General features: G+C 58.7%; 60 protein-coding genes and 3 pseudogenes (2 of these 63 running past the window's edge). 42 read left to right on the top strand and 21 right to left on the bottom strand.

The genetic code is table 11. The features are described from left to right. The 3 genes from PHA81_RS13215 to PHA81_RS13205 form a co-directional block, all read left to right on the top strand. On the top strand, positions 1–850 hold the 3' portion of the coding sequence (locus PHA81_RS13215; protein WP_273837059.1) for a hypothetical protein. Its footprint begins 626 nt before the window's first position; 850 of the gene's 1,476 nt are visible here — the last part of the coding sequence; the start codon falls outside the window, past its left edge; it ends in the stop codon at positions 848–850. Between the two features lie 114 nt (positions 851–964). Next, positions 965–4,588, top strand: coding sequence for a hypothetical protein (locus PHA81_RS13210; RefSeq protein WP_273837058.1), 3,624 nt, complete (start codon positions 965–967; stop codon positions 4,586–4,588). Next, the gene (locus PHA81_RS13205; protein WP_273837057.1) at positions 4,588–8,874 is read left to right on the top strand and encodes a type IV secretion system DNA-binding domain-containing protein; all 4,287 of its coding nucleotides are present in this window, start codon (positions 4,588–4,590) and stop codon (positions 8,872–8,874) included. Before PHA81_RS13210 ends, PHA81_RS13205 begins: the two co-directional genes overlap by 1 nt. A gap of 73 nt (positions 8,875–8,947) precedes the next feature. Here the strand turns inward: PHA81_RS13205 and PHA81_RS13200 are convergent, their stop codons facing one another. Further along, positions 8,948–9,397: a hypothetical protein gene (locus tag PHA81_RS13200; RefSeq protein WP_273837056.1), complete on the bottom strand. Its 450-nt coding sequence runs from the start codon at positions 9,395–9,397 to the stop codon at positions 8,948–8,950. Positions 9,398–11,347: 1,950 nt separating this feature from the next. Further along, positions 11,348–11,944: a DUF3267 domain-containing protein gene (locus PHA81_RS13195; protein WP_006078517.1), complete on the bottom strand. Its 597-nt coding sequence runs from the start codon at positions 11,942–11,944 to the stop codon at positions 11,348–11,350. 251 nt (positions 11,945–12,195) lie between these two features. Between PHA81_RS13195 and PHA81_RS13190 the strand changes: the two genes are divergently transcribed. Next, positions 12,196–12,651, top strand: coding sequence for a DUF6653 family protein (locus PHA81_RS13190; RefSeq protein ID WP_273837051.1), 456 nt, complete (start codon positions 12,196–12,198; stop codon positions 12,649–12,651). A gap of 265 nt (positions 12,652–12,916) precedes the next feature. Here the strand turns inward: PHA81_RS13190 and PHA81_RS13185 are convergent, their stop codons facing one another. From PHA81_RS13185 to PHA81_RS13175, 3 genes are all read right to left on the bottom strand, one after another. After that, complete coding sequence (locus tag PHA81_RS13185; protein ID WP_006078519.1) at positions 12,917–14,056, bottom strand: NAD(P)-binding domain-containing protein; 1,140 nt, start codon at positions 14,054–14,056, stop codon at positions 12,917–12,919. Between the two features lie 159 nt (positions 14,057–14,215). Then, positions 14,216–15,028, bottom strand: a complete 813-nt coding sequence (locus PHA81_RS13180; RefSeq protein WP_049914201.1) for a hypothetical protein — start codon at positions 15,026–15,028, stop codon at positions 14,216–14,218. 246 nt (positions 15,029–15,274) lie between these two features. Beyond that, positions 15,275–15,484: an OsmC family protein gene (locus PHA81_RS13175; protein ID WP_006078521.1), complete on the bottom strand. Its 210-nt coding sequence runs from the start codon at positions 15,482–15,484 to the stop codon at positions 15,275–15,277. A 153-nt stretch (positions 15,485–15,637) separates the two neighbouring features. On the opposite strand from PHA81_RS13175, the gene PHA81_RS13170 reads away from it, so the two are divergent. Further along, positions 15,638–16,012 (top strand): hypothetical protein, encoded by a 375-nt coding sequence (locus PHA81_RS13170; protein WP_006078522.1) that lies wholly within the window; start codon positions 15,638–15,640, stop codon positions 16,010–16,012. Positions 16,013–16,758: 746 nt separating this feature from the next. On the opposite strand, the gene PHA81_RS13165 is transcribed toward PHA81_RS13170, so the two are convergent. Then, the gene (locus tag PHA81_RS13165; RefSeq protein ID WP_006078523.1) at positions 16,759–18,012 is read right to left on the bottom strand and encodes an AAA family ATPase; all 1,254 of its coding nucleotides are present in this window, start codon (positions 18,010–18,012) and stop codon (positions 16,759–16,761) included. A gap of 1,452 nt (positions 18,013–19,464) precedes the next feature. On the opposite strand from PHA81_RS13165, the pseudogene PHA81_RS13160 reads away from it, so the two are divergent. After that, positions 19,465–20,703: pseudogene (locus tag PHA81_RS13160) on the top strand (transposase). 71 nt (positions 20,704–20,774) lie between these two features. Here PHA81_RS13160 and PHA81_RS13155 read toward each other — a convergent pair. Beyond that, positions 20,775–21,890 carry a MarR family winged helix-turn-helix transcriptional regulator gene (locus PHA81_RS13155; RefSeq protein WP_241430121.1) on the bottom strand — a complete coding sequence of 372 codons (1,116 nt, stop codon included), beginning with the start codon at positions 21,888–21,890 and terminating at the stop codon, positions 20,775–20,777. Between the two features lie 210 nt (positions 21,891–22,100). On the opposite strand from PHA81_RS13155, the gene PHA81_RS13150 reads away from it, so the two are divergent. After that, positions 22,101–23,441 carry a cytochrome P450 gene (locus PHA81_RS13150; protein ID WP_273837045.1) on the top strand — a complete coding sequence of 447 codons (1,341 nt, stop codon included), beginning with the start codon at positions 22,101–22,103 and terminating at the stop codon, positions 23,439–23,441. Positions 23,442–23,662: 221 nt separating this feature from the next. Here the strand turns inward: PHA81_RS13150 and PHA81_RS13145 are convergent, their stop codons facing one another. The 3 genes from PHA81_RS13145 to PHA81_RS13135 all read right to left on the bottom strand — a co-directional run bounded on the left by PHA81_RS13145 (position 23,663) and on the right by PHA81_RS13135 (position 27,130). Beyond that, on the bottom strand, positions 23,663–25,972 hold the full coding sequence (locus tag PHA81_RS13145; protein WP_006078526.1) for a cation-translocating P-type ATPase: 2,310 nt from the start codon (positions 25,970–25,972) through the stop codon (positions 23,663–23,665). 58 nt (positions 25,973–26,030) lie between these two features. After that, entirely contained in the window at positions 26,031–26,780 is a 750-nt protein-coding gene (locus PHA81_RS13140; RefSeq protein WP_049914203.1) for a helix-turn-helix domain-containing protein, read from the bottom strand. A gap of 65 nt (positions 26,781–26,845) precedes the next feature. After that, complete coding sequence (locus tag PHA81_RS13135) at positions 26,846–27,130, bottom strand: hypothetical protein (protein WP_049914205.1); 285 nt, start codon at positions 27,128–27,130, stop codon at positions 26,846–26,848. A gap of 154 nt (positions 27,131–27,284) precedes the next feature. On the opposite strand from PHA81_RS13135, the gene PHA81_RS13130 reads away from it, so the two are divergent. After that, positions 27,285–28,463: an ISH3 family transposase gene (locus PHA81_RS13130; RefSeq protein ID WP_006078530.1), complete on the top strand. Its 1,179-nt coding sequence runs from the start codon at positions 27,285–27,287 to the stop codon at positions 28,461–28,463. 599 nt (positions 28,464–29,062) lie between these two features. On the opposite strand, the gene PHA81_RS13125 is transcribed toward PHA81_RS13130, so the two are convergent. Then, positions 29,063–30,040, bottom strand: a complete 978-nt coding sequence (locus PHA81_RS13125; RefSeq protein WP_256685183.1) for an IS1595 family transposase — start codon at positions 30,038–30,040, stop codon at positions 29,063–29,065. Positions 30,041–30,602: 562 nt separating this feature from the next. Here PHA81_RS13125 and PHA81_RS13120 point away from each other — a divergent pair. Further along, entirely contained in the window at positions 30,603–31,064 is a 462-nt protein-coding gene (locus PHA81_RS13120; protein ID WP_006078531.1) for a helix-turn-helix domain-containing protein, read from the top strand. Continuing rightward, a complete protein-coding gene (locus PHA81_RS13115; protein WP_006078532.1) occupies positions 31,061–31,534 on the top strand; it encodes a hypothetical protein in 474 nt (157 codons plus the stop codon). Before PHA81_RS13120 ends, PHA81_RS13115 begins: the two co-directional genes overlap by 4 nt. A gap of 205 nt (positions 31,535–31,739) precedes the next feature. On the opposite strand, the gene PHA81_RS13110 is transcribed toward PHA81_RS13115, so the two are convergent. From PHA81_RS13110 to PHA81_RS13080, 7 genes are all read right to left on the bottom strand, one after another. Then, positions 31,740–31,946, bottom strand: a complete 207-nt coding sequence (locus PHA81_RS13110; protein WP_273837039.1) for a hypothetical protein — start codon at positions 31,944–31,946, stop codon at positions 31,740–31,742. A 106-nt stretch (positions 31,947–32,052) separates the two neighbouring features. Beyond that, entirely contained in the window at positions 32,053–32,421 is a 369-nt protein-coding gene (locus PHA81_RS13105) for a hypothetical protein (RefSeq protein WP_273837038.1), read from the bottom strand. 164 nt (positions 32,422–32,585) lie between these two features. After that, positions 32,586–32,771 (bottom strand): hypothetical protein, encoded by a 186-nt coding sequence (locus PHA81_RS13100; protein ID WP_273837037.1) that lies wholly within the window; start codon positions 32,769–32,771, stop codon positions 32,586–32,588. A gap of 85 nt (positions 32,772–32,856) precedes the next feature. After that, positions 32,857–33,366 (bottom strand): DUF6166 domain-containing protein, encoded by a 510-nt coding sequence (locus tag PHA81_RS13095; RefSeq protein WP_273837036.1) that lies wholly within the window; start codon positions 33,364–33,366, stop codon positions 32,857–32,859. Between the two features lie 132 nt (positions 33,367–33,498). Next, a complete protein-coding gene (locus tag PHA81_RS13090) occupies positions 33,499–33,795 on the bottom strand; it encodes a hypothetical protein (RefSeq protein ID WP_273837035.1) in 297 nt (98 codons plus the stop codon). Further along, positions 33,795–34,223, bottom strand: coding sequence for a hypothetical protein (locus PHA81_RS13085; protein ID WP_273837034.1), 429 nt, complete (start codon positions 34,221–34,223; stop codon positions 33,795–33,797). The genes PHA81_RS13090 and PHA81_RS13085 overlap by 1 nt, the downstream gene beginning before the upstream one ends. 97 nt (positions 34,224–34,320) lie before the next feature. Further along, on the bottom strand, positions 34,321–34,605 hold the full coding sequence (locus PHA81_RS13080) for a hypothetical protein (protein ID WP_273837032.1): 285 nt from the start codon (positions 34,603–34,605) through the stop codon (positions 34,321–34,323). Between the two features lie 196 nt (positions 34,606–34,801). Here PHA81_RS13080 and PHA81_RS13075 point away from each other — a divergent pair, with 196 nt between their 5' ends. The 15 genes from PHA81_RS13075 to PHA81_RS13005 all read left to right on the top strand — a co-directional run bounded on the left by PHA81_RS13075 (position 34,802) and on the right by PHA81_RS13005 (position 43,101). After that, the gene (locus PHA81_RS13075; protein WP_006078540.1) at positions 34,802–35,221 is read left to right on the top strand and encodes a hypothetical protein; all 420 of its coding nucleotides are present in this window, start codon (positions 34,802–34,804) and stop codon (positions 35,219–35,221) included. A 513-nt stretch (positions 35,222–35,734) separates the two neighbouring features. Further along, a complete protein-coding gene (locus PHA81_RS13070) occupies positions 35,735–36,001 on the top strand; it encodes a hypothetical protein (RefSeq protein ID WP_273837031.1) in 267 nt (88 codons plus the stop codon). Between the two features lie 627 nt (positions 36,002–36,628). Beyond that, positions 36,629–37,174 (top strand): SWIM zinc finger family protein, encoded by a 546-nt coding sequence (locus PHA81_RS13065; protein ID WP_273837030.1) that lies wholly within the window; start codon positions 36,629–36,631, stop codon positions 37,172–37,174. Between the two features lie 200 nt (positions 37,175–37,374). Further along, positions 37,375–37,818 carry a hypothetical protein gene (locus PHA81_RS13060; RefSeq protein ID WP_273837029.1) on the top strand — a complete coding sequence of 148 codons (444 nt, stop codon included), beginning with the start codon at positions 37,375–37,377 and terminating at the stop codon, positions 37,816–37,818. Continuing rightward, positions 37,815–38,489, top strand: a complete 675-nt coding sequence (locus PHA81_RS13055; protein WP_273837028.1) for a DUF6884 domain-containing protein — start codon at positions 37,815–37,817, stop codon at positions 38,487–38,489. The genes PHA81_RS13060 and PHA81_RS13055 overlap by 4 nt, the downstream gene beginning before the upstream one ends. A 128-nt stretch (positions 38,490–38,617) precedes the next feature. Further along, positions 38,618–38,860, top strand: coding sequence for a hypothetical protein (locus tag PHA81_RS13050; RefSeq protein WP_006078545.1), 243 nt, complete (start codon positions 38,618–38,620; stop codon positions 38,858–38,860). 73 nt (positions 38,861–38,933) lie between these two features. Continuing rightward, a complete protein-coding gene (locus PHA81_RS13045; RefSeq protein WP_006078546.1) occupies positions 38,934–39,269 on the top strand; it encodes a hypothetical protein in 336 nt (111 codons plus the stop codon). 166 nt (positions 39,270–39,435) lie between these two features. After that, complete coding sequence (locus tag PHA81_RS13040) at positions 39,436–40,359, top strand: ArdC-like ssDNA-binding domain-containing protein (protein ID WP_006078547.1); 924 nt, start codon at positions 39,436–39,438, stop codon at positions 40,357–40,359. A 101-nt stretch (positions 40,360–40,460) separates the two neighbouring features. Further along, positions 40,461–40,985, top strand: coding sequence for a hypothetical protein (locus PHA81_RS13035; RefSeq protein WP_006078548.1), 525 nt, complete (start codon positions 40,461–40,463; stop codon positions 40,983–40,985). Positions 40,986–41,148: 163 nt separating this feature from the next. After that, positions 41,149–41,631 carry a hypothetical protein gene (locus PHA81_RS13030; protein WP_049914213.1) on the top strand — a complete coding sequence of 161 codons (483 nt, stop codon included), beginning with the start codon at positions 41,149–41,151 and terminating at the stop codon, positions 41,629–41,631. Then, positions 41,628–41,831 carry a hypothetical protein gene (locus PHA81_RS13025; RefSeq protein WP_006078550.1) on the top strand — a complete coding sequence of 68 codons (204 nt, stop codon included), beginning with the start codon at positions 41,628–41,630 and terminating at the stop codon, positions 41,829–41,831. The genes PHA81_RS13030 and PHA81_RS13025 overlap by 4 nt, the downstream gene beginning before the upstream one ends. Beyond that, entirely contained in the window at positions 41,828–42,007 is a 180-nt protein-coding gene (locus tag PHA81_RS13020; protein WP_049914214.1) for a hypothetical protein, read from the top strand. Before PHA81_RS13025 ends, PHA81_RS13020 begins: the two co-directional genes overlap by 4 nt. Further along, positions 42,004–42,270 carry a hypothetical protein gene (locus PHA81_RS13015; RefSeq protein ID WP_006078551.1) on the top strand — a complete coding sequence of 89 codons (267 nt, stop codon included), beginning with the start codon at positions 42,004–42,006 and terminating at the stop codon, positions 42,268–42,270. Before PHA81_RS13020 ends, PHA81_RS13015 begins: the two co-directional genes overlap by 4 nt. 142 nt (positions 42,271–42,412) lie before the next feature. Then, on the top strand, positions 42,413–42,613 hold the full coding sequence (locus PHA81_RS13010; protein ID WP_006078552.1) for a hypothetical protein: 201 nt from the start codon (positions 42,413–42,415) through the stop codon (positions 42,611–42,613). 200 nt (positions 42,614–42,813) lie between these two features. Then, entirely contained in the window at positions 42,814–43,101 is a 288-nt protein-coding gene (locus PHA81_RS13005; RefSeq protein ID WP_006078553.1) for an amphi-Trp domain-containing protein, read from the top strand. Positions 43,102–43,243: 142 nt separating this feature from the next. On the opposite strand, the gene PHA81_RS13000 is transcribed toward PHA81_RS13005, so the two are convergent. Further along, positions 43,244–43,978, bottom strand: coding sequence for a hypothetical protein (locus PHA81_RS13000; RefSeq protein ID WP_206536541.1), 735 nt, complete (start codon positions 43,976–43,978; stop codon positions 43,244–43,246). 237 nt (positions 43,979–44,215) lie between these two features. On the opposite strand from PHA81_RS13000, the gene PHA81_RS12995 reads away from it, so the two are divergent. The 8 genes from PHA81_RS12995 (at position 44,216) to PHA81_RS12960 (ending at position 50,350) form a co-directional block, all read left to right on the top strand. Then, positions 44,216–44,974, top strand: coding sequence for a TrkA C-terminal domain-containing protein (locus PHA81_RS12995; RefSeq protein ID WP_006078555.1), 759 nt, complete (start codon positions 44,216–44,218; stop codon positions 44,972–44,974). Positions 44,975–45,321: 347 nt separating this feature from the next. After that, on the top strand, positions 45,322–45,822 hold the full coding sequence (locus PHA81_RS12990; protein WP_006078556.1) for a hypothetical protein: 501 nt from the start codon (positions 45,322–45,324) through the stop codon (positions 45,820–45,822). 1 nt (position 45,823) lies between these two features. After that, entirely contained in the window at positions 45,824–46,174 is a 351-nt protein-coding gene (locus PHA81_RS12985; RefSeq protein ID WP_273837024.1) for a hypothetical protein, read from the top strand. A gap of 165 nt (positions 46,175–46,339) precedes the next feature. Then, positions 46,340–47,071 (top strand): hypothetical protein, encoded by a 732-nt coding sequence (locus PHA81_RS12980; RefSeq protein ID WP_273837022.1) that lies wholly within the window; start codon positions 46,340–46,342, stop codon positions 47,069–47,071. Between the two features lie 88 nt (positions 47,072–47,159). After that, complete coding sequence (locus tag PHA81_RS12975; protein WP_273837021.1) at positions 47,160–48,059, top strand: hypothetical protein; 900 nt, start codon at positions 47,160–47,162, stop codon at positions 48,057–48,059. A gap of 130 nt (positions 48,060–48,189) precedes the next feature. Next, a complete protein-coding gene (locus PHA81_RS12970) occupies positions 48,190–49,302 on the top strand; it encodes a helix-hairpin-helix domain-containing protein (RefSeq protein ID WP_049914216.1) in 1,113 nt (370 codons plus the stop codon). After that, on the top strand, positions 49,302–49,652 hold the full coding sequence (locus PHA81_RS12965; protein ID WP_006078561.1) for a hypothetical protein: 351 nt from the start codon (positions 49,302–49,304) through the stop codon (positions 49,650–49,652). The genes PHA81_RS12970 and PHA81_RS12965 overlap by 1 nt, the downstream gene beginning before the upstream one ends. A 2-nt stretch (positions 49,653–49,654) precedes the next feature. Next, positions 49,655–50,350, top strand: coding sequence for a ParB N-terminal domain-containing protein (locus tag PHA81_RS12960; protein ID WP_006078562.1), 696 nt, complete (start codon positions 49,655–49,657; stop codon positions 50,348–50,350). A gap of 42 nt (positions 50,351–50,392) precedes the next feature. On the opposite strand, the pseudogene PHA81_RS12955 reads toward PHA81_RS12960, so the two are convergent. Further along, a pseudogene (locus PHA81_RS12955) lies at positions 50,393–50,596 on the bottom strand (IS1595 family transposase); the annotation flags it as partial. Then, a pseudogene (locus PHA81_RS12950) lies at positions 50,589–50,678 on the bottom strand (IS6 family transposase); the annotation flags it as partial. The pseudogenes PHA81_RS12955 and PHA81_RS12950, both read right to left, overlap by 8 nt. Positions 50,679–51,123: 445 nt before the next feature. Here PHA81_RS12950 and PHA81_RS12945 point away from each other — a divergent pair. From PHA81_RS12945 to PHA81_RS12905, 9 genes are all read left to right on the top strand, one after another. Continuing rightward, positions 51,124–51,966, top strand: a complete 843-nt coding sequence (locus PHA81_RS12945; RefSeq protein ID WP_006078563.1) for a ParA family protein — start codon at positions 51,124–51,126, stop codon at positions 51,964–51,966. After that, on the top strand, positions 51,959–52,453 hold the full coding sequence (locus PHA81_RS12940) for a hypothetical protein (RefSeq protein WP_006078564.1): 495 nt from the start codon (positions 51,959–51,961) through the stop codon (positions 52,451–52,453). The genes PHA81_RS12945 and PHA81_RS12940 overlap by 8 nt, the downstream gene beginning before the upstream one ends. A gap of 145 nt (positions 52,454–52,598) precedes the next feature. Then, complete coding sequence (locus PHA81_RS12935; protein ID WP_006078565.1) at positions 52,599–53,009, top strand: pro-sigmaK processing inhibitor BofA family protein; 411 nt, start codon at positions 52,599–52,601, stop codon at positions 53,007–53,009. A 63-nt stretch (positions 53,010–53,072) separates the two neighbouring features. Next, positions 53,073–53,240 (top strand): hypothetical protein, encoded by a 168-nt coding sequence (locus PHA81_RS12930; RefSeq protein ID WP_006078566.1) that lies wholly within the window; start codon positions 53,073–53,075, stop codon positions 53,238–53,240. A 101-nt stretch (positions 53,241–53,341) separates the two neighbouring features. Continuing rightward, complete coding sequence (locus PHA81_RS12925; protein WP_049914253.1) at positions 53,342–53,632, top strand: PadR family transcriptional regulator; 291 nt, start codon at positions 53,342–53,344, stop codon at positions 53,630–53,632. A 117-nt stretch (positions 53,633–53,749) separates the two neighbouring features. Beyond that, positions 53,750–54,253 carry a TRAM domain-containing protein gene (locus PHA81_RS12920; protein WP_006078568.1) on the top strand — a complete coding sequence of 168 codons (504 nt, stop codon included), beginning with the start codon at positions 53,750–53,752 and terminating at the stop codon, positions 54,251–54,253. 99 nt (positions 54,254–54,352) lie between these two features. Then, positions 54,353–54,667, top strand: a complete 315-nt coding sequence (locus PHA81_RS12915) for a non-histone chromosomal MC1 family protein (RefSeq protein ID WP_049914219.1) — start codon at positions 54,353–54,355, stop codon at positions 54,665–54,667. A 50-nt stretch (positions 54,668–54,717) separates the two neighbouring features. Beyond that, positions 54,718–54,957, top strand: coding sequence for a hypothetical protein (locus PHA81_RS12910; protein WP_006078570.1), 240 nt, complete (start codon positions 54,718–54,720; stop codon positions 54,955–54,957). Positions 54,958–55,403: 446 nt separating this feature from the next. Further along, positions 55,404–55,605: the 5' portion of a hypothetical protein gene (locus PHA81_RS12905; protein WP_006078571.1), read on the top strand. 794 nt of this gene lie beyond the right edge of the window; only the first 202 of its 996 coding nucleotides appear in the window; its start codon is at positions 55,404–55,406; its stop codon lies beyond the right edge, outside the window.

The following is a 55,605-nucleotide window of genomic DNA, read 5'->3' as shown; positions in this document are numbered from 1 at the left end:
CCTCGATATGCTCCCCGCTCACGTTCAGCAGCAGGGATTCATGCACTTAGGGCTCGCCTGGATCATGGCATCCGACATTTCGTGGACGCTCATGGGGATCATACTCGACTTTACCAGTCTCATCAACCGCGCTCTCGTGGGGTCGATTGAGTTGGAAAACGGGTTAGTCGGCGGTGCCGGGCTTGCGCTAGTCGGATTGATTCTATTCTATCTATTAGGTTTCTGGATAGTTATCGCGATGGTGCTCATCTTCGCGTTCCGTATCGTCGGGATGATCGCGCTCACCCCCATGATGCCCGCCGTATTCGCCGCCCGAGCGATCCCGGTTAAGGGAGTCTCAGATATGATGGACTCCCTCTGGCGGTTCTGGCTCTATTTGGTGATCCTTCCGCTGCCGGTCGGGGCCGTGCTCGCGGTCGGGTTCGGTCCCGATATGCAACAGGTGATGCAGAGTGCCGGACTCGCCGGAGCGTTCCTGAGTCTCGCGTTGCAGGTCGGGACAATCGTCGGCGCGATCGTCCTCCCGTACATCCTCTATCAGCGCTCGGGTGCGGGGATGATGAGCGTCGGTGTCGTCGGGTCGGCCTCGACAGAACGAGTACGAGAGGCGTTGGGTCGCCAGCAAGAGCAGGTCGACGAGGGCCGGGAACAGGGCCAGCAGACCTCGCAGAATCTCCCTGGACGAGTGGGCCGCATGGCCGTCAAAGCCCGGAAAGTCGGGATCATGTCACCCGGCGGGCTCTCTCAGGACAACGCTCAGAGCGGCGGTGGCGGTGGTGGCGGCGGAAGTGGCGGCAGTAACGAGGTGTACGTGAATATCGAGGAGCGGCGTCGGCGGCTTCAGCAATAATCCAATGACCATGATCCACACCTGCAACCCCACGACGACGACCGGTCACGAAATCGAGCAGTCGAGCGATACGCGGCGGCAGCACACAATCGTGGATTCCAACGGAGGCAATCTATGAGCGCAGACCAAGGCGAGAATACGGTACTTGAAACGGTGATTCCACAGGACAAGACCGGCGGGATCAATCGCATCTTCATGGGACTCTCGCTCAGTGAGATCATTCTCATTATCGGTCCGACGTTCCTGTTTTTCTACACCACGACCTCGATTCTCGGCATTCCACTCAATCAGTTTGTTGCGATCGGGACCGGAGCGATCGCGCTCGCACTCTACTTAGTCGTGAAGATCACACCCTGGTATTCGACGCCGCTGGAAGTGCTCTCGCGGACCTACTCATACGTTCGCGAGCGGACGCGAATGCCTCTCGTCGCCGAGGAAGCCGAGGAGGTACCCGGTGTCGCCGACGTGCATCCCGAGCATCAGGCGGTCGAGGTCGTCGACGGGACGCTCATCGGCGTGGTCAGCGTGTCGCCGGTCAATTCCTCGCAATGGAGTGACGACCAGTGGCTCGCCCAGGTCGGCCAACTCGCGACCAGCATCAACAGCACGATCGCTCGCGACGGCGGAACCGGGTTCGACGTCAAGATCCGCGTCTCACAGACCATCCCCAGCGCCGGGGAGCAGGTCGAGGGACTCAAAGAAGCCGCTCGGAACGGCTACCCCACCGAGGACGGTGGCACGCCCGAGTACGCCCGCAAGTACGCCGAGGAGCAAGTCGAGGCGACAGTCGATCAACTCGCCGATCGGGGGATCATGGACCGCGAGATTCACCTCATTACGTCGGTCAAACCCCATGAGGCCAACACCTCCGAGTCGATCATCGACAAGTTCTCGAATTTCTCGATCGTGAAAGCCAGCGAGAACCAGCGTTCCTCGCAGGCCGCCCTACTCGACAACCGGGTGAACACCGTCGAGAACGCGGTACAGGCGTTCACGGTCGCTCGCCGTCTCGACGCCGACGAGCTCGTGCAACTATTCCGAAGTCACTGGCTCGATCCCGATACCGACGATCGGTTCGAGTATTCGACCATGACCACCGAGGGCGGTGTGAGCAATCCCGCCGTCGACGTCGACGCCGCAACCCACGAGGAACACGTCGGTCAGAGCGCCGAGGACGAGAGCGAGAGTGAAGGCGAACAGGCCGACGCTGAGAGCGACGAGAGCGCGCCCACACCGGAAGCCGCGACCGACGGGGGGACTGCAACAACAGAGGGCGAAAGCGAGCCAGCGACGGATGCTGACGCCCCTGACGACGACGACAGCGACGAGGACCAAGGTCGGATCGCCAGCGCTCGCGAGTGGGTGAGTTCGACTGTCACCTCGCTTCGCGGTCACACGTCCGAGAGCACCCGCGATCAGCTGGTTTACTCGCCCTCATACGTCGAGCCGGGAACCCAGCACGTCGAATTGAACGACCAATACACGTCGACACTCTGGATTACCGGGTGGCCGAAGCACCCTGAGACGGGCTTGCTTGAGGATATACTGTCGGTGCCCGAGATTCGCTACGACCTCTCGATCTACCTCGGTTCGACGGACTATCACAGCAAGCTCGACTCGCTCGCCAGCGAGCGCCAACTCATCACCGGGGCGGCGGTCGTGAAAGAGGAAGGCGGGGACGCCGACGTAGAGGATGCGACGTCGCTCGCAGCGGACAAACAGGTGCTTCGCGAGCAGATGCAGGAAAATGACCTCGAGTGTTTCGAGGTCGGAATGGCGATCACCATTCGTGCCGGGTCGAAGTCCGCCATGCAGGATGCACGACGCCGGATTATCAGTCGGTGTTCGGCGTCGAATATCTCAACGACTACGGCTCACGGGCGACAGTTGGCCGGGTTGCGCAGCACCAGTCCCACGATTCAGGACGATCTAGAGGAGGAGAGCCGAGTCGACACCCGATTCGACATGACGAGCGACGGCGTGGCCTGTCTGTTCCCGTTCGGTGGATACACGCCGAGAGAGACGGAGGGAACGACCTACGGGATCGCGAAAACCGGTCAACGAAACACCGGCGACCCACTCGGCATGATGCAAGTTGACCGGCTTCGCCGTACCGCGCCACACCGGTTTTGGGTGGGTCGCTCGGGGAGCGGTAAGTCGTTCGATATGAAGAATCACATCATCGAAGAACTGCTGCGTAACCCCGATCAGAACACCGTGATTGTGGATATTGCTCGCGGGTTCGACGGGCCGGTAGAGGCGTTCAACGGGTCGAAGATTCTCGTCGGTGAAACCACGATCAACCCCTTCGAGATCCGCCAACCCGAGGACGCTCGCGGAACCGAGGAATCGCTCGACGACAAAGTGCGTCTCATCACCGATATGTTCCAGATCTATCTCATGCACAACGCGCCCGAGGAACAGGCGCAGGCGATCCGCTCTACCATCAATATGACCGTCCGGCAGACGTTCAAGCAGGCCGGACCCGAGGACGACGAGGAAGGGATCACGAACGATCCCGAGACGCACAGCAAGCAGTCGCCGACGATGCACGATTACTTCGAGACGCTCGCGAAGATCGAGGACGAGCCGGAGGAATACACCTTCATGGAAACCGAGTCGGAGAAAGATTCCCTCAAACGGGACATTGGCGTGCTGCTAAACCGGCTCAAGGAGTTCCAGCCCGGCGGAACCTACGATTATCTGTGTGGTGAGTCGGAGGTCAACCTGTACGATCGAGTCGTCTACTTCGATATGAACAAGTTTGAGAACGACTCGACGGCGGCGAAGGGCATGATGATGGCCCTGATTACGAGTCACGCTTACGAGCTCGCCAAGCAGACGCGGGGCCACGTCGATCTCGTCGTCGACGAGGCACACGACCTGTTCCGTGATGCTGCGCAGGCCGACCAAATCGAGAGCATGGTCCGAGCGGGTCGGAACACCGGGCTCATGTTCGATTTCATCTCGCAGGCAGGGGAGGACTTTGACGCCGGAGCAGCGAAGGTGATCGCCAAGCAGTGTGCGATCGCGATTTGGCGCGATCTCGGCGAGATGGACGTCGAGACGCCGATGGAGTTCGGACTCAGCCAAGAGCAGGCCGCACTCGTTTCCGGGGGCCTCGCGACCGGTGACAACGACGCGATGGAGTATTCGGAGGCTCTCGTCGACGTCGAGGGCGACCGGTATCTGATAGAGCGGCGCGTGAGCGATTACGCCGCCCGACTCGTGGATTATCGTGAGTCCGAGCACGGGGAGTTCGACGCCTACATGGAGGGTATATCGCTTGAGGAGCAGCAGGCCCAGGAGTCCGAATCCGTCGCTCAGTCAGTCGAAGACGACGAGAGCGACGTTCGCGACGACGGCGGGCTTGTAGAACAGCCGAACGTGCTCGGGTCGGGGATCGCCGCGAACGGCGATGAGTCCGACGCCGACGAGAGCACAGCACCCGATCAGGGCGGGGATGACAGTAGCCACGAGAGCGACGAGAGTGCCGCGCAGAGCGAGAGCAGTCCCTACGAGTCCGATGGGGCAGATACCGACGACACACCCGACGAGGACGGTGCCAGCGACGACGAGAACGCACCAGAGAGTAGTGAGGACGACAGGGAGACAGAGACGGACGAAGAGAGCGAGGGTCAAGAGGAAGCCCCGATCCCCGATGGCAGCGGTGAGGGGGGCGAGTATCAATCCGACGAGACGACTGAAACCGACGATAGCAGCACGGAGGACGACTAATGCCGTTCCTGAGCAGAATCCATCGAAGCAACAAGATGACGTTCGCCCGAGCAGCAACGCTCTCAGAAAGCACCGCAGAGCAGTTTCAGGGTCAAGCAGAGGGCTTTGACTCGCCGATCTACAAGCTCCAACCCTACCACGGTGAGAACGGCGTCGAGGAGGCCGTGAACCTGCTGGAAGGGCTATTCCATTATCAGACCAAATTCGGGGTCATCAACAACAGCGAGACGCACGCTTTCGAGATGTGGTTTGACGGGGAACGCACCACCTACCACTACATTCCCGAGGACGTCGCTACCGGTGAGAACTTTCACGAACAGATTACCGAGGATTACCCCCATACGAACGTCCGCCAGTCTTTCGAGAGCGTCCCCGACGGGATGTTTCAGGCCGACCATGCGCTTGCCGGAGCGCGGTTCAACCTCATGCGCGATCCTACCTACCCGATTAAGAGTATCGAAAACGGGGGGTTCGGGACTCGCAACCGAGGGAACACTCGCGATCCCTACAAAGACTTGATCGGCCCGTTCACCCGAGACGACGATTCTCGGATCATGTTTCAACTCGTGTTCTATCCCGTGAAACGGGGCTGGCTACGTCGAAAGCGGGTCAACAGGCGGGCAGAAGCTCTCCGGGGTGAACACGCCGAGTTACTCCACAGTCGAGACGCCACCAAACAGGAAAAAGAGGCTGCTCGGGTCATTGAGGAGCAGAAGAATCGCGATATATTCGGCGTCGAGATGCGGATGCTCGTTTCGGCACCGACGGAAGACCGTGCTCTCAACCGGCTTGAGAGTCTTACCAGCCAGATCGAGAGCCGCTACCGGACGAATCTCAATCAGCGCTTCTACGCAAGTCCGGCGTCGAGCTACCTGCCGGGATGGAACGGTCGCGCTGTTCGCGACCTCGCGAAATCTGTCGTAACCCGCGACCTCGATCGCAAATCCAGCATTGAATGTACGCCGGAGGAACTCGCCGGACTCGCTCACCTGCCGAGCGACGACGTGCAGAACCAGCATATCGACTGGACCAATACGAGAGCCGGTGATCCCGTGCCGATCGGGACACCGCGCTTCGATTGGGAGGGGGAGAACCTCAATCCGATCGAGCTCACCCCTCACGAGAAACAAGACGTGCTGCTATCGAGCAGTTACCAGGACAGTCCCTACTGGTTAGGACGCGGTGCTCGAAAGGCGACAGAGGCCGGAATTCACCCGGAGCAGCTGAAACTGCATATGTTCGTCGGCGGGTCGACCGGGTTCGGGAAGACCACGCTCTTGAAAAACCTCTTTACGCAGATGATTCGGCGGGACTACGGAGCGCTGTTCTACGACCCAAAAGCCGACGACGCTCGCGATTTTGTCTCGATGGTTCCCGAGGACCGGCGAGACGATTTAGTTTACATTGAGATCGGCGGCAACCGCGAGCAGACGGTCGGGTTCAACTTCTTAGAGATACCGGGCAATCCCGACCCCGAATCCGCTCAGTTCGCCGAATCCGTCGAAGCAATGGCGGACGATATAGAGGCGCTCGTCTCTCAGGCCGGTGGCTCAGACGAGTACTGGGGACCGCGTATGAGCCGGGTCGTGCGGAACATGGCCCGAGGGATGGCTAAGAGCGGTCGGAATCTGACGCTGCTGGATATGTATTATGCGTTGATCGACGAGCGCGGTCGCCAGGAGTACGCCGAGCACCTATCCGACGAGCGAATCGAGTGGATCGTCGACTATGCGAGTCGGCAGCTAGCCGACATGGACGACAGCGACATTGAGCCGTTGATCGGTCGCCTACAGCAGTGGGTCGAGTCCGACCTCATGCGCTCGATCGTCTCGCACCCGGAATCGACGTTTAGCGTCGAGGAGGCCGTCGCCGAGGGGAAGATCATCGTGGTGCGAGACATGACCTCGACGGGCGGAACAGCGGGGACACTCATCGCGACGGCGCTCATTCGGCGTGTGTGGTCGGCGGTGCAGAAACTACAGGACGACGAGGAGCGCGAAGACCCGCCGATGTTCTACTCGATCCTCGACGAGTTCGATAAGATCGTGAGCGGTCAGTCGTCGATCGCCGAGATCCTGTCGCTGGCACGGGCGTACAACCTGTCGATCATTCCTGCTTGCCAGGACCTCACCAACCAGTTGCGCGGCGAGGAGGGGATTCAGGACGCGATTCTCGGCCAGTGCCAGACGTTCGCGAACTTCAATCCCCAGCGCCACAAAGAGGCACAGACGATCGTTACCCGCCACAGCGATGAGGTCAGCGCGAGCGACCTCACGAACCTACCTCAGTACCAGTTCTATATGCGCAACCGCGACGACAACGGGGAGTTTACCTATTCGTACAAGGTCAACGGCTTCCCGCCGATCGACGAGGTACTCGACGAGCAGAGCGCCAGCGAGGAGGAGGTCGACGCCATGATCGAGCGGTCGCTCGAACAGTACGCGACCGAGCGAATGACCTCGCAGGAAATCCGCGACAGTTCGGAGTTCCGATCGGGTGGCGACGCCGATCCCGAGGCGATTGCCGCCGGGCTCGACAGCGGCAAGGACGAGGACACCCGCCAGCGTGACGAACTGTTCGCAGCGGTCGAGCGCGCGCAAGTGCGTAACGACATGATCGGCGAGTTTGTCCACCACGAGAAGGTGCGCGAGGCGTGGGCGACGATCGCCGACGGCAATCTCGGGTATCTCAGCGAGACGGCGAATCAGATCGAGGAAGCCGACGACGAGTATCTTGAACAGCAGCGCCAGAACAACGAGGTTCACGCTCGGCTCACCCCGGAGGGTCGCGAGGTCGCCGGGCTCGTACAGAATACCGGGTCGTCGGGATCGGGCGGTGGACTAGATCACCGCTGGGTACTCTCACAGTCGAAACTCGCCTACGAGCGGATGGGTTACGTCGTGTCGCTCCCGACCCAAGACGAGGAGGGCGAGCTCCCCGACGGCGTGGCGATCATGCCGGTCGACCCCACCGAGGCCGAGACAGTCGGGGAAATGCACGACCTCGAAAACCAGCTGAAAACCGAGTTCGGCGAAGTCTACGAGTATAGCGAGGGCCGGGACGTGTCGATCGAGGCGGAGACGTCGACGATCACGAAGCCGATGCAGACGATGACCAACCTTCGGAAAGCGATGGACGCCAAGATGAAGTGCGTCTTTACCACGAAGGATGGCAGCTACGATGAGGACAGCGAGGCCGCCGAGGAGATCGACCACGCAAGCCTGTTCGAGTATTGGGCGCGGCGCGGCGAGCGGATCATGTACGACGACGACCTGGACAACCTGATATTCGCTCGCGAGCAAGACGACGACGACAATCGCTGGTTCTACAACAAATCAAAGCAGTTCACGATCGAGGAAGATCCCGACCTCGTTGCCTTGCGACCCGCCAACGAAAGCGGATCGAACGAAACCGTGTGGCGTGACGACGGCGACGAGATCGTACTCGCCGACGACCTCGGCGAGATACATGCTCGGTTCTCCGGCCCGAAGGACATCGCCGATCCACCACGCGAGGACTTTCCGGCGTACTACGAGTATGACAAAGAGGAGGAAGGCAACTTCCACGTCCAACTCGGCGGCGAATCCAAAGTCTATCAGACGAAAGACGAGCTACAGGCTGAGTGGACGCCCGTGAAAGAGCCCTTCGTGCCCGGTGTCGAGTTTACCGACGAGCACGGCGAGCCGAACACGCCCACCGAGGACGACTTTGAGTTCGTGATCTTCCCCGATGCGAACAACGACGAGTACGACGAGCCGATGATCTACGAACAGGGCGAGGTCACGCGCCCGCTGCTTCCCAAGGAGATGAATATGCCGTCGTCGGTCGTCGAGCGCGATCCCGACGAGGTTGATACCGAAAGCGAAGGTGAATCCGAGGGAGCGGGCGACGTCGAGAGCGAGGAGAGCCCGGCAGCCAAGGATTCCAACGATGGGACAACCGACACCACTGCCGAAGCAGAGGCAACTGCTTCCGAAGGTAGTCCGCCCGGAGATTCAACGACCAGTGAGGCAGAGGAAGGCGAGAAAGAAGGTGGAGACTCGGAGTATGTTAGTGAGGGTGTGAAAGCCGAAGATGGTGAGGATGTAGAAGATGCTTCCGATGCTACGGAAGGTGGAGATGGTGAAGATGGTGGTAACGCTGAGGATGGGACGTTAGATGAAGAATCTGCGAGCGGCGACGAGGAACAGACTACCTCGGAGGACGAATCGACTAACCAACAGGACGAGGAAGAAGGGAACGAAAAGGAACAACAGAACCAGTCCGATCAGCTCCCCCGACTATAGCTCAGGTAACATCTAACGAATTGCTGTCCCCCTCATCCTATATTAGATAAGCAACTGTTTGCAGGCAGGTCAGCTAACTCGGCGATCCACCCTGATCTTCGATCCAGTCAGCCATTTGATTGTATGCGGCTCGGATTTTATCGAGTTCATCTGCCTGTTCCTCGACCGTCGACTCTAGTTTCTCGACCCGCGATTGAAGCCGCTGAAATTCTGAGGCAAATGACTGATCTTGGTCGTCAGAACTATTGAGTATCTTACCTGCTAACCCATCACCTTGCGTCGTGAGACTGATAGATTTGGGCGGGATTCTGGAACCCGATCTCTCCTCAGATTGCTTGCTCTCGACTAACCCCTTTGGCTCCAATATACTATTTACTCGATACAAAATTTGGTGCCGATCCTCTGCTCCTGTGAGCTTGACCAGTTCCGGTGTCGTCGCTTCACCATCCCGACCATGAAGCTCAATCAGTATCGAATCTGATAGCCAGTCAAGGTCTTGTGAGCTACCATCTGCCTCACTCATACAACTTCCAAGAAGCCTGATAACGTTAAATGTTCCCCGAGGATTATCCCCGGAGAATAGTTTCCGGGGAATAGAGGTCCGGAGAATCTTCCGGTGAATATTCCGGTAATCTCCGGTAAATCAGCGACACGACAGAATAGACCCGAATACCCCCCAGTTCAGATTTGGATCTGAGAGAGGGGAAATACAGTCAGTGCGGTGAGAGAAAGCATGGTAAGAATCCTTGAATGAAACCCCGATAGGTGGGCGACTGAGCACTGCTGTAGACGAAATAGGTACAACAGGTAGCTGAGGTGCGACAACTACGACAGGCCCGATAGGTGAGGGTGCTGAGAGCGAGCTCCGATAGGTAACTATGGTGCGATAGGTGACTCCGATAGGTGCGATAGGTGATGATCTGCCAGAAAAGTGAGATAGTGCTGAGAGTGGGTCAACTGCGAGCAGCGAACCAGGATGATCTGCGATCTCGAGACAGCCAGCGACGACAGGTGCGATAGGTAAGGGTCAGCGAGAAATGAGATAGGTGCGATAGGTGGGATAGGTGCCACAGGTGAGGCAGCTACGACAAGTGCGATAGCTGCCCCTACTGACAGAGGGTCAGACTAGGTACGATAGGTGACTATGGAGAGGGTGCTCACAGCGAGTACGAATAGGTGCGACAGGCAGGTGGAGTGAAGCAGCTACGACAGGCCGATAGGTGAGTATGTGGTGGGGCGGCCAGGACAGCGACAGCAACAGCCAGTAAATAGGTGGGTGAGCGAAGACAGCATAGCTTGAACTGGTATTCCAGTATGGCGGTAACAGCCCTCGACAGTGGGTATTTCAGGCGAGCGATGGCGCGATGCTAGATCTGTATTTCAAACAGGCGATGCAGCGTAGCTTGGCCTGGTATTCCAGTGTGCGGTGCAGCGGCGTCAGCGGCGGCGGATAGCGGGGCGACGGCGGTCTGTCGTGCCGACGTCGAGTGAGCAGCGGCGGTCTGTCGCGCGGCGGTGGTGGCGGTCTGTCGGGGGAGGGGAGCAGCGAGATCGAGCCCGCCAGCGGGAGAGTCTGTCGGTCGAGCAGCGGGGTGAGCTCACTCCACCGCCGGGTGGCCTGTCGGCAGGTGCTCACCCGGTGATGGGAGGGGAGGGGTGCAGGAGCCGGGGGAGCAGGGAGGGGAAAGATGGGCAGGTGCTCCGTGTACCGGCGGGGGAGGATGGTGCCGGTGGGTGCCGGTGGGTGCCGGTGGGTGCCGGTGGTAGAGGACTCACCAGCGGGGAGGGCAGTTCCCACCACCGGGGATGATCCCCTCACGAGAAGCAGGGTGAGTGGTGAGAGAAGGGTTAGCGGTCAGAGGTGGAGTCGCTTCTTAGAATGCTTGTGCCGGGAGAGCAGGTCTAACAGTAAAAGAATCTGTAGAGGTTAGAGAAGTCAAGGAAGCTAAAGCATCTACGGCATCCGTAGCATCCGACCCTTCGAGAACATCTAAGAAGGTGGAAGCAGGGAAGGGACCGAGCAGGTGGATCGGAGAGAACAACAGAGAAGCAATAGCGAGTCGGGTCAGGTAGAGGCGGAGTGAGAGGAAAGATCATGAGAGGGGTGAGTGAGCAGCGAGAGACCTCCGTGGCGGTGAGCCCCGGTAGAGAGCCGTGAGCAGAGAGAGCGGGTGAGGTAGGGAAACCACCGTAAGAACAGAGAACAGAAAGAGCACAGATACCAGCGTCAACAGCCGTTGAATCGGTGTTCACAGCAGGCGATCGAGGTGCTTCAGCGGGTGTCGAGTGGGCGGCAGTGGCCCCGGTCAGCGGGAACAGAGGCCAATACACCCGTGCAACCGGGGCAAGAGGCGGCAAAGGTCGGGGATGCTACCGAGACAGTAGTGGGAGAGGGTGCCGGAGATGGGGCGGCATCTCCTACCGGTGTCGCACCGTGAGCAGGTTCGGTGAGCGAGCTCGTCGAGGATGCTCTTTACGATGGGACGTAGTAGGCAGTGCGCTCGTCGCGATCGTTTTCGAGCAGCGAGCCCGCCGGGAGGTGTGCCATTTTCCAGACCGTATTGAAGTCGCTCGACGAGCCGAGCGTGTTGATGAGCAACGCTGGGAGAAATACCGCCGCTGCAAGCCCGGAGAACGCTACGACCGCCGGAACCAGAACCAACGTCAGCGAGAGAAACGGCATGATCGTGACGAACACCGTTTCAAATCGGGTCTGTGGTCGCCCGTAGGTTGTGACGAACGGCGAGAGCGAGTACCAGTCCCAGCCAAAGCGGACGTTCAGGCCGTAGAGATACCCACCGAGGCCGTGGAGAGCCTCGTGGACCGGGTAAATCCCGAGCGACGAACAGACGATCAAGATGTAGAGCGCCGGGTTAGCGTCCTGTAGCGTGATGATCGCAATCGCAACCCGCTGGAGATTCGGCGTTCCGTGAGCGAACCACGCGAGCGCGGCGAACAACAGCGCCAGCGTGAGCCGGAATAACCGGTTGAGCCAGAACACACGCGGTGGTACGTCGATCTTCGGCGCGTGGTAGTCGTAGCCCGCCGGTACTTCGAGCAGGTCAACCATATGATTACCTCGATTACAGGAGCCAGCAGCAAAGAAGCATCGACTATAGTGTTCAGCAGAGGTCCTCATACACCCACCAGACAATCTCCCCGCCAGTTGCCAGAAGTACCGTGCAAGATACAGAGCTTATATCTTGCACCTGGCCTTTGTCGGTATCTCTTGCCTTCCTACTCTCGGGTTGACCCTGTAAGCAGGGGAGTGGCTGCTGGCAGGGTCAGGGCCGTGGTGCACCCATAACTACAATAATACGCATGATAGATGGGGCAATTATGGAAACCACCTCTCAGACGGTACTTAATGAATACTTCTGGAAGCGCCACGCTAATCCAAAAAGTGGGTGGTCACGAACGGTGACTCTCCCTCTATTGATTTACGCCATCATCGGTCGTCGATGGAAGCTTCTCCTCGCAGTAATTGTTTTCACAATCATCAATCCACTATTGTTTCCTGTACCTGACAATACGGATGCTTGGATGACGAAAGTCGTCCTCGCTGAACGCTACTGGCGGAGCCACGAGACCGACATTGGCTTACTCAACATACTCAATCTCGCAAATGTGCCGATAACGTTGTACGCTATCTATGCAGCCTATCGACGGAATATCGGTGGGGCGACTGTCGCAACATCTCTTTCAATGACACTTAAGTTCGCGTTCGTCGCGGCTTTGGTTCGACGTTTCGAAGACGATCTCTCCGAATTTGATTAGTCATCCATCGAGGCTGCTCTCACGGCCCCACGAGGGGCCGGAGGACTGGCGGGATAAGGATGAGCGTGGAACGTGCAAGATGCGCGGTCTATTCAGCGCTATCGTTCAGAACTACCGTACCTCTGCCAGTTCTTGCCTGACCGATTCAGAGGGTGTATCGGTAACCGGGGGGATCCACCTTCAGGTTAGGATGGGTTAGACCGTATGAGCTGGCGACATACGCGGGATTGGTCTCTCTCGGATGCGGGGTTGGTGTCGAACTGGACTACGACTGCTGTGCAAGCCCGTCCGTTGATCCGGTGTAGCTCGGACGCGGCTGGTGGTGGCGCCCCTTTGACGTCAGGTGGTCGACGACGTACTCCGCATCCCTGCCGACGCCGGTGAAAAGCCCCGATGTCGCCGCGTACAGGAAGAACAGGCCGACAAAGTAGAGGCCCGGCTGGTCGGGGACGACGCCGCGTACGTGGACGGGCTCTTTGGGCTGTCCCTTCCCGTCGAAGATCGGGAGTTCTATCCACGAGAAGTTCGGCCGGAAACCAGTGCACCAGATGACGTTCGCGACGTCGAGGACGTCGTCATCCCCCACGACTGGGCGACCGTCCCGAACGCCGGTCGTGCGAGGTACCCGCTCGACGCCAGCAGCGGCTAAGTCACGTGGTTTGACCCGGACTAGCTGGATGCCCTGGGACAGCATCTGTGAGCGCTTTCGCCGCCCGATGGGCGTCCCCGTCGTGAGGACCCTATGAAAGAGCACCCGCATGACGAACGGGATCCCCAGGTGACGGCCGAACCACGAGTCGACGTCGAACGGCACGTGGCCGACGTCCCGGCCCGACAGCCACGTTTCGTGTCCGGTGGCAACATCGAGGGCAATCTCAGCTCCGGAGTTACCCGCCCCGACGACGAGTACGGGCCCGTCCTGGAGTTGATCGGGGTTGCGGTAGTCGCGCGTGTGCAACTGGACGACATCGTCGGAAAGCTCCGACGCGAACTCCGGGACCTTCGGGACCTGATAGCTCGCCATCGCCACGACGACGTTGTCTGCCTCGAATTGCCTGTCGCCGGCGCTCACGAGAAAGCCATCGCTGCTCCGTTCCAGCCCGTCTACGCGCACGCCGAGTTCGACGGGCAGGTCGAACCGCTCGGCGTAGGTCTCGAGGTAGTCGGCCACCTCGTCCTTCGTGGGGAAGGCGTGCGGTGAGCCCAGGTAGGTCATCCCCGGCAGGCGCGAGTAGCGGGCTGGCGTGAACACCCGGAGCGAGTCCCAGCGGGCCCGCCACGGGTCGCCGACGCGGTCGCCCGCGTCGAGGATGACGAAGTCCTCGTCGTGTTGCTGTAAGTAGTACCCGGTCACCAGTCCGGCCTGACCGCCACCGATGACGACGGTGTCGTGTCGTTCGATCATGTGTCCTTCCTCGGCTAACCGTACGCGCCCGAGGGAAGTGATGATGCCGCCTGCAGGAATTCACGCCCTGAAATCTCGGGCAAGTCGGGGGTCCGCTACGTCAGCGGCTCCCGGCTGATTGGTTTGCCAGTCCAATGGCGGCGATCGTCGCCAGTGGCGTTACGAAGGGGTGCGAGATTCGAAGGCGGCGGAGTCTAACGGGGTTGCCTCCGCACGAACCTCTTCGAAGACCGAGATGGCCCACTCGCGGGCCTCCGGGGCGTCGGTATCGATGACAGCTACGAGTGCCCCGGTGTCGGCGTCGTGACAGCAGATGCCGGCTCGGTCGTCCACGATGCCGAGGCCACAGCGGTCGCCGTCGGGGAGGTGGTCGTGGACGAGGATGGTCGCGTTCTCGCTGTCGGCGACTTCCATGATCCGGTCCGGGTTCCAGGCGAATGTCCCCTCCAAGGCCTCGGGTGTGAACACGTACTCGAACGTCATTCCCTCGAGGACCGCACCGCAGGCCGTCTCCAGGTTACTCGACTTGTAGACGATGTTGTCGAACCCGCGCAACGACGAGGTCGAGCCGATGAGATGGCCGAGGCGCTCGACAGGCTCGTAGGGATACCCTGGCCCAGGGTAGGAGACCACCGCGTCGGCAAAGAGGCCGACAGAGAAACCCGGCATCTCAACCGGCAGCCACTGCCAGACTTCGCGGAGCTTCTCTTCGATCTCCATCGCGCCCCGGAGAGCTAGGAACCGATCAGCGACGTACTCACCGAGGGGGCTCAGTCCGTACGTGGAGCCGTCCCTGACGAGCCATCGACGCTCGCTGAAGTCGGCGAGCACCCGTCCGATGGTTGGCGAGGAGGCACCGGAGGCTTCACACAGCTCTCGACGATCGGTCGGTCCGTCGCGCAACGCCTCAAGGACGCTGACCCGGTGGGCCGACATGGCCAAGAACTGGATAGTGTCGATACCTGGATTCATATGAGATATAGGATGGCGAGGAGCTTAGCGTTTCGGCGTGGAGACAGATGGCTCTACATTCGAGGGCCTCGGGAAGATTGAGTGGCGTGTCCACCGCCTGCTTCCCAGCCCACCCCGATGGTTGCGATGCACCTCGGTCGCGGTAACGTGGCAGTCACCATTTGCTGCAATCGCGCCGGTATCTTGCACGGGACATTCCCGACTCACTCAACTGCTGTCAGAAGCGCCGTGCAAGATTCAGAGGATCTATTTAGTGATCAGGCGGGTCTCAAGCGGGACCTCGTTCGTGATCATGTCCACAAGCGGTGAGGTCGCTTCGACGTGGTTTTGCAACTCCTGAAGCTCGTCTTCGGTGGCGTCAGCGTCCACGGACACCGTACAGGTAATCGACTCGTAGCCCGGACGGACATCCTCAGAGATACCGAGGAATCCTCGGAGGTCGACGTCGCCCTCCATTTCGAACCTCTATCAGTACGTACTGCCAGATGTTCATGCCGTCTGACGTCGTTCGGGCGTTTCTCGATGATCTTGGAATCGCGACCGGAGGTGAGGAGTGATGCGAAACGACCGGAATAACGCTTTAACGTGTCGCGACCGGAGGATACAGCCATGAGCTCAGAGGTGGAACGGGACGCCGAACGAGTGAACGAAGAGATGATCGCGGATGCGTCTCTCTGGATTCGGATCTACGAGGACGGCGAGGCCGTCGGTGTCGTGAACATCGACCGCCAGATCGCCGACTATCGCGGTGCCTCTGAGCGTGTTTCGCGGACACTCGATCGGATGGAGGAGGAAGGGCTCACCTACCGTGGACCGGTCCCCCAGGAGGAGCAGCCCGAAAACGAGTGGCGGACCATGACGACGAACTACGAGCGCTCAGGCGAGGGACTCGGCCAGTACCTCCTTCGCGAGATCGAGCGCGCCAGAAACGACGGACTCGACATTTCGGGCGAACCGATCGGGTTCGTCCCCGAAGACGAGTAGAACCACGAACGAGCGGACTGTCGCTGATTCTCGGCGGTCGATCGCGAGCAGCGGAAGCCACGGAGAGTGAGTGCCGACAGCGGTCGCGCCGCGGGCCGCCGCGCCGCTGGACTTTCTTACCAAACATCCGAACGCACATTCCCGTCTGAGTGTTAGGTAAGAAGCGTGGCAAGCGGCGGAAAGCGGCCCCACGCCGTCTGAGAAAGGGATAAGCTTGTCATGCATGAAGAGCAGCACAGCACTTGACTACACCACCGTTTCCGGAGGTTCCATAGCCCACCCCAGTGCTTCCGGAGGTTCCTGACGTGGGGTGAGATTTCCGGAGGCGCACTTCCAAATCCAGGAAAACGCAAGACAGAGTAGGGATTGGTCGGATTCACACACACACCCTCCATTGTTTCCGCAGGTTCACCCCAAAGAAGGTGGGAAAGCTATCCGGTGCCCATTTGAATGGAAACGCTTAATACGCCACGTTGCTCACCAAACCCGTAGTGGGAATAAAAGGAAAGTAAAGAGACTCTCTCTTTACTTGGGAAGGGTTCTTGTTTGAAACCCTCCGGAAACAGTGGAGGGTGTGTGTGATATTCAGTGCAATTCAACCGCTGTATGGTGAATCTCTCTGTTCATCTCCACATCCTCCGGAAACGACACCCCACGTCAGGAACCTCCGGAAACGGTGGTGTGGGAGAATGCAAATCAATCAGGATCTCTCCAGCAGATCTCGCAATAGAAATTCTCCGAGTAGGCTACTGATCTACCATTTCTTCAACGCTCTTGTGTACTCCAATAGTCTCTACAGTGTCACTAAGGGCAGAAAGTATCTCTGTCGTGGAGTGGTTCAATGAATGTACTTTGTACTGGCCACCGGAAGAATCGTGCTTAACTTGAGAATCTAGAATATTCAACTCATCTAACCGTCCGTAGTAGTCTCGTGCTCGACGTTCCGATACAGGGTCCTGTCCGATAATCTGGGTAAAGTCAGTATACCGCTCATAGAGCATTGACGAAGTAATTTCTTCGTGATCTCGCTCTTCCAAGACGGCAAGTGCATAGACTACGGTTTTTATATTCTCGGGAAGATCGGCTAAGACAGACAAGGACCGTTGGGTCTCGTACTCATCCATTGCTTCCTTGATAAGCTCCTCAGTAACGTGATCCTTGCCTCGTTCGCGAGCGTAGTCACCAGCAATCCGAACTAAATCTAAGACCATTCGCGCATCGCCACTATTCTTTGAACCCATAGCAGCTGCGTATGATATCGCACCATCCGTAACGACGTCATCATAGAACGCAGTTTTGACACGTTGACTGAGAACTTTTTCTAGTTGCGTAGCATCGTACGGGGGAAATTCTATAACCCGCTCTCGAAGAGACGACCGGACATCTGAGGAGAGATTTTCTCCAAACGCTGTATCTGTGCTGATCCCAATCAATCCAAGCTTCGTCTCACTAAGATCACCGTAGCTACCGGCTCGAGTGGTCTTGTAGAGAAATGTATCTATATTCGCCACATGGTCGATTTCATCCAGGACTATGAGAGCTGTGCCTCCAATCTCGTCTAGTTGTTCGAAAAAGACGGAGTATACTTTGCTTTCAGGATGACCTGTAGAAGGGAGATAATCTTCGGAATTTGGGATAAGCTGATTTGCGAGCTCAATCGTGAGCTGATATGATGTGTTTATACCTTCACAATTGATGTGGAGAGCTTGGAATTCAGTTTGTAGGTTTTCAGAAGATCTGAGTTGATTCAAAACCCAGTGAGTGACAGCGGTTTTCCCCACGCCGTTTTGCCCATAGAGAAATACGTTATCGGGGTTTTCCCCTTTGTAAACTGGCAGGAGTGAGTTAATGTACTCCTCTTTTTTCTCATCGCGGCCGACAATCTCTGTTGGAATATACTCATCAGCTAGCGCATCACGCTGTGCAAATATCGCGCTTTCTGTTAGATTGTCAAAGGCAGATGGCATTTCTCTCTCCCGTACGTTGGTAGCGTCGTACATGGTCAGCTACTAAAAGCCTTCGACCGGCGTTTCCGTGGGTTCCGTAGGTCGGGGTGTATTTCCAGAGGTTGGGATGCAACCGGTCCCCATTGTTTCCGTAGGTTCCGTAGCCCACACCACCGTTTCCGGAGGTTCTGTAGGTCAGGAGTGTATTTCCAGAGGCTGGGATGCAACCGTACTCCATCGTTTCCGTAGGTTCCGTAGCACACACCACCGTTTCCGGAGGTTCTGTAGCCCACACCACCGTTTCCATTGGTTCCGGTATTGGTTGTTGCAGACGTAGAAGCCATCAATCTCCTTTCTTGAGGATACGCCTGAGTAGGGGGAAAAAGCGTAGCTTTCATACTGATTTTGGTCCCGTTGCGGAGTTATCTTGGTTCTCAGATTCATTAATGGACAGAGAATTTTCCGACCGATGGAGACACCGTCCGTGCTGGTGGCTGCTACGAAGAAGTTCATCCACCTCATCGAGATCGGTATCGGCGAAGCACCACTGACAAAGGTCGTAGAACTCGGTGAGGGCACCATCTGGATCTGTAATAATCCACTCAGAGTCAGTCTCCTTCAACCGACAACTAGGCTGAGGACCGTCATCAGGAGACGTCGCAATACGACAATTCCGGCTGTGGTCAAAGGTTTGGTTAATCATATTTATGAAACCTCACTTTTTCACTCTGTGAGATAGATATCATTGATCATCAGCTCCATCAAGATTGACATCATCTGGATCTAGGCTTGCTAGCCTCTGAGCGATGGTTTTTACCCCGTCTGATTCCGGAGAATAGAATCCATATCGTATAAGCCACTTCCGAGCTGTTGACGGAGCAATATCGAAGTGATCTGCCGTGCCAATGATCGTGCTCTCTCGCTGAAACACGCTTTCTAATATCGAAGGATTCCGATAATCGTCATACTCGGAGGGTTTACTCGGAGTGATGGACGTGCTCATGTGGCACCTCTCTGAGTCGATTTCTCAGTCGTACGGATCGCGGTTAGGCACTTTTCTTGCCTGTCCGGGGAGTTTTTACATACTACCCGGATGTAGCGATTTTTGCTCTGGTTCATGATAGGTCATGCCAGAGACCGCTTGGGCGGGTCCGCCGGCTACGGTATGCGTAGTATGTCCGCCGGACTCACTTTCGGAATCATCAGCCGAATCGAGGTATGTGGCTGGGTGCCCGTGCATGGCCTCTCGCGGAAATCAGTTCGATACAGAGAGGGTTATTCCCGCCGGGGTTGACACCGTAAAAGTGAATGGAACGAGTAAATTTTAAACAAATTACCACCGAGCACAGTATGCGAGAATTAGCAAACCTCGCAGGGTGCTAATTCCCTTCCCTCAAGCGCGAACCCCGAAGGGGTGAGCGGTAGGGAGAGGATACAGCGCCCGTCATCTTCCGTCAAAATTAAACCAGAATCATTACTAATCGCCAGCCCTAACGTCGATATGTTGTGTACTACGCTTACAAGTATCGACTCAAGCCTACTGCCGCTCACCGCGAGCAGTTATCGTGGACCGTCGATACTTGTCGGCAAGTGTACAATCATTTTCTGTTTCGGTTGAATCAGCACGAGGAGACACCTGCCATGACCACGCTCCGGTCGGAACTACCCGACCTCAAGCAGTGATGGGACGAGTTGAACGACGTGTATTCGCGCACGTTGCAGGTCGTGCTCGAACGTCTCTACGACAACCTCGAAGGGTTGTCCCAATTGAAAGAGAACGGCTACCGCGTCGGTTCGCTCAACTGGAAACCGCCGCGAGAGTACCAGTCGTTCACCTACAGCCAGCGCGGCTTCAAGCTCGACAAGAAGGGCGGTCGCGCTGTGCTCCACCTCTCGAAAATCGGTGACATCCCTATCGAACTCCACCGCAAAATACCCGACGACGGACGCCTCAAACAGGTCACGGTGAAGCAAGAACCTACCGGCGAGTGGTTCGCCACGTTCGGCGTCGAAGTGGACCGCGAACCACCCGCAAAGCCCGACAATCCCGAGCGGTGCGTCGGCATCGACGTGGGCGTCCTGAAGTTCGCCCACGACACCAATGGGTTCGCGCTCGGGTCGCTTGATCTGTCCGACGAACGGAACCGTCTTGACCGCGAACGCCGGAAGCTCTCGCGGAAAGAACACGGATCGAACAACTGGGAACGCCAGCGAAAAGTCGTCGCCCAACGGTACGCCGACATCAAGCGAAAACGACGTGACTTCCTCCACCGCGTGTCGGCGTACTACGCGCGGGAATACGACCTCGTGGCGGTCGAAGACCTAAGCGTTCGCGGGATGCTCGAAAGCCCGTCGAACAGTCGCAACATCGCGTCCGCCGCATGGGCGACGTTCCGCCGGATGCTCGCGTACAAATGCGAGCGCGAAGGCACACACTTCGTTGCGGTCGAACCGGCGGGAACGACCAAAGAGTGTGCCCAGTGTGGCGTCAAGACGGACAAGCCGCTGTGGGTCCGCGAACACTCGTGCCCGGCCTGTGGGTTTGAAGCCGACAGAGACGTGAACGCTGCCGTCAACGTCCTTTCTCGCGGTCTTGCCGACGTAGGAGTGGTTCACTCCGAACGAACGCCTGTGGAGACTGCGCTCCCTACGGGAACCGACGTTTCGCCGGTTCCTGCAAAGCGCGTCCTGGAAGCAGGAAGCCCCGCCCTCAACGAAGCGAGCGTGAAAGCGCGAACGGAGTAGGGTGGAGTAGTTCACCCCAGCTGCTAACGATTTCTCGTGGTTTCGAGATACTGCCAACTACCAATCCACAATCAGTCAGCAGTGGTGGCGAGTTGATCGGTTTCGTCGCCGATCGCTTCGGAGGGGTGTTTGGATTCCGCCCGGTAGGATTTGTAGAGGTCGGTTCCCCATTCGATTAGTGCGTCGTTCGAGGAAACGATCATCGCGATTTCTCCACCGTCGCCGACTTCATTGTAGGCTCCGACCGCTACTTTTCGATCGTCATAGAGGCCGACCCCGAGGGTGTGGGAGTAGTCGAGGTAGCGCGGTTGATAGTTGGCGTACAGGGATTCATCAGCCGCGAAGGCTGTCTCTTGTTCGTTGCGAATATCCTTGAATGTCTCCCAGTCGATGACAGACTCGCCCTCAATACCCATGTCGAGCATCATCCGGTACGCATGAAACAGCACTGGATTGTAGATCGAAACGACACACCGAAACCGGTTGGTTCGCAAGTCACAGAGCCTAAGCGCTCTCCAGAGCGCCCTGGCCTTTTTCCCGGTATCGGAAGCGATCACGTACGCATCCTCGAGTTCATGGACCGGGAACGTTGCATCCTCCGGCGGGAGCCGCTGTAGCCAGTTGGCTTTCTCGATCAGCTGTTCTACTGCCCTCGCTAATTCATCGTAGGCAACCAGGGCCTCCTTGCCATCTGCCGTTAAGGAGAGCGAGTCCGAATCTTCGGCCACCCACCCGTATTCGACGAAGGAATCAAGGGCTCGTCCGATGGTTGATCGCGATGGCGAACCAGAGATGGCGGAATCCAGATCACACGCTCGGCTGTTCGTCTCGTAGATCGTTAGAAGGGCTTTGATCGGGTATTCCGACCGACTCAGATACGCCAATTCGTCGCGTCCAACGGGGTCGAGGCTGTCCTTGATGGACTCGGCGAGCACTTTTCCGCCAGCAGTGATTTCGATACCCGATTCGTGGGACTTGACGAAGCCACGGTCGTTCAGGACCGCGATATGATTCGACGTCGTTTGTCGAGAGACGTTGCTATAGTCGGCTATCTCGCTGCGAGTCGTGGGCTGAGGTAGTCTTTTGGCCGCATAGAGGACATCGTAACGATCGGTGTCGACGATCTCGTTGATAACGTCTCGGATCACCAGTTCCTCTTTCGTTAGTGGGTTTCTCGCCTGCCTCATGATTCACCATCCGATTGGGGTCACGTCGTATGCTTGCATTCATTATTGCGAATCATCTCGTCCGACTTTAAGCGCACGGCCATATGGTAAATACATCGATATTTCGTCAATTGACGAATACCCTCTCCTCGTAGTTGCGAACGAGTAAACTCGTTACAAATTTGGGGCGATAGGATTGCCTTTATTTGGGTGGTGTGTGGTGAATCGATCATGCCTCAGAAGTCTACAGTGCCTTCCCCGGAGGGGTATCCTGTTATCGGACATGCGGCTCAATTCGCGCGCAGCCCCTTCCATTTTGTCGAGAATGCAATAGAGGAATGTGGCGACCTCTATCGGATGGAATTGCCGGGAACTGACGTCTATGTGATGGCTCATCCGGAGCACTTCAGACGTGCCCTCGTGACTGATATAGACTCATTCGGCAAGACAGACGATTTCCAGCGGGTTTTCGGCAACGGGTTGCTCTCGACGGAAGGTGAGCAGTGGAGTCGCCAGCGGGAGATCATGCAACCGCTATTCGGGCGTGATCGGATCAACGGATATGCACCATACATGGTTGAGGCGACCGAACAGCGGCTTTCGACGTGGCGAGACGGCGAAACTCGGGATATGGAATCCGAGATGCAGGACCTCACGCTCGAGATTTTGTTTGCGACCCTGTTCGGGCGGACGCTCTCACCAGGAGAGGGTGAGAACCTTCGCGAAGCGTCCGATGGGCTCAATCGCTGGTTCACACCGACGTCGTGGCTCATGCCGCCGTGGGTGCCGACGCCCGCTCGGAGGGATTTCAGCGAGTCCTCGGAGCGACTCAGAACGGAGGTCGATCGGTTGCTTGCCGAGCAGGCATACGGAAGCCAGCAGACCGACGACGATCGCCCGGACGGACTAATCGCGATGCTTCACCAGGCACGCCAGGCGAGCGGTGAGGATCACATGAGTAAAGAGGAGGTCGAAGATCAGATGCTCACGATGATCTTCGCGGGCTACGAGACGACCGCCGCCGCGCTCGCATTCGCCTGGTTTTCGCTTGCGACCAACCCCAAGATTCGCCGCGAGTTTCACGACGAGCTCGACACCGTGCTCGACGGCGATCTTCCGTGCCCTAAGAACGTCGACGATCTAGAGCTCACCAATCGGATCGTGAAAGAGACACTCCGGCTTTACCCGCCGGTACACACGATTCCCCGCCAGACGACCGAGCCGGTCGAGGTGGATGGCTATCGGATTCCGGGCGACGAACAGGTGCATCTCTCGGTGATCGCGCTTCACCGAGACGAACGGTACTACGACGAACCGAAGTCGTTTCGTCCCGATCGGTGGACGGGCAACTTCGAGGAAGAACTCGACGAGTACGCCTACGTTCCGTTCGGCGGTGGTCGGCGAACGTGCATCGGTCGGGACTTTGCACTGCTTGAGGCGACCCTCGTGCTCGCGAGGATCGGGCAGAATTATCAGTTCGATTGGATGGGCGAAGACACGAACATCACGATCGAGCCGGAGATCACGACGCAAACGAAAAACGGGCTTCCGATGCGGATTCGCAAGCGTTGATATAGTGTTTAGCAGAAGTCCTCATACTCCCACCGGACAATCTCCCCGCTAGCTGTCAGAACTGCCGTGCAAGATACAGAGGCTGTATCTCGCATTGGCCTCTGTCGCTGTCTCTTGCCCTCTTATCAAGTGAGGCATGGCTGCCTCACTCTCTCTATAGGGACAGCCAGTAACGACCCAACTGAGTCGCCACTAATATCATCGTTCACGCGCTAAAAGCATCAATCAGGCTTCAGTCGTGAGAGGCGCATCGCGTTACCCGTCACACCCAGACTCATCCCCATATCACCCACCACGACTGCGAGCGCAACACTCACGTATCCCAGCGGGACACCGACAGCGAGTAATGCCTTCGCACCGAGACTCGCCCAGATGTTCTGCCGAATCACCCCATTTGCCGTCTGCGACAGTCTGTATAGGTACGGCAGTTTCCCAATGTCGTCGCCCATCAGTGCGATATCAGCGGTTTCGAGGGCTGTGTCCGTCCCTGCTGCACCCATCGCAATGCCGATATCAGCGGCGGCGAGTGCGGGTGCGTCGTTGATTCCGTCGCCGACCATCGCAACCATCCCGTGTTCGGCCTGCAATTTCTCGATAGCCTCCACCTTTTGATCGGGCAGCAGTTCAGCGCGGTACTCGTCGACGCCGACCTGCTCGCCGATGGCCCGTGCAGTTCCCTCGTTATCGCCCGTCAGCATCACTACATGGCCGACACCGCGTTCATGCAGACGCTCGACCGCACGCTGCGAGGTCGAGCGTACTTCGTCGGCGATTGCAATACCGCCTACCAACTCCGCGTTTGTTCCAACGAGGACGACTGTTCGACCGTCTCGCTGGAGTTCTCCGAACACATAGTCAATGAATTCTTCCTGCTCCGAAGGAGGGTCCCGAGAGATACCTTCCGAGACGGTCCCTCCATCGGTCACGCTGCGAGCTTGCGAAAGGTCAAAGCCGAGTTCCTCGAATAGTGCTGGCTTGCCTGCATAGTATGTCTCACCGCCGATTTCGGCTTGGATGCCTTTTCCAGTCAAGCTCTCGAAATCAGACGGAACGGGGAGATCAGTGACATCAGCCTCGTCCGCACGAGTGAGGATCGCCTCGGCAATCGGATGTTCACTGCGCTGTTCCAATCCTGCGCCATATCGAAGTACATCCGTCTCGCTGTGCTCTCCAAGTGGGACGATGTCGGTGACAGTGAGTTCACCCTTCGTGAGCGTCCCAGTCTTGTCCAGCGCAACAGCGTCAACCTCACCCATCGCTTCGAGGTGGTTGCCGCCCTTGATCAGCACGCCGTTTTTCGCAGCACTCGTAATCCCGGAAACGACCGAGACGGGCGTCGAGATGACGAATGCGCATGGACACGCGATGACGAGCAGGGTCAGTCCACGAATGAACCACGTCTGCCACGGCCACCCGAGCGCGAGTGGCGGCACCGCTGCCGTGAGGATCGCCAGCACGACGACTGCGGGCGTGTAGTAGCCCGAGAATCGGTCGACGAACTGTTCCTGTTCGGTTTTCTTCTCCTGAGCGCCCTGCACCATCTCAATGATCTGCGAGAGCGTCGAATCGCCCGCTATCGAGGTAGCCTCCACTTCGAGATAGCCTTCTTGATTGATGCTTCCAGCGTACACTTCTTCGCCCGGGGATTTGTCGACAGGAACGCTCTCCCCAGTGATCGGTGACTGGTCGACCGCGCTCTCTCCCTCAATGACCGAGCCGTCAAGCGGAATCTTCTCGCCGGGACGGACAACAACGGTCTCACCCATTTCCACGTCTTCAGCTGGCACGGTCACCTCGTCGCCATCCCGGCGGACCGTAGCCTCATCCGGTGAAAGCTCCATCAGCTCACGCAGCGAGTTGCGTGCTCTGTCCATCGCATAGTCTTCAAGCAGTTCTGCGATGCTGAACAATACAGCCAGCGTCGCGGCTTCAACGAAGTAGCCGATGCCGGTGGCGGCGATGATCGCTGTCCCCATCAGGAGGTCGATATCGAGGCTCCGATTGCGTGCGGAGTAGTACCCGCCGCGAACGACAGGATACCCGCTGACGGCGATTGCGACTAGGAACAGTCCATCCGCGAGCGTGAGTGAATAGCCGAGAAGGGTCGCCACCTCAGGATTCTGGCTGGCAAGGACGAACTCAAAGAGGAGACCGAGCACGACGAACGCCGCTCCGATCCACGTCTTGATCGCGCGCGAACTCGTCCAAATTTCCGCCGGAGGTGCAATTTCCATGTCATCGGCGGATTCTTCATCAGGACCGTCTTCGCCGCCAATGACTTCATAGCCCGCACCCTCGATGGCCGCAACCACGTCGGCCTCGGCGGCACGGTTAGGATCATAGGCCACCGTGGCCGTGCCTGTCGTGGGTTGCAGGGTGGTATCAGTGACCCCATCAACGCGCTGGAGACTCTTGTCTACTTTCTGCGCACAGGAGGGGCAGTCCATCTCTGGAACGGTGAGCCGGACGGACGACTCTTGTGTCTGCTCACCGTCGTTTTCCCGCTCCGCTGCGTCTACAGTTTCGGTCATCACTACGAGATAGGGCAGTCAACTCGATAAGCGTTAGTTGGAAAATTCCAATCCGGGGTCAGAGCGGCGTTGACAGCTCGTCTGGTAGCTGCTCACGAGCGACGTACCGCTTTGCCAAGTGTTCCTCCGCCCGCCGGAGTCGGTAGGTAAGCGTCGACCGTGGCGCGTCAAGATGCCCAGCCAACTCAGACACATCGACCTCCCGTGGTGACTCGTAGTAGCCGTGTTCAACGGCGGCCCGGAGAGCCGCTTCCTGCTCTGACGACAACTCGGTTGCACTGTCGTCCCCCTCGCTCGCCGGTGTCGAGGTAGCTGTTGTTCGGAGCATCTCCATCTGCGCGCAGTCGCCGACAGCAGTCTTGATCTCGTCGAAGAATGCACTTACATTGCCTTCGTCGGAATGAATGATGCGCCACGTGTAGTGGCGACTCTCGTGGCGCGTATCGAACAGCAAGCCGTTTCCGAGGTGATCGCGTGCGATGTGGGGGATGGACGAACAGAGGGGAGTGCGCTCCCAGTACGAGTAGAGAACGAGTGTGTCGTCGGTATGGTCGAGAACCTCTGTACTCTGAGTAGCGTCGCAGTCCTCGGTGGCGAGACAGTCCGCGTAGTAGTCGCTGTTGAGAAAAGCGTCTTCAATGTCGACGAGAGCATTGGACGTTCCTGTAGCGTGGTCAACCCGCCAGAGGCGGTCTTCGGTGACGTGGAGTGAGAGCGAACGAATCGAAGCATCTGGATAGTCAGCGAGAGTATCTGCCACCCTGTTGCATTCAGCCTCGTATTCGAGAGCGAAGACGAGTTCGCGCATGTAGTGCTGTAGGCGACACTGAGGCATAACACATGGCTTCGGGCCGTCCTGGTTCAGTTGTTGGGTCAGATCACGTCGTTGGGTTCATGAATCTCCTGCATCCGCTGTGCTTCGGCGGCGTACCGTTCTTGGAGGTCAGGGTCATCGACAGTACCGAGGTTATCCAAATCGGCATTGACGGCCGCTGTGGTGTCGCGCACGTCGGTAAAAGAGGTTAGTGCTCGTTCCTTCCGATAGTACTGCTCCCCGTCAGTGGTCGCATAGGTGAGGATGATTAGATTCTGCTCGTCGTCAGAGTATGTGCGTTCGACCAGCCACACACGCACGTTATCGTCCAGTTGATCCGGCATGTTCATCTGGTCGTCGCTCCGGGGATTAAATGGTATAGAAACGGCAAAAACAAATGATTGTCTACAATTCGGAGTTTGTCTATATAGTCGGTAGTTCCCATCGGATCAGAACGTAGTCAGGACTGATGAGGTTAGATTCTCAGAGAGCGTCTGGATGGGTGTGAAGTTCCTCTACCATCCAGACACCGTTCTTACGGTCTCTGACCTTGAAACCTTAGCGCTTGATCTCCACTCTGAGATCCCAATCCCCGGAGTCGAAGGCTGCGGCTTCGACTCCGGGATCATCCGACAGACGCTCCTTCAGGCCGCTGTCGATCAGAAGTCCATCAAGGCTGTCACTGACACCACTCGTGGAACGTACTCCGATGATTACACGCTTGCGCAGCTTCACACCGTCCCGCCCGCTGAACTCGAAGCCGTCGTCAACGATCTCCTCGTTCAACAGGCGGCGATGATCCTCGGCCTCGGCCCGAGGATCATCTGCCTCGACTTCGTCGATATCCATTATCACGGCTGTCCACACGCTGACGCGGGCGAACTCTGTCACACGAAGCCTCGCGATGGCACCTCCCAGTGCCATCGCTACCTCGCTGGATTCGTCCTCTGTCGGGCCAAACCACTCGTCGTCGCAATCACACCCGTCCGTGGTGACGAACCGAAAAGCGACGCGGTCGAGCGTCTGCTCGACCATGTCGCGGTCCTTCCGTTCGACATCACTGGGCTCCTTGCCGATCGTGGGTTCTACGACGGAACGTCGATCGAGCGACTGGATGCAGTAGCATCAGTCGCTCTTCCGATCGTCCGTGGCGGCGAACAGATGGCCGAGAAACTGAACACGACGGTTTCCTACTGGACGGAGTACGTGATGTACGAGGGAAGCGAGCGGGAACTGCGCTTCCCGCTCGCGGTCTGTGTCTCCTACCAGCACGGCAACCGAGGTAAACACGGCTTGCTCGTTCGAGCGTACGTGGCGTGCGATCTGACCGATCGCACGCCGAAAGACGTCGAAGCGCTCTACCGGAAGCGCTCGGCGATCGAGACAGCTTTCCGAACGATGCGTGAAGCACGCGCCCGAACCAGCACGACAGATCCAGTCGTGCGGCTGTTATTCGTTCTGGTGAGCTTTCTCCTGCGGAATCTCTGGCTGATCGTTCGATGGGGCGTGCTCGCCACGCCGCGACGCGGCGGGCGAGCACTGCCGGTCTGGTTCCGGTTCGAGGTTTTCCGAGAGTGGATCGATCACGCTCTCGATGATACCCTCCGCCGGAAGTGGGAAGCACCAACCAACGGTGTCGGTATCCCGGCGACTTACAGCCAGCTGGACGCGGGCTGAGATCGCCCGCGTCCAGCGGTAACCCTGTAACGGAGCGACGGCTTCGCATCTTGTTTGACGTGACAGCTCTCTCACTTCCGTGGAATCACCGTCTTAGCGTGCTTCAGTGAAGCGGCCTGTCTGATCTCTCCCCTCCCATCAAAAAATCGAGTCAGCAATCAGGACCGATGGGAACTACCGATAGTGCCGAATCGATGTCGGAGCTTAGGGAGCCGTGAACCCGACTTTCGACACGATCCCAGGGGTTTCGCATCGAGGAATTTGGCGTCCTATTTTCACACATCAGATACGACGACTGACCGATCTCGATGTGCAACATCGAACGGTTCACTTGTTGATTTCGTCCGAAAATGCGACCGTCGAGAGGGAAATAAAAAACTGGTTCCCGTAAATGGGCATTGAGTCACCCGATCAGAATACCGTTGACGAGCCAATGTGTAAGATACGCGCCCTCTATTCAGCACGGCTGCTGAGAACTACTGAGATACCGTCAAGAACACCGTGATCGACTCAGAGGCTATATCTCGCATCAGACCTCTGTTGCTATCTCTTGCCTCTTTATCGGTCCATACAGTCAATTTTCTTCGCTCTTGCCGAATCTAGTGAAACACGTTGAGGGCAAAGCAGTCAACGAGGCCGTGTAGCGGTGCTCCGACGAGGTTCAACGTCCGTACGAACCCGTAGGTTCGGACGGACTGCTCCAATCCGGGTTTGGAGAGACCGCGGAACTTCTCCAGCCACGGCTGGATCAGCGACCAGAGGCATTCGACTTGATTTGTGTGGACGCCTTCGTCTGAGACGTACTTATCGTCGTGAACAACGGTTCGATGCTCGTGATTCATCTGCTGATACGCGGGAAGTTCGTCGGTCCAGATCTCTCCCAGCGGCTGGGAGAGATCGCCTGCTTCCTCGATCACTGGCCCGAGATTCTCGTCGTATTTTGAGCCTTCTTCGGCTGAGATCACCCGAAGCACGTCGCGGCTCGCCGCGACGAGCGTGAGTTTGTCGCCCGGTGCTCCCTCCCAGCGTGATCGGCCCGGTTCCCCAGAACCGCCGCGTGAGAGACCGTCCCGCGGCGGCGATTGACCTTTGTAGCCCGAACACTTCGAGCCGGTTTCATCGATCTGTGTTGGTCCCTCAACGGTGTGCTGGATGCGCTCCCAGACGAGGGGAAAGCCGCGTTCGAACGCGGCTTCCCCATCACGGAGTTGCGTATGGATCGTGTCGTAGCAGGAATCGAATAGTTGGGCGATCTGGTTGATGCTGAGCAAGGTATCAGCGTAGAGAATGAAGATGAGAAGGAGTTCACCGGGTGTAAGACCGGTGTTTGCGAACGGCGTGTTTCGGGTGTATGTGAAGCTATAGCGGCAGTTACGACACCAGACTCGGGGACTACCGTCCCGAGTCTGGAGAGCTGTTTCTCCACACTCAGGACAGGGAGCCTGCTCCCACGCACGCTTGCAGCGCCGCTCGACGATGGCGTCGAGCGGCTCGGGGCGGAACACTATTGCTTGGCGCTCAACAACTTCCTGGAGCATCCCGCCGAAAGCTGTCCGTTGGAGCACATCCACTAGCATACGGCGGGATGCTGTAGTTCCTACGCGACTGTTTCACCAGACTCGGCAAGAGCGATTTTCTTTGTCTTCGTCGACGAGGAGCGAACTCTTGACGAGGTTCTTGGTTGCCCGTCGGAACCGTTCGGAAAGTGCCTGGTGGGGTACGAAAAGCGGGATGAGCGACTTAGTGGTTGGAAAAGCTTCTCATCCCCATAATACGGACAGACGCGAGATACATAATACCAAAACAATTTCACAGAATGACAGAACCAAGTGAATAGCGCTAATCGTGAACTCCGTGAACTGCATTCCTCCACTCGGTTGTACGTCGAGAAGAGCGCCATCCTAATTTTGCCCATCAGATCTCGTCATTGAGTGCAGGCAGTATGCAAGATACGCGCTCTGTATCTCGCACGCTGATTTCAGCAGATAGCCAATCTGTGATATTGGAAAGTACGAAGACTTCAGCGAATCCCTATAGTCCGATCACCGTCGATGGTTTCGCAGCGGCGAGTCCGATTCTGAATATGGGGTAGGGGGGCGACAGAATAAGGCTTAAGCCGTATCTCTAAGCCGTCGATATATGGACTCGTGCGATGGGTGTGTTGAGCAAGCCTCCACACAGGACGGTACGAACCAGTGGGACGCCGTGCGGAAGCTTGCACAGTTCGAGGCGATGGCGGGGGACGGATCGGGACCGGATTTAAGCGAAACTATCTGCTTCTTTTTCGGCCTCGCTTTGTCGGATTTCGAACTCTACACGACGCTGCTGGATCATCAGCGGTCTACCTCACGCGAGCTCGCGGAGACGCTCGGCAACGATCGCAGCCTCATCAACAAACGGCTCTTGACACTACGGGAGGCCGACCTGGTAAATCGTGAGACGCACCCACTCAGTGATGGTGGCTACGAATACCGGTATCGCGCACAACCGCTCCCCGAAACGGTCGAGGAACTAAACGACGAAATCGAGGCGTGGTCCGAGGAGGCGGTGACTCGTTTCCAGCAGATCACGCCATCGACACCAGCCGACGGTTCTCCATGAGCGTTTTTCGGAGACTCCGGTCGGCAGTTGCCGATGTTCTCTCGTCGGTACGGGAACGCGCTCGCAGCGAGGACCGCGAGTACCAGGACATCGACGCCGACGAAGATTCGGAAAGTCTGCTCAGCGGTCGATCGGTGTCGATCAAGCGTGGTCGAGTGCTCCACGACCGCGACGACGACCAGGACAAGCAGCTACTCGCGACCGCCGTTCGCGAGCAGCGGGCGGATCAATTCGAGGTGCCCGGCAGCAGCCAGACAGTCGCCGACTATAACCCGGAGTATCCCGTTACAGATCGCGTGATCGAGGTCCGGTTTTTCGAGACGCTCGACGCTCACCTCGGAGAGTGGACCACCGAGAACGTCCTACGGCGCGAAGCAGACGGAACGCTCGACGCCGGAGATCCCTACTACTATCCCGAGAGCCGTGTCGAGGGCGCTCCCCAGCAGTCCCAGGACGCCGCGAGCGATTAAAGCGCGAACGACGGATAGATGATTTTCCCAAACGGATCGGAGCCGCCGACCGGCGCGAAGGCCGCCGCTCTTACCAAACATCCGAACGCGACAGGCCGTTAGATGTTTGGTAAGAACAGGCGACGGCGCTCGACGCTCGCGGTCGGCGAAACGGAGCAATCAGCCCAGTTCCGAAAACGGCAGCGAGTGGCGTCAACCCTGCTGCTTAGAGTGCGTCGATGCCTCCCTCACCGCCGCCGAAGTCCGCGCGCTCACTCCGACGCGGGTGGCCGAGCGCCCCGCACTCGGGACACTTGCGCCCGGCCTCGCTCTCGTTCCACTTGTTCGAGCACTCATTACACCGGGTTTCCGGGTTGCCACCGTCAGTTTCCGAGCAGTCCTGCGTGGTCGAAGCGTCAGTAGTGCGTTCCATAGGTGTTCTCCGGGGCGCTTTCCCCGTATTACCAATATACGGTCGGGTAAACTTAAACCCTCCGGTATCGACTAACAGGGAGGGGACAAAACCGCCGTTCCAGCCCTTAGTTCACCAACTCAGCGGGGGAGAGATGTAGGTGATCGCTGTCAGGTAACTCCTCCCAAAACTCAAACTCCTCGCCGGTCGTCGGGTCAGTGATCGGGTAGCCCCGCCATGCCGTCATGCCGCCGTCTACCTCATCAACGACAGTGCGTTCGTCCTCGAAACCGACGCGAAGGAGTTTGTCGTCGTCGTTATCGTAGTGAAGCACCACCGCGCCGCCGGGATCAACGACGCCCTCGGGGGCCTCCTGATAGAGGCGAGTCTCACCGTTTTCATCGACCAGCGACCACACCGACTCGTCGGGGTCGAGCAGGTCGGTGTCGATCTGGAAGCGGTCAACAGCGTCCGTGCCGTCAATATCTCGTCCCATAGGTGTTCACCGGGGATTGCTCCCTATATCACCAATATACGGTCGAATACGGATAAAGGTTCCGTTCTTCCCTTGCTCAAACAAGACCTATACCGGCGCTACCGCGAGAAATTAGCAATATGAGCGAATCGACCGACCGGTTCGTGAACCGAAGACGATGGGATCTAGAGAATCCCTTGAACCAGCGCCCACACCGACGCGAGCGCGGTGATTGTCGTTAGTACCATTTTGACGGCTTTCAACACCGTCATGCTGGTTTTCAGCCGTTCTTTCAGTGACGGGTTTTCTTCATTCTCAGGGCCGTAGCCGTGGCGGTCCTCCGGTGCTGAGTTACCGTATGTAAGTGCCATAGGTGTTCACCTCTACATTACCAATATACGGTCGTATCCACTTATGACTGTCGCCTCTGGATTTGATTATCGGAGTAGTACGGCCTCAATCGCAGCGGGGACAGCCGTTCATTTTCAGGTCCGAGCTCAGTGATTCCATCCCGCAGCCCTCACACCGGTAGAACGTCTCTCCGGTGGGTTCGCCGTTGATTATCTCATCGTGGGGGCCGGAAATCTCGGTCGTCGGGGTCGAGTCCTCGATTTGAGCGGGATCGAGGTAGTTCTCGACAGTCGCGACGTTGATCGCCCACTCGTCGCCGTCGAGAGTGGCTACCACGTCGTTTTTGAAGTCCTGATAGTGGTCGAACGCCACCGTGTCGGCGTAGTGATCGGCGAGCAGTGCGAGCGCCAACTGTGCGGGACCGCTGCCGCCGTAGCCCCATTCGAGGCCGGTCGGCGAGTGGTTTGCGAGGTCGGTGCGGGGATCGAGTTGACGCCCGTCCGGGCCGACCACGCGGTTGCGCTCGGTCGAGCGTCGGTATCCGGTGTAGGTGGCGTCTCGATCGTCAGTTGTGGGTTGTGCGTCGTCGTGGGACCGCTTTTCCGTCGTTGCCATAGGTGTTCACCGGGGCGCTCCCCCGTACTACCAATATACGGTCGGATAAACTTAAACACTTTGATCGAGTCCGGTGCTAATCACGAGATAGTAGCCGTAAGAGCAGCAGAAACGCCCGATCAACCCACTGATTTAGTCGGTGTTTCGTCCTTTGATATCGCGCTCGGCAGTTACGAATCCGTCGGCGTTCGGACCTTCGACAATCGACATTCCGAACGTATCGGTGAGGAATCGGCAGGCGATCTCGCCGCCGCCCATGTTCACCACCACGTACTCGTACCCCTCAGCGGCGAACCGATCGAGCAGCGCGCTCATCACGGCAGTTCCCATTCCCGTCCGCTGTTCGGCCTTGATGACCCGAAAATGGGTGATATTGACGCCGTTCTCGCCCAGCGGCTCGTAATCGTATTCGATTTTCGAGCGCGCCATCAGTACCCGTGATAGTGGGCCGAGTTCCGGTCAGACGCCACCGCCGAGCGCCAGTCATCCTCGGAGCGGTGGGCTTCGTAGTCGATCAGCCGGTAGATCGCCGTCCCAGCCCATTCACACTCGGGACAGAACGCCGAGGCGGTCGCGCCGTTGCCTGTGTAGGTATAATCCCGAAGTTCGACGCACGAGTGCCCGCAGACCGGGCAACCGTCGCCGATTTGAGTGTATTGCGGCCCCACGTCGCCGGTCACGCTATCAGCGTGAATCCCGTGGTTCTCGCTCAGGATTCTCCCGACCTGTCGTCCGAGGTCTTGTAGGATGGTTTCGCGCTCTTGCTCGCCGTCCGGCAGAGCAGCGCCGGAGACGCGGATCACTAGCTCGTCGGCCTGTTCCTCGCTGTCGTGGGTGGCGGCTTCTTCGTGTTCCATAGGTGTTCTCCGGGGGCGCTTCCCGTATTACCAATATACGGTCGGATAAACTTAAACCCCACGATCCACGGGCGAGAAGTAGCCGCCGCTCAGTTGTTCATTCGTCGGCAGAGAACCGGACAGCCACGCCCGGATCATCCAGTTTTCCACCGTCGCGGGCGACATGCGGATCGAGAGAGCGGGCATCGAGAGTCGTGTCGTGATCGGCGAGTGCCGCGTCGAACGTCGCCGAGTCGTCACGGTCGGGGAGCACCGCCCACCCGATCACGCGAGCGTCCTCGTTGAGTTTCACGCCCGAAGATTCGACACACTCGGCGGCGTTGAGTGCGTTCCGCAGGCTCACCATCCGTTTCACGCGGTCGGCGAACTGTTCCGCTGGCATGGCCGGGGGCTTCCCCGGCGGGCGATCGGTCGGTTCCATAGGTGTTCACCGGGAGCGGGATCGCCCCGATATATCTACATTGTAGATACAGACACTTGAACCCGTCGATTCGCCGGAGGGCGGTCGAATAACCCAATCCTTAAGTGAATGACTCTACAATGTAGATATACGAGGGAACCCCCCTCGGGGAACACCTATGGCAATCGCACAATCCGCAACCCTCGACGCCGGAGCCGACGAGAACAGCCCCGACATGGACGACCTCGACGCCGCGAAGCGCCGAGGCGTTCGTGCCCGCCGCGAGAGCATGATCGTGGTGCCTCAAACTGACGACGAGGGCGTGTGCATCGGCATCTACGACGTGCATAGCGAATCGGGCGAGCACTACATGGTCGTGCTCGATCAGCCCGAGTGTTGCGACTGTCCCGATACGGAGTATAACGGCGCGGAGAACTGCAAGCACCGCCGCCGGGTGGCCCTCGAAATCACCGAGGAAGGGTGCCCGGCCCCCGGTCAGGAGATCGGCGACTACGCCGATACGCTCGACAGTCACCGCGAGGCGCTGCGCGAAGACCTCGAAACGGTCGCGGGGATGCTCGACCCGCTCGCCGACTAAGCGCCGCACAGTTGGCAACACCAGTCGCACCGTCGATCGCGAGCTCACCGCTGCTTTTCGCGCCGACTAGATCGGGAGAGCGAGCCGCCAATCGGAGCAACCCCCGGAGGGCAAGGCAAACGCTTTTCAACGTGTCCCCGTCTACAACCGAGTGCAGAGGCCCCACCTCTGAACTCCATCCATAGGTGTTCACCGGGGGGCCTTTTGCATTCACTATCCTCCTAAGCGACAGCTATCGGCCCACAGCAGCGCGACGATCCACCGAATCAGTCAACCACCGTTCGCCGCGATCCCTAACCCTCGCATACCCGACACTCTTACCAAACATCTAATCATGACCGCCGTCCGATTGTTTGGTAAGAACCGCCGACCCCCGCGATCGGAGCCGCTAAAACCCGAGAAAACAGGCACAGCAGACGCTTTCTGGCGGTGTCGCATCGAACCCGCGGCAAAGCCTTTATCCGTATCCGACCGTATATTGGTTATACGGGGAGCGATCCCCGGTGAACACCTATGGGACGAAAGCAACGACACGACCTCAGTCCGCTTCGACCGATCAGTATCGTCTCGGTAACATACGGCGCGAGTCTCGCGTGGGCCGTCGGAACGCTGGCATACTGTGTCCTTTTCGCGCTGTTCGTCGCCGCGAACGGCGGAGACGTCCCGCAGTGGACATTCCGAGGCATGGCAATCGCGTGTCTCAGTGCCCTCACAAGCGCAATCCTGTTCGATCTCTACAAGCACGAGGGTGAGAGTCGCCAGACCGACGGCAACGAATAGACCGACCACCGACAACCGGCGTCGGTGAAGCACTTTCCTCGCAGTCTAATTATCGCATCTCAGGGTCTATACCGACAGATATAGCCAGACGTGAGCGAACCAAAGCAAAGCCTTTATCCGCATCCGACCGTATATTGGTAGTGCGGGGGAGCGCCCCGGTGAACACCTATGGAACGGAACCAGTCGAACGCGGACGACAGCGAGGAACAGCACGGAGTTACAGGGGTTTCGGGATACGCGGCCTGCGTGGAGGCCCGTTGATGACGGCGTTTTGCGTCGGTTGCGGCAAGGATATGTGGGAATACAGCGATGAGGAACAGGAGGAAGGTTGGTGTATCTCCTGCGCGCCGGAACTGTACGAGTTCGGTTCAAAATTCGGCCCTTCGGTTGACCCTGTATCCGGCGTTGAGGATACCCGGAAGGTAGAAGCGCGCGCCGATAAGTGACCGCGAGGAGTGTTGAATTTCGCCGAGCAGCAACGTCCCGAATGACAGAGGTAGGTTCAGCCGGGTCCTGATCGACCGCTTGCGGTTGCTATCGCGTGATTAGCACCGAGCTCGATCAAAGGTTTTATCAGTATCCGACCGTATATTGGTAGCATAGGGGGAGCGCCCCCGGTGAACACCTATGGCACGAACCCAAGCGGCGAACGGCGACGAATCGGGCGAGAACGAGCATTTCGACGCGATTGACAAGGAGGAGAAGCGTATCCACCGCGCGCTCGATAGTTTCATGCACGTCGAGGCGACGAGCGCGCCGGGCGAGCACCGCGTTCACAGCGGTTCGGGGAGTACGTACACGGTGAACCTGCTGGAAGGGTCGTGTACGTGCCCGGACGCCGAGCGGTCGGCCATGTGCAAGCACATGGTTCGAGTCGTCGCCGTCACCGGTGAGACGCCCCTCAGTGCTGGCGAGACCACCGTTCCCGTGACGCTCACCGCCGCCGCGTTCGACGAGGTGGCGAGCGCGGTGAAGGTGCTCGATGACGCCGAGGAGATCGTGAGCGCGTTCGACGACGCGGGCGACGAACGCACCGGTGCGCTCACCGAGCAGCAGTGTGCCGACGCTGCCGACGCGGTGAAAGCCGCGCTGGGTATGAGCGGCCCGATGGGGGCCGACGACCACGACGCCGCAGTGAACGCCCGCGAGACGCTCGAAACCGCCGCCGAGTAGGTCGGCCCCGATCGCGCGCGTCGAGGGCGAGGGACTCTTTTCGACCGGAACTCAGTTGGGTCAAACCCGGATACACGGGCCTATTGGAGCCTCTATCGGGTGGTTAACCCAATCCCAAGACGAAGGCTTTATCCGCACCCGACCGTATATTGGTAATGTAGAGGTGAACACCTATGGAAACCAATTCCAACCTCGTGACGATGAGCGAGGCCGTGCAAGCATGGTGCGACGACCGCGAGAACATGACCGACGCGGAATTGTCGGGGCTCACCCGCGAGGGCGTGATCCTGCGCGACCTCAATGCAGGCGTGTTCCTCCGGGTGATCGACGCGCCCGCCGAGAGCGGTCCCGAGAGCGAGCGATCGGTGACGTTCGAGGACGACAACGGCAAGCACGCCACGTACCAGCTAGATCACCTTCGGTCGTATCTGACGCGAGGGACGGTCGAGCCGGTCCCGCGCGAGGTGATCGAGAACGCCGAGCAGATCGTTCACGACGTCGCGCGCCACGAGCTCACTCAACTCGACACTCTTTCGCGGGACTCGGCGTACAACGTGACCGAGCACACTGAAACATACGCCGACGCCCGGAACGCGCTTTTGCTCGACGGGATCGACGGAATCGAGGAGGACGCCGACGCATGAGCCAGACCGAACGGACGGAAACGATGGTGCTCGTCGGGTGTGGAGCCGAAAAACAGAACTCGCCTACTCCCGCCCGCGACCTCTATACGTCGTCGTACTTTCAGAAAAAGCGCGAATACGCCGAGACAGTCGGGGACTCGTGGGCGATCCTGTCGGCGCTGTATGGCTCTCTCGCCCCTCAGTCGCGCACCCGGCCCTACGACGTAACGATCAGCGACTATCCGCTCGACGTCGATGAGCGGGATCGAGCGGAGTACGCGACCGTCGAGGAGTGGGCCGAGTCGATTCTTGAGGGCGTCGAGAACCGCGTTCACAACCTCGATCGGTGGGACGACCGCGATCCACTCGGTCGGATCGTGATTCTCGCGGGCCAGAAATACGTCGAACCGCTCCGCGAGGGACTCGACGCGCTCGCCGACGAGCACGGCTTTGAGGTAGTGTATCCGTTCGACGACACCAGCGGGATCGGCGATCAGATCGGGTGGCTCACCGAGGGGATCGAGGCCGCCGAGGACCGGGACACCGGGGTTTCCGCTGGTTCCGAAGTCGATACCGGCGACGTCGAAGCCGACCGAGGAGCCATACCCAACGAGGACGCAAACGCGACCGAGAACAGCGGCCCAGCGCAGGCCGACCTCGGCGGATTCGCTAATCGGGACTCGGGGGCTTGAATATGGTCGCTCAGGCTACTCTACCGGAGACCGAGAGGGTGATCGGGTCGTATAGTTGCGGCCACGGACGGACCCACCAAGTCCCGAGCGCCGACGTTCAGATTTACCGGGCAGGCGGGGCCGGATTCATGGCCGGGTGTGAGTGCGGCAGCGGCCCGATCGACCCCGAGACCGCGGGGGTGTTTCTCGGCGACCACATCGTGCTACTCGGCGGGCAAAGCTTCGATACCCGATTGTGGCTCGCACTCGACGAACGCGCCGAGTGGTTCCCCGGTCGGGACCCGGATCTTGAACCAGTCAGCGGCGGCGAGACTCCCCGAGAGCGCCGGGACGCCCGGCGGTCAGAATTACATAGCCAGATCGACGAGTAGCTGGTTCAGACCAACGTTTTAAGTTTATTCGACCGTATATTGGTGATACGGGGAAGCGCCCCGGAGAACACCTATGGCACGAAACCAGTCGAACGCGAACGACCGAGACGCACAGACCGAGGCGATTCTTGACGAGATAGACGCGCAGACGCCGGATGAGTCGATCCACCGGGCATACGCCGAGTCGCAACTCGGGCGGGTGCAGGTACTCGACGTCAACGACATAGCCGACGAGGAAGGGCTTGACCGCGAGGAACAGCCCGCAGAGGTCGCAGAAGCCGTGATCGACGCCCAGTCGGACTACTTCGGAACGCTCGCGGAAACCAACGAACTTCGGGACCAGTTGGAACAGTTCGGGATTGAACTCGACGAGGACGCACCCGAAACCGAATACGCTTGGTGGCAGTAGGCGCGTCACGCCCGTAGCCGCTTTTTTGCCGAGCTCAGACTCCGAGAGACGCCGGTATCAGGCTTTCAGACCGCCGACTAAGCCACCGATCGCCGACCGGGATCAAAGCCTTTATCCGTATCCGACCGTAAATTGGTGATGCGGGGGAGCGCCCCGGTGAACACCTATGGCAACGACGCAAACCACCACGGACGCGGCGGATTTCGGGGAAAAGGACACGCGCAAAGACGATATGCGGGAAGCGACCGAGGAGTTCGTCGAGGACCTCATCGACGAGGCCAGTTCCGCGAGCGAGAGCGAGACGCTGAAAGAGTTTCTCGACGCGCAGAGCGCGTTTCACAATTACAGCTACCGGAACACGCTGCTCATCAAAATGCAGTGCCCGCACGCGACCCGAGTCGCCGGGTATCGGACGTGGCAAGACGACTTTGATCGGCAGGTTCAGTCGGGCGAGGAGGCGATTTATATCCTGTATCCGCACACTGCCGAGCATACGTGCCCGGAGTGCGGGAACACGCCGGACTATCACGATAGTATCGGGTGCGAGTACGACGACACCGACCCCGAGGAGTGGGATAGCGGGATCGTGACGTGGCGGACGGGTTCGGTGTTCGACGTCTCACAGACCGAGGGCGAGCCGCTGCCGGAGCTTCCGACCGACGCCGAGGGCGAGGCTGACGACCTACTCGACGCCATGCTCACGGCGGCAGACGCCCTCGTGAGTAGTGTCGAGATCGTCGACGCCGACGAGTGGACGCGCGGCAGCACGAAAGGCGTGTGCGACACCGCCGAGCAGACGATCGAGGTCAAAGACCGCGCGAACGCCGCCGTCGCCGGGACGCTCGCCCACGAGCTCGCCCACGCGCTGCTACATCAGGGCAACGAGACGGACGACCGGAAAGAGCGAGAGCTAGAAGCCGAGGCAGTCGCCTACGTGGTCGGTCGCCACTTTGGGCTTGACGTCAGCGGGTCGGGCTTCTATCTCGCGGCGTGGGAGAACGACGACGCCGAGGAGATTCGGGGCCACCTCAGTCGGATCGCCACGACGTCGAGCACGATCATCGACGCGATCGCCGCCGAGATCGAGTAAGCGATCGCGGGACCGGTTTTCGCGCTGAGTCGAGGACGAAACCCTTTTCCGTATAACTCTACAATGTAGATACACGAGGGAAGCCCCCTCGGAGAACACCTATGGAACGCGAAGAACGGCACCGTGGCAAGCGCGGTACGAACGTCGAGAACAGCCCCGAGAGAATCACCGCTGCCGATCGCCCCGGCCACGGGCGCGTTGGCGGGATCGACGACCCGGTAGCACGGTCGGAGTACGGCGACGATCCCGAGGCGGTTCGCGAGGCCCAGCGGGACGCAGCGGGCGACCTCGAGGACGCTCACCAGCACGCGACCGTCTACCAGTTGGCCGATGGGGAGAGCGAGCGACCCCGCGAGATCCGCCACGATCCGAACGGTGCCAGCCTGTCGATCGGTGACTTGATCGAGCACTACGAGCTCGCCGGTGAGGAGGATGTCGTCGACCTGTCGGACCTGTGGGAGCGGTGGAATCGCGGCAGCGGCCAGGAATCGCAGGCGTTCGTCGAGGCCGAAACGCGGAGCCTGTCGGTCGGCGACATCGTGGTGCTCGACGGAGACGCCTACCGGTGCGATCGGATCGGATGGACGGCGATCGAGCTTTGTGAGGACGGTCAGACGGCGGAGTAGCCAGCAGTCCCTCCCGCGCCGTGGTGGTCGACGTTCGGACGATCGCAGACGTCGACGCTGTTCGACTCAGCGCGCGGGCGTCCCGGTTCGCGGCTTCCCCGCCAGAAAGCCGCTCAATCAGGAGTGAACACCTATGGAAGCCCAGGAGACTCAGCCCAAACCCATGTCAGACGACGAGGTTTCAATCAACGAGATACAGACAGTGACCGTTCGCGAGCGCCAATCCCAAAGCGGGCGCTTGATACTCGTCTCTCTCACTCCGGCGATCCGAGCCGCCGGGCTTGAGGCAGGCGGATCGTTCCGGTTCCAACCGGGGGCCGTCGACGAGATCGGGATGCTTCCGGCGCTCGGGTTCGGCCCCGACGAGGACATTTCGAGCGGGCCGCTCACGCGCAAGATCCTCGAGGAAGGAGCCGGCGGCCAGACGCTTCGGTTGCATATCCCCGAGGAGGCGCTTGAGGCGATCCCAGGGTTCCCCGAGATCGACGCGATCGACTGGGACGATCCGCCCGAGCTCACCGTATTCGCGGGTGATCGGATGCTCGCGTTCGAGCTCGCCGAGAGCCGATCGGTGACCATCAATCGCGACGTCGACGACGGAGGTGGTGACGGAGATACCGACGAGTCCGAGCAGGTGGACGGATGAGTGGGGAGGTCGAGGCGGTGATCGGTGGCCCCGGCGTCAGCGAAATCACCGACGAGCAACTACAGCCAGTCGAGGAGTGGATACACTCAGAACACGACCACCAGCACGAATACAGCCTGATATTCGGGGGCAACGGTCCCTGGGTGCTCTGCCTATCGTGTGAATGGTCCGAAGACCTCCCCGATCGCCTCTATCAATGAGCTCCGACCAGTCGGATCTGGCCGCGTTCGGCGGCACCGAAGCCAGCCCGGAGAATGCTTGTGTCCGATACGAGGTATGCGGCAACGTCGTCCCCGCGAACGGACAAATCTGTGGGTCGTGTCTCGACACGCTTCGAGCCGACGATCGCGAACACCAGGAGGCCGCGAACATATGAGCACTACCGAGTCACTCACGAATCGCGAACGAGTTGAGAACGCACTCGCAGCGCTGCTTGAAACCGACGAGAACGGCAACAGCTATCGGTACTTTCGCGCGTCAGATCTAAACGATATTGACCCGGAGGTATCGGGTGCAATCGCCGGGTCGCACCTTCCGACGATCGAGGAGGAGTCACCCCTATCGAACGGGTTAGTCGTTGACCGATACACCGATACGGACTGTGGGCCGACCTTGTGGACCGTGCGGAGGGAACAATGAGCGAGTGCCGCCAGTGCGGTGAGTCGACCGATCGGGACTCAGTGGCCGAGCAGCCGCTTTGTTGGGACTGTGCCGACCACGGCCCTGTCGCCGATCCCGACGTCGAGCTTACCGATCAGTCGAAACCGACCCTCTCAGGCTCATGACCGACCCAAAGGACCGGAAAGACGCGACGTGGCACAAACGAGGCGACGTCGCAATCCTAGTCGAGGATACGGAGGTCGGGCGGGAAATATCGCTGTATGAGCGCTGGGAGGGCGAGTGGGAACGACAGTTCACCATGCCCGCAACCGTAGCCCGCGAATACTTCGCACTGTTCGACGAGATTTTCCCCGAGGAGTAGGCACCCGGTTTCTCCTGGCCTGGGCCTCTAATCCCGGAACGCGAGCAGCCTCTATAGTGTTTACCAGAAGTCCTCATACTCCCACCAGACAATCGTCCCACCAGCTGTCAGAACTGCCGTGCAAGATAGAGAGGATATATTCAGCAGAGCGGTCCCGACAGAGGGTTGCAGTTATCAGTATTGGCGGTGTAGGTGTCTACATGCCTGAAGAAGTCCTGTTCAAATCGGAAAGCGATCAGAGTCAGGAAGAGATCGCAGCATACCTTCGCCGTGTAGCCGATAAGTTGGAACAAGGGGATGCGATCACACTCAAATCGGGATCCGAGTCCGTGACGATGGAGCCGCCAGCTCGCCCGACGTTCGAGGTCAAAGCCGAGCGTGAGGGACCGACGAATGGGCCCGGTGAATTAAGTATCGAGTTCGAACTCGAATGGGACGAGAACGGCAGTGAGGGAGATGGGGAAGGTGGCCAACTAGAAATCGAGTAATCAACTACTGCCCCGTATCTCATGCATACTGCGTGAATTGGCGAAACGGTGTCAGGAAGTGCGTGCGAGGTGTAGTGGGGTATCCTACTGTCCATACAAAAACAACTGCCAGGTACAAGGGACGTGTCCCAGCGGTAGATTATTACTCGGGAAGGCTTGCACGGATAGAACGACAGATCGCAGGTTCTAACCCGGTATTCCGATATCCCGCTGCGAGATTGAGATCGATAGCCCAGAATCGGTTTTCCGCATCCCGGACGAAATCGACCCCGAGACCTCGAAGGTCGGTTCGTTCGACGAGACGCTGGAGGCGGGCGGTAAGCCCCGGTCTGGCTCGAGCCTTGCTGAGGAATCGCTTTGGGCCGTACAGTTTCGACGTGACGCGCCTGCCCTCCGTCTGTATGCACTCCCCATCGTTGACGGCATAGTACTTGTAATCGACCGGATTCGTCGGGACGAGTTCTTGATAGAAGTCCCCATCGCCGTTCAGTTCGGGCTCACCATTCCAGATGTAGTAGTCCTTTGCAACGTACTCTCCCGCGGGTTTCTCAAACGTCACTGTGGGGGTATTAAATCCCACTTCCTCAAGCGCTTGCAGACAGATCAGGCGGGAGCTAAACGCTATCGTTGCAGGGAGATTGTTCCACAGAGGTATACCCGTTCTCCGGGCGTGGTCAAGAGAAGGGAGCGTGACCGGGAAGAATTGCTTGTTGACAAGTAGTGAGAGGTCGTCGAGTTTACTCGACGAGATTTCGGAGCGAGGATCGAAGAATCGGACAGCATAACCGGATTCACGAAGGCGGTCGGCGACTGCGGAGAACACTGGCTGATCCGCAGAGCAGAGGATACCGATTCGGTCGGCAGCATTCCGTGTCATCTCTACTGCCAAATAGTGTCTGAACCGGATAGCACTTGGCCGTCAGGCTCTGAAACGTGGGGAGAAACCAACAGACGAAATCAGTCAGTGGAAGGGCGTGCGAGATACGCGCCCTGTATCTTGCATAGACGCGTCCGATCTGCACATTTCCCGTCAGTAATGGCGTGACCGATGCAGAGCGTGCACTCTCTACGTGGGGTGGTGAATGTTTACAGATATGGGGATCCACATCTCGGTATGGTTGCCACGTATCCAATACTGTCACTACTGGTCATCTTCGCGCTCTCATTGTTGATTGTGCGTATTGGCTCGATCGCGCTGGAGATGACAGGCCTCTCTCCAGATATATCCTCCTTCCAAGCCGCATCAGCATTCTCTGGAGCGGGATACACGACCGATGAGGCCGAACGGACTGTCGCCACGACAGGCCGCCGCAAAACTGTGAAGGCGCTCATTCGCCTTGGCAGTATTGGACTCCTCGGTGCGATTTCGTCGCTTATCCTTTCGTTCACGCGTACTGGTGGCGAAAACCTGTTGAACTTACTGTATATTCTCGGTGGTGCCGGTGTAATCATTCTGTTCGCACGGAGTCAGTGGTTCAACCGCCTCGTTACGCCACTCATTGAGTGGGGGCTTGGTAAGACGACAGAGTTGGAGGTCACGGATTACGCCCAATTACTCGGGTTGCAGCGCGAGTATCGTGTAGCGGAGGTGGAAATCAACACGAGTGATTGGCTGGCAGAGAAGACGATCACCGAATTGGATTTACCGAGCGAAGGTGTGTTAATACTCGGCATCCGCCGAGATGACTCATACATTGGTGCGCCGCAACCAGATGTGGAGACGAAACCGGGGGACACGCTTGTCCTCTACGGGAAACAAGACCGTCTCAAAGAATTGTCAGACCGTCTCACTGGAGATACAATGGCTCGGGGAGATGCTGTTGAAGACCACGAAGAAACGCTCGAAGAGCAAAAACAGCTCATTGAACAATAAGCACACCCATCGAACGGATATTTCAGCAAATGTATCATAGTAATAGGATTTCAACAGAACCGAGATTCATCGGTCTGTATCGTTATCGTGGCTATCTATGTGCAAGATACGCGCTTTGTATCTTGCACGCCGATTTCAACAGATACCCAATCTGCGATGTTGGAAAGTACGAAGACTTCAGCGAATCTCTCTAACACCCCGTCGTCGATATGTATTCGACGTGCAGAAACGACGTTTTGTATGGATGTGAGCGGCTCTTATTCCGATTCTCGATAGAACCATTCCGCTACACTTATCTGTTTCCGACCGTATATTGGTAGTACGGGGAAGCGCCCCGGAGAACACCTATGGAACGGAACCAGCCGAACGCGGACGACAGCGAAGAACAGAGCGAAACCGAACCGTTCGCAGACGCGCCCCTCGATCCCGAGGCTATTCTCGGGACTCGGACCTTCGAGAGCGTGCTGTTCTCGGAGGAACACGCGGAGCGAACGGTGCCCGTCGACGCCCGAACGGGCGAACGTACCCGGCAGATCGAGGATAGCGTCGAGCGAGCGGAGGCATTTGTCGCTGACGACCCCCGACGAGTCGCCGTCCCGCAGCGAACGGAGGCGATGGTCGAGACACAGAGCGCGCCTTACGTCTCGACGATATTCTACGATTCCAAGGTTGTACGCGGCAAAATCACCGACAAAGGTGAGTATGGTCGCCCGACCTTCGCGAACAACGGTCACGACCTGGAATGGACCTACCGAGCAGCTACTCAGTCGGACCAATACGACGTCGAGCTCGTCGAGGCTGATTACGAGACGGGTGACGTCACGATCACGGTGGAGGAGGTGGCCTAAGATGGGTGCAGCGTCGTTTTTCACCAAAGCGTTCGGCAGTGACGCCGACGAAGCGTTCCGTCGAGCGGTTGAGGAGGCTGAATACCGTCACGGGAAGGCGGGATACACCGGGACGATCGCCGAAAAGCCCGGCTACACCGTGATCCCCAACTCGGAGCACAAGAACCGAGACAAGGAGAAATACGCGAACAGCCTCATGGCCGAGCAAGACGACCGGATAGACGACAAGTGGGGGAACGCCGGAGCGATCAACCTCAGCGGGACGCAGGTGGCCCAGCGCTACCGCAAGCGCAACGGGCTCAAAGGCAATCACGGATCGGTATGGCTGTTCTTTGGAATGGCTAGCTGCTGACGGCTCGCCAATTCGCGGCTTCCGCTCGATCGAGCGATTCCTTCAAAATACCGTTCTGACATATTTATCCGTGCCCGACCGTTTATTGGTGATGCGGGGAAGCGCCCCGGAGAACACCTATGGGACGGATTCAACGCGATACGATCGGTCAGGAGGCTCGATAGTATGCCCACGAAACCACGGCTCCCCGATGGTTTCGACCTGCCGACGGCGGTCAACGGGTGGATTCACGACCCGGATGATCGCACGAACGGCCACTGCTGGCAGTACGAGCAGGGCGAGCGACCGCTCGCGATTCGGGTATTCGAGTCGCTCAGGAACAGCTACGCAGCAGTCACCGACGACCGCACGAGCGGGTTAGAAAGCAAAGAGCGAATCGTCGACCTCGATCATGACGATCGCGGGGATCTATCCCACGAGGAGGCCATCGTGACGGCGATTGAGGCCGCCATCGAGTGGATGAACAACTACAGTGAGGGCGAGTGGTCGCACCTACGAATCCACGAGGCGGCGTTTCAGCCGCCAGTTGGCTACGAGCTCGCCAGCTACCGGATCAACAGCCGAACGACCACAATCCTGTATCACCAAACCGACGCTCGCGAAGTCGATCGGCTCGCCGGTGGCAACTTCCCCGACGAGATGAGTGCCGACTCGTGCCCGTATCTGAAAGTCGAGACGTGGGCCGGGAGCGGGAACTCGACGGTTGCACTCGCCCCTTGGAAGGGTGCTCACGACAATGAGCAGCAGGAGATCGCCGATCCGCCCGAGGAGTGCGGTATCGAGGTTGCACTCACTACCGCCCGCGAATTCGCTCGCACGTTCATCGACGGCGACGGCCCGCTTCCCGCCGATCCCACCGGGCAAACCAGTCTCGGTCGGTTTGCCAGCCAGGGATAGCGCCGGAAACGGGTCGTAGTTGAGACGAAGACTTTATCAGTATCCGACCGTATATTGGTAGCAAGGGGGAGCGCCCCGGTGAACACCTATGGCAACGACGCAAACCACCTCGGAGCGTGCGAGCTCGCAAGAGAGCGCGAGTGACGAGGACAGCACCGAAACGATCGAGGTCCCCGAACGGTACGCTCGTGAGATCGACGCCCGCGAGCGCTTGCACAAGGCGTGTCCCGTTGACGTGTATGTAGCCGGGATCAATCCCCGGTATTCGTGGCCGAACCGACTCGTCGCAGCGAATGAAGCCCGCCCGAGCGTGGCTGACAGCGCCGACTCAGTAATCGTTGATTCCGTGGTCAACGATCCCTACTATGCCGTCGAGGACGTGCTCGACGCGGCTCACAAACTCGACGCCGAGTACGTGGTCGGCAAGGATTGGCCGCCCGAATCGGACCCCGCAGGCGAGGGTATCCACGCAGCGGACGCCTACGAGTGGTTCCTCGGCGAATACACGAGTCACGAGTGCGAGGCCGACGTGATCGTGCCGATCGCACCGCCGTTCGACTCGGGGAGTCTGAATTGTCTCTCGAAAGTGGACCACTTCGCGCTCGGCGGGATGCGTGACATGAGCGGCGAGCAGCAGGTTGCTCACATTCGGGACTTTCGCGAGGTCGCAGGCTACGACGTCGACGTTCACGGCCTGGGTGTCGGGACGTCCGCCGAGCTCATCGGAGCGATCCGCGAGTCCGTCGAGGACGATCCTGAGAAGCCACTGCTCGACAGTTTCGATATTTCGACGCCGGAGAACGCCGTCAGCAAGGGCAAAATCCCGGATAAGTCGTGGCAGCAACACCGCGTATCGTTCCCCACGGGTGAGGATTCGACGACCATGCGCGCGGGGTTCGCCGAGTCGATCGCGCGGATGCTTGAGTACGAGCTCTCGCCGGGTTGTGACGACGAAATACTAAAGCAGGCGGGCTTCGCGACGTTCTGACAGGCGAATGTCGATCCCCTGACCGGATCGACGGCAAGGGTAGGCCGACAGTTTTTTACCGGATTCCCCCGTATATTGGTAGCGTAGTCGATTCAGGTGAACACCTATGGTACAATCAGGAATCCAGACCATGAGCACAGAACCAGAGCAGCAGGAGCAAGAACCGCTACCGATCCAGCACGTTCAGACCGTTGAGGTCCGGCAGAAAACGGGAACGGACGAATACCGAGCCACCATCACGGAGGCGGTGAAAGCCGCCGGACTCGACGAGGGTGCAACGTTCCAGTTCAAGCCTCACGAGATCGAGGAGCTCGGCGTGATCCCGGCACTCGGGGCGGCGGCAGACGAGGACGCCCCGCGTGACCGGTACACTCGAACGGCGACGACCGACGGAAAAGCCTCAATTCGGATCGCACTGCCGAAGGAGGTGGTCGAAGCGCTTGAATCCCATACCGAGGGCGAGCACGACGAGGAGCATCCGCTGGTAATCGACGTGTTTGCGGGCGAGCGGATGATCGCTCTCGCCCCCGCCGGGGGGTTCGACGTTCCGATCGAGGCGCTACCCGAGGACCCCGATCGTGTCGTTGACGACAGTCGCGACGTCCTTCGGCTTACACCCGTCCAGACGGCCCGACCGCGTGTGAGGGGATCGGATGAAGACGGGCAGAGTCGTATGACCGTGCTGACGGCGACGACGGCGATTCGGGCAGCCGGACTCGCCTCGGAGGTTGACGACCCACACTCAGTGAGCTACCACCCCGAGGCCGCCGAGTCACTCGGGGGACTCATCCCAGCAGTCGGCTATCGGCGACAAGCCGGTGCCGCGGATCCTGAGTATGCGGTCTATCGCGAACATGGACGTGGGGATGATGTACCGTATGAGGGGTATTCGGTGACTCTTCCCGCTGAAATGGTTGAGGCTCTTGGTATCTCGGTCGATGAGCTTGAGGGGCTCAGTCGACGCGAGCGGCCTGAGATCACCGTCTATGCAGCGGAGGGGATGCTCGGGTTCAAGACGCCGATCGTCCGCAAAATTCCGGTTGAGCGCGACCGAACGAGCGAGCTCACCGACGTTGCTGGGATCGGCGAGGCTGTCGCCGATCGGCTTCGTGAGCGCGGCTACAGCTCACCCGAGGACCTGGTAGGAATCACTCGCGAGGAGTTGCTCGAGATCGAGGGCCTGTCATCGACTCGTGTCGATAGAGTTCTCGACGACCTCAGTGCGCGCTCAGGAGAATCATGATGTCCTCGCAGAACGGATCAGCACCGCCGAAACCGGAGTCGGTCGAAGAAATCGTCCGTGGGTACGCACCGCCCGGCCAGCCGTGGCCGACACTTCCGGCCTTTCACTCCGAGTCAGGGTGGTCGTTCAGTACGGTTCACCGGCGCACCTGTCCGAGTCGGGAGGGGGAGACCCAACTTTGCCCGAGCACTGGTGAGGAGGTTCCCCTCACGGAGCCGCACATCTGTATCACAGCCCGTCGCGACGAGTGGCCTGATTCACCAAGCTCGACAGCGGAGTTCAAACAGTTCGTCTTTCGGACGCGAGACGAGCTCAGGCAGTGGTTCGAGGAAGACGCCGAGGGCACGTAACGATGGCAAAAGACCCGTTCTACTACCAACTCGACGCGGATTTCAGAGGTACGTACGTTCGCGTTCCCACTTCGGAGCACACCTATGAAGGGTGGGCGCGCGAGTGGCATTACGATCAACACGCGATCCTGCTGTACGACGCAGTTCGCGACGACGGGGAGAAAGTCGGCCCGGTCACGATCAACGAACCCGAGACGGTCGAGCGGATTGAGTCAGGCGGCCCCATCCGAGAGATCGCCGTTGATGCGATCGCCCCCTCACCGTACAACGCTCGCGAATACGACAACCCGGATCACCAGCAGTTCGTGAAGCAGACGCGCGAGCGCGGCCACCTGTTGACGTTTCCAGCAGTGCGACCGCTTTCGGAGGACGAGTACGAGACGGTCGGCGGTCACAAGCGGATGGAAGCCGCCCGTCGCGCCGAGCTCGACGAGATTGCCGTGCGCGTGCTGGACCTCGACAGATGGGAAGCAGCCCGGAAGTTCGTCGACGAGCATATCCCGATCGAGGGTGGCGACGAGCGCGGAATGTACGGCCAAGAGGAGATCGACCACGCGATTGCCCGCCTTCGTGAAGCGTGGTCCGACGAGCGGCTTCGGAGGCTCACGCCGCTCACCCCGTACTTGGAGGAGAAACTCGCGTCGACGCGCTCGGAAGCGCTGCGTCAGGGCTACCTTGCAGGTCACGAGGCCGATTGAGACGTTGCTTGGACGGTCGGCTGTATTGATGTACGCTCATCTCTATGAGTCGTCACCCAGCAGCATTTTGAACCAGTCCTCGGCAGCGTTCAGCTGAAGGCCGAGGAAGTCAAGATGGCCCTGAAGATGGTGTTTTGAAACCCCTCGAAACTTCCCGAGCTATTGCCCCACGAAGCCGTGGCGGTTCTCGCACGTGTTCACGTGCGCGTCGCCGATCACGTACGTCTCGGGGTGATTGACGGCCAGGGGTGTTCGGGGTGCGCTCGTTCTCCCAAACCTCATCACAATCCACGGTTAACGTCTCTTCGAACAGGTTTCCGAGTTTCATGGACAGAGCTCGCTACGACCTGCTCGTTTCTCAAACCACCTCAACAGTGCCTGTTGGGCGGGCTGTTCGCGACGATCGCGCTTGTGTTGATCCTGATAGGCGTGAGTCCCACGTCGTCGCGGATCTATCTGGCTCTAGGGCTCATCGCACTCGCGATCAGCGGCTACTTCCAGCTCACTCATCCCGTTCACTAAGAGTCGCCTAATCGGGTGATAATCCGGGTTATGGCAGCCGCATAGCAGCTTTTCTTTCGAGCAGTGTTGAGGGCCGAAGACAGAGGAGGAGTACCGATACCTGCGACACCATCTGTAGATGCTACACCTGCTGTAGATGCTTCCCTGTCTGTAGAGGTGAGAGCAGCTATACAACCCAAAAACTATAACGGATGCGAGAGATGCTGTACCCGTGCCCTGATCCACCGGGGTAACGGAGAATAATGACACCTATGGAAAACGGAGAATCGCGGGCAATCGCGATCGCGAACAATAAGGGCGGTGTCGGAAAGACGTCAATCTCGATCAACCTCGCCGATCGGCTCGCGAAGCGAGGACACGACGTACTCGTAATCGACACCGACCCCTCCGGTAATCTAACCGAGGGAGTCGGGCTCAAGGACGCTTTTCAGAATGGGACTCATTTCGGGCAATTCCTCGATGACGACGAGGACGAAGACGTAGGGTTCAGCGATATAATCGTGCCCGGAGAGGAAACCGGACTCCCGTTTGACGTAATGCCTTCACACGAGGATTTAGCTCACTACCAGACCCGGATCGACAGCAAGCGAATGTCGATGACCTGGATGGACGAGCAAATCGTTCAGCCGCTACTTGAGCAGGTGTACGATTTCATCGTGATCGACACCGAGGCATCCCCGGATTCACTGTGGATGGATTCGGCGATCTACGCTGCCGGAAACGTGATCGTGCCGCTCGACGACGGTGGAGAAAGTGTGAGCGGCTTCGAGATGCTGCGGGACCGGCAGATTGATCCGATTCGGAAGCACCGAGACGTCGATATTCTCGCCCTAGTCCCCAACGAGACGTCGAACAACAACGAACTACGAGAACTCATCGAGATCTTAGAGGAGCAGTACCCGGAATACACGCCCTCCTTTGCCCGTATAGAGCGGTTCGATGATAGTGTCGGCCCCGGCATTCGTGATCGCATCCAGATCAAACGAGCGTGGAAAGACGGGATTCCACTCTCAGAGTACGAGCCCGACCACGAGATGATCGAGCGGTTCGACGTTCTCGCCGATATTGCCGAGCGGGGTGGTGTCGATGGGTAACAGTCGAATTGACGAGCTCAACGAACTCGATAATAAGGGTGACGAGGGATCGGCGTCGGAGCCAGAACCGGAACCGGAACCGGACGAATCCGAGGAGCAGGATGCAGCGCCAGAGACGGAAGTGGAACCCGACGAGCAACCATCCGAAGACGCGGACTCAGAGCCCATGAGCACATCTACCGAAGACGAAAGTAACGACGAGGCTGAGAGCGAATCCACCCCGGTCGAGGAAAGCAAACCAGCGTATTCCGGCGATGATTTTGATCGGGAAACCTTGTATTGTCTTCAAGAGACGTCTGAGCGGTACAAGGACGCGATGGATCGGTACGACGTGCTCGTGATGCGCAACGAGATCGGGCTTCGCAACGTCACTCAGCGCGAGCGTCAAGAAGCCATGATGCGTATGGCGGCGGACCATCCCGAAGTGATTGCTGAATACATCGTTGAGATGCGTGGACTCGACGTCGACGTGCCAGATAGCCCGTAGTTCTCACTTTTCGGTTGTTGGAGATGGTTGACGCGAGCTGCTTGGAGCAATAGGTAGGAACGGGAGAGTCAGAAGGGGCGCTAATATATCATAACTGTGACGAGATTCCGATAGACTTACGCCCTGTATTTCTGACGGGTTTCGCATGGTCGACGGCTTCACACTCGGAGTGCTCGCGATCGCGGTCGTTGCCCTGGTTTTCGCGCGGCAGATACTCGGGTCGCTCAAAATGCTTGCAGCGAACGCGGTCGGCGGCGTTCTCACGATCATGGTCGCCAGTTGGTTCGGCTTTGGTGTTGCGCTCACCCCCACGACGCTGCTGATTACCGCCCTCGCAGGCGTTCCCGGCGCGATACTGGTTCTGTTGCTCGCCTACGGCGGGGTCGCGTTCGTCCCGCCGGGTGCCGGAGAAGCAGGGAGTATCCTCGTCGATCAAGCGGCTCAGAATCTCGATCGGCTTCTCAGTGCGTTCGGTGAGGTCGTCGACTTTGTGGACGAGAGTAGTAGCAGTAACGGGACCGCTGTTCCGACGACCGAAGGGCCATCGCCCGGATAATTCCCGGCGAGACGGCCAATAGAGCCGTTGATTATAAGTGGCTGACCGGAGTCGCTGTTTTCGATGGCAGATTTGATCGTTCAAGCCGCCGTGAAGGAGGAACTCGGGGAACTGAACGTCGCGTCGGACCTCTACGATGCGCTCGATGACGAGGTGAGTGAACTGCTGGAGGACGCGAGTCGACGCGCCGAAGAGAACGATCGAAAGACCGTCCAACCCCGCGATCTGTAGCGGCGACTCTTTTCGGTTTCACCACCGCCATGAGCGGTGTGACATAGTAGATATGGCCGACAGTATTATGATGTTATTGTCTCACCTATCAAACGGCCATGATGGAAGATCTGACCGCATTCCAGCGGGATTTACTGTACGTGACAGCAGGATTGGAAAACGAATCGGCTCCGCATGGACTCGCGATCAAAGAAAGGATGGACCAGGACTATTCGGGAGAGATCAACCACGGACGGCTCTACCCGAACCTCGATGAACTCGTCGAGAAGGGACTCCTCGAAAAAGGAACCATCGACAACCGAACGAACTCTTACAGCGTCACTAATCGCGGCCGTCGTGAGGTACAAGCGCGTCGTGAATGGGAAAACCAGCACGTTTCTGTCGAGGAGTGAGTCTTTCGATGCTCCCTGCTCCAGTCTGGCGATCGCGATCCACACTTTTGGCTGGGCTCTACAGAGAGTTCCAGTGCAACAGCAATTTCGTATTGCCCGCCGTAAAGGCGTAGTGTAATGGTTGAGATTCCCGACCAGCTGTCGTGTCTGTTCAGTGCGTCAGTCGACCAGTCTGGTGACTCCTACAGGATCGAGATTCCCCGGTCCGAACTCGATCAGGGAATAATCACCCCTGGCGAAACCTACCGCGTAGCGATCGTCTCGAGTACTCCTCAATCTGACGATGGTGTGACTCGACGGCAACCGGATACTACTTCGTCGTCAGAGTCGGGTTCGAGTGACTCCAGCCAACAGTCACCACCGGTCGAACCGGGCGACATCCGCGAGGTGACGATCGACTCACTTGGTGATCAAGGCGACGGAATCGCGAAAATCGACCGAGGGTATGTCGTGATCGTGCCTGGGACGCGCCCGGACGATGAGGTGACCATCGAGATCGAACAGGCCAAGGAAAACGTGGCGTTCGCGCGGGTTCGCGACGAGATGTCGGGTACCGCTGACTCCGGAACGGACGATTTCGACGATTCGTTCGCCGAAGAGACACTCGGCGAACCCGAGTGAAATCTTTGACGTTCGACCACTCCACTGAGGAAACCCCATTACTGCAGGGGATACTCTTATCCTACTCTCGTTGATGGATACGCTTGGAGGGGCCAAACCATGGCAAGAGAGGTGGATGACGAGCGGAACTTCGCACTGCGCGAGGAGAGTGGTGAGGAAACCAGCGTGTTCACGGGGAAAATGCCTCACCAAGCAGCGTTGAAGGCTGCCCGAAAACTCGACCCCAGCGAAAGCGAGGACGCAGCACCCAGAGAGGAGTTCCGCCTCCGCGAACGGGGGACGCACAAACTTCACATCTACGAGGGGTGGGCGTGGCGTGAGGACGCTCCCAACGACGGTCCAGAGTGGATGCCCGAAACGATCACAGAAGCGAACGTCTCGAAACAACGAATCGAACACCTCGAAGAACTGTAGCAGCACCGCTGTCTGACACAGATTCATAGTCGTCGAGTCAAACCCCGTGTATGGACCGAGAACGGCGGCTCCCGCCGTTCGCTGACGATGCCCTCACTGTCCTGACTGAGGCGGTCGGCGACAGAGACAGCGAGAGTGATGGCCTCCCGAAAGACGAGGCCAAAGCACTGCTTGCCGACGACGACCGATTTAGCGAGTCCGATGCCGCCCACGCGCTCGACATGCTTGACAATCGTGGTCGTATCTACTACGTCGATGATCGCGTTCGGATTACGCCGACTGAGAAGTAACTCGAAAGGGACATCGCCCGCGGCTTCGTCCGTCGGTTTCACTTTCACTGCTGTAGGGAAGTCCCTATAACAGTCGGATGGATACTCGGGAGTGAGGGCGGAACGGCCCGACCTCACCAGAGCGCGTCACACGCTCTTTCCCCGCTATGATACAGACAGTAAGACAAATCCTCTCGCAGTCGACGCAAATCTCTCTCATCGAATGCCGTGACTGCGGCGCGAGCGTCAAGCCCGACACTGAATCCTGTCCGAATTGCGAATCGAGCGAGATTGCTCACTATACCATCGGTCCAGGAGACTGATCGACTGGCTCACTCGCCAGTACTGTGGTGCTCTTCACATCGACGAGTCGCCAAGAGCAGAACACACCACAACGACGGGATTGTCACTCAAACTCCGGTGTGTGGCCCACGGTTGTTTTCAGGTAGGCTCTCCGAGGAGATGGTATGGCGATTCCGTTCGATGCGACGTGGGGAACGCTCTGCGAGCGCTGTGAGGACCTTCCCGACGATGCGACGCTCATCACGCCGTTGGCGTCGAGGCGCTTTCAGATCACCGACGTCCAAGAGCCACGGATCATCATCGAGGACGTCGATTCGGGTGACTCACAACCGTTGGATCGCGAGCAGTTCGAAGCGCTCGCCGAGC

Origin of the sequence: Halococcus sp. PRR34, assembly GCF_028617175.1 — an archaeon.
Taxonomy (GTDB): Archaea; Halobacteriota; Halobacteria; order Halobacteriales; family Halococcaceae; genus Halococcus; species Halococcus salifodinae.
Note: the sequence above shows the minus strand (reverse complement) of the source record. Positions and strands in the feature narration are given on the sequence as shown.

Coding starts and splice junctions, on each gene's coding strand:
- PHA81_RS13210 (WP_273837058.1), top strand. CDS start 965: ATGAGCGCAGACCAAGGCGAGAATACGGTACTTGAAACGGTGATTCCA.
- PHA81_RS13205 (WP_273837057.1), top strand. CDS start 4,588: ATGCCGTTCCTGAGCAGAATCCATCGAAGCAACAAGATGACGTTCGCC.
- PHA81_RS13200 (WP_273837056.1), bottom strand. CDS start 9,397: ATGAGTGAGGCAGATGGTAGCTCACAAGACCTTGACTGGCTATCAGAT.
- PHA81_RS13195 (WP_006078517.1), bottom strand. CDS start 11,944: ATGGTTGACCTGCTCGAAGTACCGGCGGGCTACGACTACCACGCGCCG.
- PHA81_RS13190 (WP_273837051.1), top strand. CDS start 12,196: ATGATAGATGGGGCAATTATGGAAACCACCTCTCAGACGGTACTTAAT.
- PHA81_RS13185 (WP_006078519.1), bottom strand. CDS start 14,056: ATGATCGAACGACACGACACCGTCGTCATCGGTGGCGGTCAGGCCGGA.
- PHA81_RS13180 (WP_049914201.1), bottom strand. CDS start 15,028: ATGAATCCAGGTATCGACACTATCCAGTTCTTGGCCATGTCGGCCCAC.
- PHA81_RS13175 (WP_006078521.1), bottom strand. CDS start 15,484: ATGGAGGGCGACGTCGACCTCCGAGGATTCCTCGGTATCTCTGAGGAT.
- PHA81_RS13170 (WP_006078522.1), top strand. CDS start 15,638: ATGAGCTCAGAGGTGGAACGGGACGCCGAACGAGTGAACGAAGAGATG.
- PHA81_RS13165 (WP_006078523.1), bottom strand. CDS start 18,012: ATGTACGACGCTACCAACGTACGGGAGAGAGAAATGCCATCTGCCTTT.
- PHA81_RS13155 (WP_241430121.1), bottom strand. CDS start 21,890: ATGAGGCAGGCGAGAAACCCACTAACGAAAGAGGAACTGGTGATCCGA.
- PHA81_RS13150 (WP_273837045.1), top strand. CDS start 22,101: ATGCCTCAGAAGTCTACAGTGCCTTCCCCGGAGGGGTATCCTGTTATC.
- PHA81_RS13145 (WP_006078526.1), bottom strand. CDS start 25,972: ATGACCGAAACTGTAGACGCAGCGGAGCGGGAAAACGACGGTGAGCAG.
- PHA81_RS13140 (WP_049914203.1), bottom strand. CDS start 26,780: ATGCGCGAACTCGTCTTCGCTCTCGAATACGAGGCTGAATGCAACAGG.
- PHA81_RS13135 (WP_049914205.1), bottom strand. CDS start 27,130: ATGCCGGATCAACTGGACGATAACGTGCGTGTGTGGCTGGTCGAACGC.
- PHA81_RS13130 (WP_006078530.1), top strand. CDS start 27,285: ATGGGTGTGAAGTTCCTCTACCATCCAGACACCGTTCTTACGGTCTCT.
- PHA81_RS13125 (WP_256685183.1), bottom strand. CDS start 30,040: ATGCTAGTGGATGTGCTCCAACGGACAGCTTTCGGCGGGATGCTCCAG.
- PHA81_RS13120 (WP_006078531.1), top strand. CDS start 30,603: ATGGACTCGTGCGATGGGTGTGTTGAGCAAGCCTCCACACAGGACGGT.
- PHA81_RS13115 (WP_006078532.1), top strand. CDS start 31,061: ATGAGCGTTTTTCGGAGACTCCGGTCGGCAGTTGCCGATGTTCTCTCG.
- PHA81_RS13110 (WP_273837039.1), bottom strand. CDS start 31,946: ATGGAACGCACTACTGACGCTTCGACCACGCAGGACTGCTCGGAAACT.
- PHA81_RS13105 (WP_273837038.1), bottom strand. CDS start 32,421: ATGGGACGAGATATTGACGGCACGGACGCTGTTGACCGCTTCCAGATC.
- PHA81_RS13100 (WP_273837037.1), bottom strand. CDS start 32,771: ATGGCACTTACATACGGTAACTCAGCACCGGAGGACCGCCACGGCTAC.
- PHA81_RS13095 (WP_273837036.1), bottom strand. CDS start 33,366: ATGGCAACGACGGAAAAGCGGTCCCACGACGACGCACAACCCACAACT.
- PHA81_RS13090 (WP_273837035.1), bottom strand. CDS start 33,795: ATGGCGCGCTCGAAAATCGAATACGATTACGAGCCGCTGGGCGAGAAC.
- PHA81_RS13085 (WP_273837034.1), bottom strand. CDS start 34,223: ATGGAACACGAAGAAGCCGCCACCCACGACAGCGAGGAACAGGCCGAC.
- PHA81_RS13080 (WP_273837032.1), bottom strand. CDS start 34,605: ATGCCAGCGGAACAGTTCGCCGACCGCGTGAAACGGATGGTGAGCCTG.
- PHA81_RS13075 (WP_006078540.1), top strand. CDS start 34,802: ATGGCAATCGCACAATCCGCAACCCTCGACGCCGGAGCCGACGAGAAC.
- PHA81_RS13070 (WP_273837031.1), top strand. CDS start 35,735: ATGGGACGAAAGCAACGACACGACCTCAGTCCGCTTCGACCGATCAGT.
- PHA81_RS13065 (WP_273837030.1), top strand. CDS start 36,629: ATGGCACGAACCCAAGCGGCGAACGGCGACGAATCGGGCGAGAACGAG.
- PHA81_RS13060 (WP_273837029.1), top strand. CDS start 37,375: ATGAGCGAGGCCGTGCAAGCATGGTGCGACGACCGCGAGAACATGACC.
- PHA81_RS13055 (WP_273837028.1), top strand. CDS start 37,815: ATGAGCCAGACCGAACGGACGGAAACGATGGTGCTCGTCGGGTGTGGA.
- PHA81_RS13050 (WP_006078545.1), top strand. CDS start 38,618: ATGGCCGGGTGTGAGTGCGGCAGCGGCCCGATCGACCCCGAGACCGCG.
- PHA81_RS13045 (WP_006078546.1), top strand. CDS start 38,934: ATGGCACGAAACCAGTCGAACGCGAACGACCGAGACGCACAGACCGAG.
- PHA81_RS13040 (WP_006078547.1), top strand. CDS start 39,436: ATGGCAACGACGCAAACCACCACGGACGCGGCGGATTTCGGGGAAAAG.
- PHA81_RS13035 (WP_006078548.1), top strand. CDS start 40,461: ATGGAACGCGAAGAACGGCACCGTGGCAAGCGCGGTACGAACGTCGAG.
- PHA81_RS13030 (WP_049914213.1), top strand. CDS start 41,149: ATGTCAGACGACGAGGTTTCAATCAACGAGATACAGACAGTGACCGTT.
- PHA81_RS13025 (WP_006078550.1), top strand. CDS start 41,628: ATGAGTGGGGAGGTCGAGGCGGTGATCGGTGGCCCCGGCGTCAGCGAA.
- PHA81_RS13020 (WP_049914214.1), top strand. CDS start 41,828: ATGAGCTCCGACCAGTCGGATCTGGCCGCGTTCGGCGGCACCGAAGCC.
- PHA81_RS13015 (WP_006078551.1), top strand. CDS start 42,004: ATGAGCACTACCGAGTCACTCACGAATCGCGAACGAGTTGAGAACGCA.
- PHA81_RS13010 (WP_006078552.1), top strand. CDS start 42,413: ATGACCGACCCAAAGGACCGGAAAGACGCGACGTGGCACAAACGAGGC.
- PHA81_RS13005 (WP_006078553.1), top strand. CDS start 42,814: ATGCCTGAAGAAGTCCTGTTCAAATCGGAAAGCGATCAGAGTCAGGAA.
- PHA81_RS13000 (WP_206536541.1), bottom strand. CDS start 43,978: ATGACACGGAATGCTGCCGACCGAATCGGTATCCTCTGCTCTGCGGAT.
- PHA81_RS12995 (WP_006078555.1), top strand. CDS start 44,216: ATGGTTGCCACGTATCCAATACTGTCACTACTGGTCATCTTCGCGCTC.
- PHA81_RS12990 (WP_006078556.1), top strand. CDS start 45,322: ATGGAACGGAACCAGCCGAACGCGGACGACAGCGAAGAACAGAGCGAA.
- PHA81_RS12985 (WP_273837024.1), top strand. CDS start 45,824: ATGGGTGCAGCGTCGTTTTTCACCAAAGCGTTCGGCAGTGACGCCGAC.
- PHA81_RS12980 (WP_273837022.1), top strand. CDS start 46,340: ATGCCCACGAAACCACGGCTCCCCGATGGTTTCGACCTGCCGACGGCG.
- PHA81_RS12975 (WP_273837021.1), top strand. CDS start 47,160: ATGGCAACGACGCAAACCACCTCGGAGCGTGCGAGCTCGCAAGAGAGC.
- PHA81_RS12970 (WP_049914216.1), top strand. CDS start 48,190: ATGAGCACAGAACCAGAGCAGCAGGAGCAAGAACCGCTACCGATCCAG.
- PHA81_RS12965 (WP_006078561.1), top strand. CDS start 49,302: ATGTCCTCGCAGAACGGATCAGCACCGCCGAAACCGGAGTCGGTCGAA.
- PHA81_RS12960 (WP_006078562.1), top strand. CDS start 49,655: ATGGCAAAAGACCCGTTCTACTACCAACTCGACGCGGATTTCAGAGGT.
- PHA81_RS12945 (WP_006078563.1), top strand. CDS start 51,124: ATGGAAAACGGAGAATCGCGGGCAATCGCGATCGCGAACAATAAGGGC.
- PHA81_RS12940 (WP_006078564.1), top strand. CDS start 51,959: ATGGGTAACAGTCGAATTGACGAGCTCAACGAACTCGATAATAAGGGT.
- PHA81_RS12935 (WP_006078565.1), top strand. CDS start 52,599: ATGGTCGACGGCTTCACACTCGGAGTGCTCGCGATCGCGGTCGTTGCC.
- PHA81_RS12930 (WP_006078566.1), top strand. CDS start 53,073: ATGGCAGATTTGATCGTTCAAGCCGCCGTGAAGGAGGAACTCGGGGAA.
- PHA81_RS12925 (WP_049914253.1), top strand. CDS start 53,342: ATGGAAGATCTGACCGCATTCCAGCGGGATTTACTGTACGTGACAGCA.
- PHA81_RS12920 (WP_006078568.1), top strand. CDS start 53,750: ATGGTTGAGATTCCCGACCAGCTGTCGTGTCTGTTCAGTGCGTCAGTC.
- PHA81_RS12915 (WP_049914219.1), top strand. CDS start 54,353: ATGGCAAGAGAGGTGGATGACGAGCGGAACTTCGCACTGCGCGAGGAG.
- PHA81_RS12910 (WP_006078570.1), top strand. CDS start 54,718: ATGGACCGAGAACGGCGGCTCCCGCCGTTCGCTGACGATGCCCTCACT.